Consider the following 56,613-nt stretch of genomic DNA (forward strand, 5'->3'; position numbering starts at 1 on the left):
CGAGAGGCGCGTAGGTGCGCCACCGAAGAAAGCGTTCGGCGGGGCCGCGGACACCCGCGCGGCGCATCAGGTCGGCCAGGACCACGGTGGTCGCCCAGACCGCGACGCCCACCAGCACGGAGGTGAAGCCGGACAGTCGCGCGGCCAGGTCCAGGGCGTAGGGAGTGAACAGCACCGTCCAGGCCACCGACTGCAACAGATAGCAGGTCATGGAGCGCTGCCCGGTGGCGACCAGCGCCCGGGTGATCGGGCCCGGGCGGTCGCCGAGCCGGACCGCGATCAGCGCGATGAGCGCGGCATAGCCGAAGCCGCCCGCGTAACCGGTGAGCACGTGGAGCCAGACACCGCCGGTCTCCACCGCGATGGGTGGCCGCCACAGGCCCGTGGACATCAGGGCCTGGGGCAGTCCGCCGAGGACGGCGAGCGGGATTCCGATTCCGGCGACGCGGCGCAGGAGCGGCAGATGGGCCTCGGGGTGCTCCAGGAGCCGGCGTCGGGCGGCCCACACCCCGATGGCGAAGGGGAACACCGAGGTCATCATGAGCAGCGGTGTCATGACCGGCCAGGTCACGAGCCGCACCACCATGTCGGCCAGCGGATCCGGGCTCATCACCGCCTCGGCGGACTCGGGATCGGTGAGGGCGGGCAGGGTCGTGCCCAGCGCGTAGATCAGGGAGCCGACCGCCATCCAGGTGAACCCGTGGGCGAGCAGCCGCCGGTCGGTGACGTGCAGCAGTCCGGCGAAGAGCAGGGCGATGAGCCCGTACACCGCGATGATGTCGCCGAAGAAGAGCAGCAGCGTGTGCAGCAGCCCGATGGCCACCATCCACCGGCCGCGTCGGCGCACCAGGGCGCGGATCCAGGGCCACGGTCGCCCCTCGGCGGTCCGCCGCAGGTATATCCAGGCCAGCCCGTACCCGAACAGGGCCGCGAACATCGGATAACCGCGCGCCTCGGCGAACACGAGCACGGCCATCGTGGTCGCGGTGTCGAGTACGCCGGTGGGGGCGGCGGCGTCTCCGGTGGCGAGCAGCCGGAAGATGTGGGCGTGCACCACGGCGATGACCAGGAGCATCACGCCGCGGGCCAGGTCGGGGGCGACCGCCCGGTGGACGAGGGCGGTGTCGTGGGCCGTGTCGGCGGGGGGGCAGGGGGCGAGTGGACACGGGAATCGCTCCGTTCGTGGTCGGTGGTCCGTCGAGAAGCGGCATCGGCGCGCTTGGGCGCACGGACGCACGGAGCAAGGTGAGATACGATTCCGTATCCAATGCCGCGCTATTAAGATACGCCAACGTATCTTAGTTGGGAAGTCCATGGACGCTTCGACCACCGCGGAGGCCGCCGACGACCCCGGTGAGGTCCCTCCGAAGCGGACGCGCAGGCGCGGCCCCGAACTCATCGAGGCCATCCACGAGGCGGCGATAGTGGAGGCCGCGGAGAACGGGCTGCACCGTTTGTCCATGGAGGGGATCGCACGGCGGGCGGGCACCGCCAAGACGTCCCTCTACCGCCGTTGGGCCGGCCCGGCGGACATCCTGCTCGAAGCGATGTACCACCACTTTCCGCAGGAGCGGCCCGCACCGGGGGCCGACGACCTGCGGGGCGACCTCATCGAGTCGCTGGTGATGCTGGCCGAGCTCAGTGACGACCCCTTGGGCCGGGCCATGTTCGCGGTGATCGCCGAATCGGTGCGCGAGCCGAAGCTGCACGAGCGCTTCACCCGGGAGGTGTTCGAGCCCCGGGGCGGGCGGTTCACCCGCACCGTTCTGGCGCACTACGCCGACCGGGGGCGGATCGACCCCTCTCGGGTGACCGACGTGACCGTCGACATCGGCGAGGCCATGGTCCTCAAGTACGCCGTCGACCACCGCCGGACACCCGGGCGGGACCATCTCGCCCGCATCGTCGACGAGGTGATCCTGCCCGCCGTCGGCGCCGGACCGGAACCGCCCCGAACCGACGATCGAACGAGGTGAGGCAGGGCGCCGCGCTCCTGCCGCGTGCGGCTCCGACCGGCCCACCGGCGCCGCGGGCCCGGCGGCGGGCCGGACACGGCGGCGGGGGAACGGCGGCGCGTTCCGGACGCTCGCGATCGGTGGAAAAGGAGTGGGACGGCCGGGGCGGCCCGGTTAGGCTGCCGGGCATGTCGCTGCCGCCGGGTGTCACCGCCGATCGGGTCGAGGAGATCGACGTGGGCCTGTCCGGGGCCCGGGTCGCCCGCCTGTACGTGTCCGGGCGAGCAGTCGCGGTGTTCAAGGCGGCGGGCACGGACCGCCCCGACCTGGTGTCCGAACTGGCCGCAACGGAGCGGCGGCTGCGCCGGCTGGTCGGCACCCCGCTGCCGGTGCCCCGCCTGCTGGACTCCGGCGAGTGGCGGGGTGAGCGCTGGCTGACGATGGAGCACCGACCCGGGAGGGCCGCCCACGAACCCGGACACGAGCGCTCCGCCCTGATCGCCGCCCTGGCCCGGGCGCTGCGGGAACTGCACGCCACGTCCCTCTCCGGACCGCCGTTCCCGCTCGGCCCGGACGTACTCCTGGAGCGGGCGCGCGAGCGGGTGGCGTCGGGACTCGTGGACCGGTCCTGGCGGGCGGCGGGACACCGCCCCCGAGAGGGCGGGAACGCCGCCGGGGCGCTGCGGGGCCTGGCCGAACGGCTGTCCCGGACGGAGGTGTCCGGCCCGGTCCTGCTGCACGGCGACTACTGCCTGCCCAACGTCCTCGTGGACGACGACGGCCGGTGGTCCCTCATCGACCTGGGTCGGATGGGCGTGGGAGACCGGCACCTGGATCTCGTGGACATGACGGGCAGCATGCTGTCCGACCTCAACCCGTCATTCGGGCCGCGCGACGCCGAGGCCTTCCTGGACGCCTACGGCCGGGACCGGATCGATCCGGAGCGCGTGGAGCTGTACCGGGAACTCGACGCCTTCTTCTGGCCGGTGTGACCGGATCTCCCCGGCCGCGGGACCTTCGTGGCGGGCGCCTTCTCGTCGGGTCCCCGGGCCCGGGGCGGGGGACCCGCGAGAACGGCTCCTATCCGGGGCCCTCCCCCGACGCGGTCGCCCCCTCGCCGGCCCGCCTCCTCCCGTGGCGCCGGACGAAGGCGCTCTCCGGTTCCCGCCGAAGGGCGCGGACGAGGCCGCCCATCATGAAGAACGCGATGACGAAGAACGGCAGCCCGAAGACGATGATCGTCTGCTGCAACGCCTCCAGCCCGCCCACCCCGCCGGCGGTGAGCACGGTGGCGGCGACCACGCCCTCGGTGATGCCCCAGAAGACCCGTTGGCGCGTGGGCGACGTGGGCGTGCCCGAGCACAGCATGTCGACCACGAGGGACGCGGAGTCCGATGAGGTGGTGAAGAAGACGACCACGATGAGGATGCTCACCGCGGACAGGAGGGTGGCCGCGGGGTAGTTGGCGAGGAAGGCGAACAGGGCCCCGGGGAGGTCCTCCTCGACGACGACGGCGCGGACCAGGTCACCTCCCTGGTTCAGCTCGATGTCGAACGCCGACAGGCCGAAGACGCCGAACCACACGATGCTGAACGCGGTGGGGACGGCGAGCACGCCGAGGACGAACTCCCTGATGGTGCGTCCCCGGGAGATGCGGGCGACGAAGATCCCCACGAACGGGGACCAGGTGATGGTCCACGCCCAGTAGAAGACGGTCCACGAACCCTGCCACCCGGTGTTGCCGAAGGTGTCGTTCCAGAAGGACAGCGGGACCAGCCATTGCAGGTACACGCCGGTGGTCTCGACGACCCCCTTGATCAGGTACAGGCTCGATCCGGCGAGGAACACGAAGATCAGCAGTCCGACGGCCAGCACGATGTTGATCGTGGACAGCCACTTGATGCCGATGTCGAGGCCGGTGGCCACGGAGATCACCGCGAGGGTGGTCACGGAGGCGATGAGGATGAGCTGGACGAGCCTGCTCTCCGGCACCCCGAAGAGGTTGTACAGACCGCTGTTGATCTGCATGGTGCCCAGGCCGATGGTGACGGCCACGCCGAAGAGGGTGCCGAGCACGGCGAACGTGTCGATGAAGCGCCCGATGGGGCCGTGGATCCGTTCCCCGAGGAAGGGGTACAGGATCGAGCTCACCCGGAAGGGCAGCCCCTTGCGGTGCGTGAAGTAGGCGAAGGCCAGCCCGGGCAGGCAGAAGATCGTCCAGGTGTGCAGGCCGAAGTGGTACAGGGTGAAGCCCATGGCCTCCCTGGCGGCCTGCACCGATTCGGGTTCCGCGTCGCGCAGCGGGGGTTCGGCGAAGTGACTGATGGGCTCCGCCACACCCCAGAACATGAGGATGCTGCCGATGCCCGCGGCGAAGAGCATGCAGAACCAGATGGGATCGCTGTAGTCGGGCCGGCTGTCGTCCGGGCCGAGTCGGACCCGGCCGTACCGGCTCAGGGCGATCCAGACGAGGAAGGCCAGAAAGGTCGTGACCCCGAGGATGTAGAACCATCCGAGGTGGACGAGGATCCAGTCGGACACCGCGCCGAAGACCGCGTCCACCGTGCCGGTGAAGACGATGGCGCACACCACGAAGAGCGTGGTCATTCCGACAGCGCCGAAGAAGATGGCGGGGTCGGTCCTGAGACCGAGGGCCCGCGCCGCCCTGTCGAGCACTTATGCCTCCCCGTGATTGATCAATCACGGAGAGTCTTTCGTGTTTCGCCCTCGGAGGTCGACCGGGACACGGGGCGACGACCGGTCGAAGGTCAGACTTCGAGCGATGCCAGCAGTTCGCGGACCCGATCGGGGTTCTCGTACAGGGAGAGGTGTCCGGCGCCCTCGATGGTGTGGACCTCGGTGTCCAGGAACCGGCGGGCCGGGCCGTGCAGGCGCGCGGGAGAGAAGAAGGGGTCGTGCGACCCGGTGGCGATGGCGACGGGCGTGTCGGACCAGGCGCGGATCTGCTCGGCGTACAGCGGGCTGGGGGTGGAGCCGGTGCGGCAGTTGCGCGCGACAAGGGTGAGCCACTCGGTCTCGTCGGTGTGCTCGTCGCAGGGGGTCTCGGGACCGCTGAGGAATTCCACGAGGCGACCGCTGGTCTGCTCGGTGGGGCGGATCATCCACGGCAGCGTGGCGCGCATCGACTCGGAGGTGACCCCGGGGGCCGTCAGCCCGGCGGGGTTGAGCAGCAGCAGGCCGGCGACCAGCGGCGAGGGCGTGGAGGCCAGGGCGATGGCGGCTCCGCGGGAGTGCCCCAGCACGAGGACGGGCCGGTCGGTGATCCGCGGGAGGAGTTCGTCGAACCAGGCCCCGTAGGAATCGATGCCGACCCTGCCGACACGGTGGCTGCAACTGAGCCCGGGCTGACCGGGCAGGTCGACCAGGTACACCGGGCGGTCGGACGCCAGCGCGCGGGCCGCGGGCACCGTGGTGGCGGCGTTGAAGTTGGTACCGGAGAGCACGACCACCGGGGTTCCGGGGCCGCCCTCGGCGCGGAAGGCCTGGGTGCTCCCCAGCCGGGTGTCCACGGGGGGAAGGGGGCCGAGTTCGGGCCAGCGGCTCAGGGCTTTGTGGCACCAGGCGTGTACCGAACGCTCGGCGCTCTCGGAGCGATAGACACGCGCGGTGCGCGAAGGAACGACGGTCATGGATTCGGGATTTCGCGTAGGGAGAGCGGTGTTCGCCGGCTTTGCTTCCCGGCGCGCCAAGAGAGGACTGTACGCCTCCCGTGGACCCCGTGCCACCTCGGGGGCGCGCGTGACCCCGAGGAGTCGCCCCCGACCGGGGGGCGCGTCCCCCGTCGTGCCCGTTCGCCCTGTTCGCGGGTAGGGGCGCAGGCCGGCAACGGCCTTCGCGTCGGCGGGATCGCGCGGGCGGCCCCGCGTCCCGGGACCGCCCGCACCGTCATGGCCCCGAAGGCTCAGACGACGTTGAACCCGTCCGGGTCCGAGCCGATCCGACCGTCGCGATCCAGCGATCCGATCCGGTTCAGGTCGTCGTCGCTCAGCGCGAAGTCGAACACGTCGAAGTTCTCCGCGATCCGGGACGGGGTCACGGACTTGGGGATGACGACGTTGCCGAGCTGGAGGTGCCAGCGCAGCACCACCTGGGCGGCGGACTTTCCGTGCGCCTCGCCGATCTCCACGAGCACCGGATCGTCGAGCAGGCCCTTGCCCTGACCGAGCGGGCTCCAGGCCTCGGTGAGGATCCCGTGGGAGGCGTTGAGCCCGCGCATCGACTCCTGGGAGAGGTACGGGTGCAGCTCGATCTGGTTGATCGCGGGGACGAGGTCGGTCTCCGCCAGCAGGCGGCCCAGGGTCTTCTCGGTGAAGTTGGACACGCCGATGGCCTTGGCGCGGCCCTCGGCGGCGATGCGCTCCAGGACCTTCCAGGTGTCGACGTAGGCATCCTGGGCGGGGACCGGCCAGTGGATCAGGTAGAGGTCGACGTAGTCCAGGCCCAGGCGGTCGAGGCTGGCGTCGAAGGCCTTGAGGGCCTTGTCGGTGCCCTGGTCGTCGTTCCACAGCTTGGTGGTGACGAACAGTTCCTCGCGAGGCAGACCCGAGGCGGCCAGGGCCTGGCCGGTGCCCTTCTCGTTGGCGTAGATCCGCGCGGTGTCGATGCTGCGGTAGCCGACCTCGATGGCGATCTCCACGGCGGACCGGGCCTGGTCGTCGGGGACCTGCCAGACGCCGAACCCGAGTTGCGGCATGGTGAGACCGTTGTTCAGCGTGACGTACTGCATGGTCTCCTTTCCGTGATCACGGTGGGGTGGGCCGGGGCGCGCGGGCGCCCTCAGCCGGTGAGGCGGACGAGCATCTTGCCGGTGTTGGCGCCGCGCATCATGGCGAGGAACGCGCTGACAGCGTTGTCGATGCCGTCCACGACGGTCTCCTCGGTGCGCAGTTCGCCGTCGGCGAGCCATCCGGAGGCACGTCGGACGTACTCGCCCATGAGGTGACCGTGGTCGCCCACGATGAAACCGCGCAGGGAGAGGCGCTTGCCGACGGCCAGGAACAGGTTGTCCGGTCCGGGCACCGGCCCGGTGGCGTTGTACTGGGAGATCGCCCCGCACAGGGCGATGCGGCCGTGGTCGCGCATGGCGGCGATGGCGGCCCGCAGGTGATCGCCGCCGACGTTGTCGAAGTAGACGTCGACGCCGTCGGGCGCGACCTCGGCGAGCTGCTTCTCCAGGTCGCCTTCGCGGTAGTCGATGGCGGCGTCATAGCCGAACTCCTCGACCAGGCGGCGCTTCTTCTCGGGGCCGCCGGCCGAACCGACGACGCGGGAGGCGCCCAGCTTGCGGGCGAGCTGTCCGGCGATCGAGCCGACCGCGCCGGCGGCGCCGGAGACGAAGACCACGTCGCCCTCCCGGACCGGGGCGACCTCGGTGAGGCCGGCGTAGGCGGTGAGGCCGATCATGCCGAGGGCGTTGAGGTAGGCCCCGGCGGGGACGGCGGTGGTGTCGACGACCCGGACGGCCTCGGCGGGCAGAAGGGCGTGTTCGCGCCAGCCCAGCGCGTGCAGCACGGAGGCTCCGACGGGGACGGAGTCGTCGCCGGAGGCGATGACCGTACCCACCGCGCCGCCGTCCATGGGCGCGCCCAGGGCGTAGGGGGCCACGTAGGACTTCGTGTCGTTCATCCGGCCGCGCATGTAGGGATCGACGGAGATCCAGTCGTTGCGGACCAGGACCTGCCCGGGGCCGGGATCGGCCAGGGTGGTCTCGACGAGGGCGAAGTCGGTGGGTGCGGGCTCGCCGACCGGACGGGCGATCAGGTGGACTTCCCTGCTGGTGACGGACACGTCGGAACCTTTCGAGCGGGTGAACTGTGGCATGGTCGGGGGCCCGAGGAACGACCCTAGTCCCTTCATGTATTGATGGACCAATAAAATCGATGAAGTGACCCATAGGAATTCCAATGGATCGGTGGCGGTCCCGCCCGAGGCCGCCACCGAGACCGAGCCGCTCCCCCTCGACCTCCAGCAGCTGAGGACCTTTCTGGCCGTGCACCGGTCCGGATCGTTCACGGCGGGCGCCCAGTCGTTGCGTCTGTCACAGCCGACGGTGACGACCCAGATCCGCGCCCTGGAGCGCCGACTGGGGTACGCGCTGTTCGAACGGCTGCCGCGCGGGGTCGCCCCCACGGCGGAGGCCAACGAGCTGGCGGCGCGGATCTCCGAGCCCCTGGACGCCCTGGAGGTGGTGGCCGGCGCCGGGGGCGGCGGTGCCGTACCGCACCGACCGTTGCGGTTGGCGGGGCCGGCCGAGATGCTCCAGGCGCTGGTGCTGCCCGCGTTGGCCCCCTCCGTGGAGTCGGAGGGGCTGCGGCTGTGGGTCCGCCACGGGCTCTCCGACACCCTGCTGGAGGAGCTGCGCGCGGGCCGACACGACCTGGTCGTCTCGACGGAGCGGCCCCGCGGTCGTTCCCTCATCGCCGAACCCCTCGCCGATGAGGAGTTCGTCCTGGTGGGGGCACCCCTGTGGGCGGAGCGCGTCGGGACCGATCGGCTCGCCCGTCAGGGTGCGCCGGCCCTGTGCGGGGTGCCGTTGGTGGCCTACGACGAGAACCTGCCGATCCTGCGACGGTACTGGCGGCACGTGTTCGGGGTGCGGCTGACCTGCAAGGCCTCGGTGACCGTGCCGGACCTGCGGGCGGTGATCTCCACGGTGGCGGGCGGGGCCGGGATCAGCGCCGTGCCCCGGTACCTGTGCCAGGAGGAACTGGCGGCGGGGCGGCTGGTCGCGCTGGCGGAGCCGGAGGATCCGCCGATCAACACCGCCTACCTGGTGCGACGGTCCGGGATACGGGAGAACGGATGCCTGGACCGGGTGCGAGCCCTGCTGACGGCGGCGGCCCGCTCCTGGTGAGACCGGATCCGACCGCAACCGGCGCCCGGTGAGGGGGATCCCACCGTCACGACGGACGGTGGACGAGCGGTGCGGAGGATCTCCATGGTGGACGGCGGGCGAGGCGGACCGGTACGCGACGAACGGAGGCGGTCGGGGGCCGTGACCACGGCCGTGACGCTCGTGGCCGTGGGGTTCGCGGTGTTCGCCGCGCTGCGCGGCCTGGGCCTGGAACGCGGCTTCCCCCTGGTTCCGCTACTGGCCTACACCCCCTACGTCGCCGGGGCGGCCGTCCTGGCCGTCACCGCCGCCGGGTTGCTGCGCCGGTGGATCCCCATGGCCGTACTGGCCGTCGCGGCGGCGGTGCTCGTGGTCGCGGTCGTCCCGCGCGCGGTGCCCTTCGGGATCACCCACGCGGGTGGACCCGCGTTCCGGGTGATGACCCTCAACACCCTGGTGGGCGGGGCCCGGACCGACGAGATCATCGCCCTCGTCCGCGACCGGGAGGTCGACGTACTCGCGCTCCAGGAGGTCACCCCGGAGTTCGTGGCCGACCTGTCGGCGGCCGGACTCGACGACCTGCTGCCGTACACGGTGGACCGGTCCGGCCCGGGGGTGACGGGTGGCACCGTGCACTCCTCGATGCCGTTGACCGACGCGGGTTCGTTGGAGGGGCCGCACGGGTTCGCGATGCCCGTCGCCGCCTTCGAGGCGCCCGGGGACGAGTACGAGAGAACGGTCGAGGTGGTGTCGGTGCACACGCCTCCCCCGCTGGACCCGTCCCATGTCGAGCTCTGGCGGACGGAGCTGGCCGCACTGGGTCCTCCGGAGACGGGCCCCAGCCGGATCCTGGCCGGGGACTTCAACGCCACCCTGGACCACGCCGCGCTGCGCGACGTCCTGAACGCGGGGTACCTCGACGCGGCGGCCGTGCTCGGCGAGGGCCTGACCCCCACCTGGCCGGCCCTGGGGGGGTCGCTACCGCCGGTCACCATCGACCACGTGCTGGTCGAACCGTTCATGGGAGTGGACGACCTGGAGACGGTGGAGGTGACCGGGAGCGACCACCGGGCGGTGCTCGTCACGGTGACCCTCCCGGGCGGGCGCTGACGGCCGGGGCTCGACCTTCACGTTGACGTTCGGGGCATGAGCGAACCGGGGGTCCCCGGCACGTCGGACGGACGGGGCCGGGCCACGAGACCGACCCGGTGCGCCGGATCGCCTCGGTGTCTCGTACGCACGGGTTCGCCCCGGTGATCCGCTCGGATCGGTGCCGCCCCTCACGGTGTGTGCCAGGGTGAGGGACGCTCGAAGGACTCGGTGAAGGGAACCGGTGTGGGATCCGGCGACGCGACGGTGCTGTTCGATCTGGACGGGGTCCTGGTGGACTCCGCGGAGACCATCCGCCTGGGATTGACCGCGTGGGCGCGCGCCCGGGGCGCGGTCCTGCTCCAGGTCACCTCCGACCGCGGGCGCGAAGACGCCCACCGGTTCTACGAGCGGCTCGGCCACACGACCTCGCATCCGGGCTTCAAGGAGTGGCTCACCTGACCGGATCGGTCCGGCCGTGGTCGCGATCGTGTCTGTCGCGGGAGGGCACGGCACGACACGATCAGGGCATGACAAGAGCACTCCTCGTGGTCGACACCCAGAAGTCCTTCCTCCGACGGGAGACCTGGCGGGCCTCCTCCAACCCCGACGTCGCCGACGACGTCGCCGCCCTCGTGGCGCACGCCCGAGGGCGCGGCGATCACGTGGTGTGGGTCCTGCACACCGAACCCGGGACCGGCAACGCCTTCGACCCCGCGCTCGGGTTCGTCGAGCTCATGGACGGGCTCACGGCCGAGGAGGGGGAGCCGGTCCTGCGCAAGACCGTGCACAGCGCCTTCGGCGGCACCGACCTGCAACGCCTCCTCAACGGGTGGGGGGTGTCGGAACTGGCGGTCTGCGGCATCCGCACCGAACAGTGCTGTGAGACCACCACCCGGGCCGCCTCGGACCTGGGCTACGACGTGACCTTCGTGGTGGACGCCACCGCCACCGAGCCCATCCAGGCGCCCGGTTCCCCGGCCGGGAGGCCGCTGGAGGAGATCCTCGCCGACCCCCGCACCCTGGGCACCGAGGAGGTCGTCACCCGCACCGTCTACGCGCTGTCCGGACGGTTCGCCCGTATCGCCACGGTCGCCGAGGTGGTCGACGTGGTCGACGTAGACTGACCGGATCGTGAGCGTCGTCGGTTTCCTCCTCACCCCGGGCGTGCACCTGTTGGACCTGGCCGGTCCGGCGCAGGTGTTCTCCACCGCGGCCGATCTGGGGCTCGGCTACGAGGTGCGCTACAGCGCGGCCCGCGAGGAGGTGGTCACGGCGCAGGGGCTGGCCCTGCGCGTGGCCACCGACGCCCTCGCGACCGGCCCGGAGGACCTGGTGCTGGTGCCCGGGTGGCGGGCGGGCGGCCGGGTGCCCTATCGGATCCTCACCGAGGGGCAGGCGGCGGCGCTGACAGCGCACCGCGCGGCGGGCGGGACCGTGGCGAGCGTGTGCTCGGGCGCCTTCGCCCTGGGGGAGGCGGGCCTGTTGGACGGGCGGCGCTGCACCACCCACCACGGCCTTCAGAACCTGCTGGCGCGCCGGTTCCCGCGCGCCCGGGTGGTGCCCGACGTGCTGTACGTGCCCGACGACGGGGTGATCACCTCGGCGGGCATCGCCAGCGGCATCGACCTGGCCCTGTACCTGGTCACCGCGCGGCACGGCCCCTCGGCCGCGGCGGCGATCGCCCGGGAGATGGTGGTGTACGCCCGTCGCAACGGCGACGAACCCCAGGCCGGGGTGATGTTGCGGCACCGGGGGCACCTGGTGGACGTGGTGCACCGGGTGCAGGACGTCATCGACGCCCGGTTCCACGAACCCCTGCCGTTGACGGAGCTGGCCGCGTCGGCGCGGGTGAGCGAACGGACGCTGACCCGCCTGTTCACGGCGGCGACCGGGCTCACCCCGCTGCGCTATCAGCAGGGGCTGCGGCTGGAACGGGCCGAGCACCTGATCGGCGCGGGCGAGACCGTGGAGGCCGCGGCCCGCGCCGTCGGGTTCCGCGACGCCCGGATGCTGCGCCGGTTGCGGTCACGCTCCGAGGCCGCCTGAGGCGACCTGCCGCTTCGGTGGCCGTCCGGTCGGGGTCCCCGGCGAGGACACGGCCTTCCCGGACACCCGGGAGGCATGGGATCGCCCGGCACCTCGCGCCCGCGCCTCCACGAGAACCCCTCTTCCCGAACGTCCTCGGATCCGGGCCGCGACCTCGCGCCCCTCGGAGGCCTCGGGGTCCCGCTCGTCCCCTGGCAGGGCTCAGTCGCCCGGGGTGGTCACCGGCACCAGGTCCTTCACCACCCTGGTGGGTTTGCCCGACAGCGACGACGCCACCCAGCGGTCGACCCCGGGAAGCGCCGCCAGACGCAGGAACATCCGCCGCAACCGCAACCGCGCGGGGGTGTCGGGGAGGAACCAGGAGGTCCCGGTCAGGGCCGCTCGCTGTCGCTCCTCCACCACAGGGCGCCAGCGCCGCTCGTAGCGGCGCAGCCCTTCGGCGACGTCGTCCGCGCGGGCCAGTTCGGCACCGAGCACGTACGCCCCGCCCATGCCCAGCGAGGCGCCCTGCCCCGCGAGCAGCGAGACCGCCTGGCAGGCATCGCCCAGGAGCACCGTGCGCCCACTGCTCCAGCGCTCCATCCGGATCTGGGCGACGTGGTCGTAGTAGACCTCCTCCGGGGGCGGGCACGCCTCCAAGGCGCGGGGCACCACCCATCCCAGCCCGGCATAGGTGCGGCGCAACGCCTCCCGGGGGTCGGCGGGCAGGGTCGTGTCCGGGGTGCGGTGCACGGTGAAGGCGGCCACGCGCTCCCCCTCCAGCGCGTACAGGCCCATCTGTGCGCCCAGGCTGTCGGTGAGGTGGAAACGGCCCCTGGTCGCGGCGTGGATACGGGCGTCGTCGAAGGTGTAGGCGGCGGTGTGGAAGCCCAGGTGGTGCAGGTACCGCTCCTCCGGACCGAAGACCATGTCGCGCACGGTGGAGTGGATGCCGTCGGCGCCCACCAGCAGGTCGGCCTCCAGGGTGCGGCCGTCGTCGAGGGTCACCCGGACCCCGTCCGCGTGTTCGGTGATCTGTCGCGGCCCGGTGCCGTAGCGCACCTCCACACCCGGGGGCAGCGCCTCGCTCAGGGTGAGTTCCAGGTCGGGGCGCATGATCGAGATCAGGGAGCCGCCCAGGGACCGGGCGAAGCGCTCGAAGCCCATCGAGGCCCGCGGCCTGCCGTCCTCGTCGACCAGGACGGCCTCGGTGATGTGGTGGCCCCTCTCGCGCAGGCGGGGCAGGATCCCCATCGCCTCGGCCGCGTCGTAGCCGGGGCCGAAGAAGTCGATCATGTAGCCCTGGGGGCGCGGGCCCGGGGCGCGTTCGACCAGGGTGACGTCCCAGCCGTGGTGGGACAGTCGGTGGGCCAGGGTCAGTCCGGCGATGCCGGCGCCCACGATGAGGGCTCTCATGCGGTTCTTCCTTGCGTGGAGTGGTCCGCCGCCGGAGGACGGCCGGCGTCGGGGGGGAGGAGGCGGCTCAGCACGGGGGCCGCGGTGGCCGCGTCCAGATGGGGATCGAGGGCGCGGTGCAGCATGACGCCGTCGATGGCCGAGGCCAGGATCCGGGCGGTGGCCTCGGGGTCGGCCACGCCGCCCGCGCGCAGCCAGTCGGCCAGCACCGCCCGGAAGCGTTGGAGGATCGCGGTGATGCCCCGGCGCAGTTCCTCATCGCGGGTGGCGGCCAGGTAGACCTCGACGAACAGGACCGAGGTGGGGTCGTCGCCGGGATAGGCCTCCAGCGCTCCCAGCATCAGTTCGAGTCCCTCGTGGGGGCTCGTGCCCTGGAGTCCGGCGGCGGCCTGCTCGGCGACGGCGGTCATGGAGTCCAGGGCGGCTTCGTTGAGCAGGGCCCGCAGTGAGGGGTAGTGGTAGTGCACGAGTCCGGGCCCCACGCCGGCCTGTTCGGCCAGGACGCGGGTGCTCACCGCGGACCAGCCGCGGTCGGCGATGAGGTGGGTGGCCGCTGCGAGCAGGCGCTCGCGCACCTGTCGGCCGCGTTCGGTGGTCATGCCGTTTTCCCGTCACGTTTCTTGGACACTTGCACTGGGCGATCGCCCAATTTCTACCCTGTCATGAACCCCGGGCCGCCGTACACCCCCGGACGTGGTTTTTCTGTCGGCCAGGCGGATCCGGGGACCGGAGGGGATCGGGGGCGGACGGGAGAACGGGCGGCCTCCTCCCCTCGACGAGGAGGCGGGTGGGGTCGATCGCCGCCGGGGACACGCCGGTGCGGAGGTGCTCTCACCACCGGCGTGCCCCGAGGACTCCGATCAGGCCCGCAGGGCCTCGACGAGCTCGTGCTCGTCGTCCTTGGACAGGTTGGTCTGGATGACCGTGGGGTTCACGGGCTTGAACGCGTCGACGACCCGGTCGGCGGTGGTGATGTCGGCGAGCAGGAAGACGGCCGCGCGGCCGTCTTCGAGATGGGAGCCGATCTGCTTGATCATGTCGTCGTCGATACCGATGTCGGTGAGCCTGCCCGCGACCGCGCCGGTGGCAGCGCCGACCGCCAGACCCAGCAGCGGGTTGAGGAAGATGAGGCCGATGAGGGTGCCCCACAGGGCGCCGCCCGCCGCGCCCACACCGGTGGTGCTCACGGTCTGCTGGATGCGGGGGCGTCCCTTGTCGTCCTTGTAGGCGTAGGCGGCGTCCTCCAGTCGGAGGAGTTGCCGCTTGTTGAGGTCGGCGGCGATGTCCAGGGCGCGTTCGGCGGTGTCGCGGTCGGTCACGCCGAGAACGATGAGCTGAGCCATGGGTGTGGGTTCTCCCGTCGTCGCCGGGCCCGTGATCGGACCCGATCAACGGAACCCTTCCCGGGAGCGGTTCGAGGCAAGGCCGGAGGATGTTCGACGAAGGGCAAAGTCGGCCCCTCACGGGGCCCGGGGCTCAGGCGCGGCGGGCCAGGAAGAGGCGGGTGACGTAGGGGATGCGGACGTTCCCGTCCGGGAAGTGCTCGCGGGCCAGGTCGGCGATGGCCTCGCGAGTGCGCTCCTCCCCGATGGCGCGGACGACCGCCGCCATCCTGCTGGAGGACATCGCGGTACCGATGAGACGGTCCGGGTCCAGGTCCCGGACCCAGCCCGCGGAGTACTCGACCGCGTCGACCAGGCCGTCCCGCGCGTTCATCTCGCCGATGGTGTCGTAGACCCGGTAGTCGCGCCGATAGTCGTCCCCGTACCTCTCCATGAGGCCCTCATAGGCGTCGACGAAGTCGCTCGCGGTCCAGTCACGGTCGTTGTTGAGGACGGCGACGGTGCCGCCGGGCGCGAGGAGGCGGGCGGCCTCGGCGTAGAAGGCGGGCCGGTCGAACCAGTGGACGGCCTGGGCGGCCAGGACCAGCGTCGCGGAGCCGTCGGGGAAGGGGATCGCCTCGGCCCGGCCGTCCACGTACTCGACGCCGTCGGCGTTCTCGGCGGCGGTGCCGCGCATGGCGTGACCGGGTTCGACACCGACGACCCGGGGCCCGGGGCCGAACAGGTGGCGCAGGGTCCGGGTGGAGATACCGGTGCCGGAACCGACGTCGAGCAGGAGCCGGGGTTCGGAGCGGATGGCACGGTCACCGGCCAGAACGTGTTCCCGGAGCCGTTCGGTGACGGCCTCGGGGTATCCGGGGCGGAAGCGACGGTAGTCGTCGGTGAGTCGGTCGAAGGCCTGGGTCCTGTCGGTCAACGGCGGTGCCTCTCCGGTGGCGGTGCGGCGACCCGCCCGGGAAGCGGGCCTCGACGCCAACCTAGCGGAGCGGGCGCCCCCCGCCCGAACGGGCTCCGCCTCCCCTGAGGGGCGGAGCCCGGGGAACGTCCACAGGGGCCGCGCACCTCGCGGACGGCCGTCAGGAGGCGGCGGGGCTGCGGTAGAGGGAGGGGCTGAGACCGGTGTGCTGCTTGAAGGCGGCACTGAAGGCGAAGGCGCTGCCGTAGCCGACACGGGCGGCGACGGCCTCCAGCCCCAGGTCCGGGCGGGCGGTGAGCAGGTCGCCGGCCACGGTGAGCCGCCAGGTGCGCAGGTAGGTCATGGGCGGGGTGCCCACCGCCCGCTGGAAGCGGTCGGCCAGGGTGGAGCGGGACACCGCGCAGACACGGGCGAGTCCCGCCAGCGTCCACGGCTCGGCCGGCTGTTCGTGGATGAGTTCCAGGGCTCGGGCGACCACCGGGTCGTGCCGGGCGTTGAGCCAGCTCGGGGCGTGATCGGGCGTGTCCTCGATCCAGGCCCGAACGGCCATCACCAGCAGACAGTCCAGGAGGCGGTCGTTGAGTCCGGACTGGGCGACGCGGGCGCTGGTGATCTCCCGGCTCAACAGGGACACCAGGGCCGGGTCGACCCGGTCCCCGGGCAGCACCGCCAGGCGCGGCAGCGCGGCCAGCGCCAGTCGGCCGACCTCGCTGTCGTCCTCGTAGGCGCCGACGATGAGCGTGTCGGGCCCGTCCGGGTCGTTGCCCCAGGTCCCGATGCCGTGGTGCAGGCTCACGTGGACCTCCGTCCCGTCGTCGGCGAAGCACCGCTGGCCGGGGAGGACGGTGATGGAGGGGGGCCGGTTCCGCGCGTCGGTGAGCGTGTAGGGATCCGGGCCGCGCATCAGGACCACGTCGCCCTCCCGCGCCTCGGTCCCCCCGTCCCCCGGGTCCACCCACACCCGGCCGGAGGTGACCACGATGAGGGTCAGGGACGAACCGTCGAGCAGGCGGATGCCCCAGGGCGGTCGCATCACCACGCGGAGGGTGAACGCGCCACGGGCCCGGGGGCCGTCGAGGAGATGGGCGAGCGGATCCATACCCCGACCCTATGTCAGACGATCTCTTATGTTCTCCGGTATCCGAACCATGTTCCGTCCGGCCCCGGACTGATGAACTCAAGTCATGAACGAGAACACGATCCATGAGCACATCCTCGTCACCGGCGGCACCGGCATGACCGGCCGCCGCGTGACCGCGCTCCTCACCGAGGCCGGGGTCCGGGTCCGGGTCGGCTCCCGGGCCGGCGAGCCGCGCTTCGACTGGCACGAGCCCTCCACCTGGGACGCCGTCCTGGACGGGGTCACCGGCGTCTACCTCTGCTACCACCCCGACCTGGCCTTCCCCGGAGCCGCGGAGGCGGTGACGGCGTTCGCCGAGCGCGCCGCCGCCGCGGGGGTGCGGCGGATGGCGCTGCTGTCCGGCCGGGGCGAGAAGGGAGCGCAGAACACGGAGGACATGGTCCTGGCCGCCTTCCCCGACACGACCGTCCTGCGCTGTTCGGTGTTCGCCCAGGACTTCTCGGAGAGCTTCTTCCTGCCCCCGCTGCTGGAGGGAGCCCTCGTCCTGCCGATGCCCGACATCCCCGAACCGTTCGTGGACCTGGACGACGTCGCCCGGGTGGCCGTGCGTTCCCTGACCGAGGACGGGCACGGCGGCGCGATCCATGAGCTGACCGGCCCCGAGGCGATCACGTTCACCGAGGCGGTGCGCGTGGTGGGCGAGGTGTCCGGGAGGCAGGTCCGTTTCCAGGAGGTGTCGGCGGAGGAGTTCGTCGCGACGATGGCCTCGGCGGGCGCCCCCGAGGAGTTGGCGCACGGCCTGGTCGGTCTGCTGGAGGAGATCCTGGACGGCCGCAACGTCGAACCCACCGACGGGATCGAGCGCGTCCTGGGCCGCCCGGCGACACCGTTCGCGGAGTACGCGCGCCGCGCCGCCGACGCCTGGCGCCAGGTGGACTGACCGCGGAGGTCGGGTACGGCCCGGCAGCGATCCGACAGCGGGAGAGGGCCTCCGACAGAGGTGTGGATCGTCCGGGTCAACACCTGAAGTAGGTCAGGAGGCCCTCCGCGGCCCCCTTCTTCGGCCCTGCGGTGAACACGCCGTGGAAGAGCGGTGGGCGAGGCGTCGGGGGTCGTCCGGCCACGGGCCGGGCGGCCCCCGGAGATGGGCGCGGGGTGGGCAGAGGGTGGGCGGAGTGGCGCGGGCGGGACGGCGGGTGGGCCTCTCCTGACGAACGAGGTGTCGGTCATCGGCCGTCCCGGGGGGCGGATTTCGGGGCGCGCGCGGCGGGTCACGGGGCGGGCGACGCGGGAACCATCCGCGAACAGCGAGAACACGGACGTCGGAACCGTACGCTCTACCCATCGTGCACCCCGTTCCCCGCCAGGGGACCGGCCACGGCCACCCACCGACGTACGGAGACCTCGTGAGCGATCGAGAGCGCGACCGGCCGCGCATGACCAAGGGGGAACGCACCCGGCAGCGCATCATCGAGGCCGCCACCGAGCTCTTCTCCCGGTCGGGCTACCGCGCGGTGTCCCTGAGGGACATCGCCGCGCAGGCCGGGCTCACGCACGCGGGCCTCCTGCACCACTTCCCCAGCAAGGAGGCCATGCTCATCCACGTGTTGAGCAGGCGCGACGAGGTCGACGCGCCCCTGGTGCTGGAACCGGACCTGACCCCGGAACGGTTGGTCTCGAACATCATCGGGATCGTGGAGCGCAATGTCGGGACACCCGGCCTGGTATCGCTCTACGTCAACCTGTCCGCCGAGGCCACCGACCCCGCCCACCCCGCCCACACCTACTTCTTCCACCGCTACCGCATCCTGCGCGAGCACCTGGTCGGGGCGTTCTCCGTGCTGTTGGCCGACCTTCCCGGCTCCCCCTCCCCCGAGACCGCGGCGCAGCAGTTCCTGGCCGTCCAGGACGGTCTCCAGATCCAGTGGTTGCTGGAACCGGAGACCGTGGACATGCGCGCCGGTGCCGTGGCGTTCCTGCGTTATCTCGGTATCGACGTGGTGGAGGAGGGCCCGACGTCCGAGGGCGCCTGAGACCCGCGCCCAAGGGCGGGGACATCCCCCGGTCTCCTCCGGAGCACGAGGCGTACGAGGTCCCGGCCCCGGGCGGGCCGCCGCGGCGCGGCTAACGTGAACGTGCCCGCACCCGGTCGTCGGAGAGTCGTCACGTGTCCACGTTGGAGAAGTTCCAGAGCCTGTTCGTGGCCGCCGCCGCCCTCTGCGGGCTGTGCGCCGGCCTGCTGTGGCCGATCGGCGACGCCGCCGGGCACCTGGTGACGCCGGCGCTGATGCTCATGCTGGCGGCGGTGTTCGCACAGGTCGACGCCGCCCACGTGCGCGAGGCCGGGGCGGCCCGGCGGGTGGTCCTGGCGAGCCTGGTGCTCAACTTCGTCGTCACCCCGCTGCTGGCCTGGGGACTGGGCGCGGGCCTGCTGGGCGGGGCCCCGGATCTGCGGATCGGTCTGTTGCTGCTGCTCGTGACCCCGTGCACCGACTGGTACCTGGTGTTCACCCGGCTGGGACGGGGTCACATGGGGGTGGCCGCCGCCGTGCTCCCGATCAACCTCGTGCTCCAGCTGCTCCTGCTGCCGGCCTACGTGCTGCTGCTCGGGGGCGAGGCCGCGATGATCGACACCGGAACGCTGGTGGAGGCGGTGCTGCTGGTCCTGGTGGTGCCGTTGGCGGCTGCGGTGCTCGCCCGGTGGTCGGCCGCCCGGTGGAAGGGCGCGGCCTGGCGGGACGAGGTGCTGGTGGACCGGGCCTCGGGCGCGGTGCTGCCGTTGCTGTACCTGGCGGTGGCGGCCATGTTCGCCTGGCAGGCCCGCACCGTGGTCGGGCACGGCGGTGCCCTGGTGGCGCTGGTACCGCCGCTGGCGGTGTTCTTCGTGGTGGCCCCGCTGCTGGCGGTGCTCACGGCGCGGCTGCTGCGGCTGCCCGGAGACCAGCGGGTGGCCCTGGTCATGACCACGGTGGCACGCAACTCACCGATCGCGCTGGCGATCGCCGTGGTGGCCTTTCCGGACCGGCCGCTCATCGCGGTCGCCCTGGTCGCCGGGCCGCTCCTGGAACTACCGGTGCTGTCCCTGCTCTCACGCGTGGTCCGGGTCCGCGAGGGGGCTCGCGATTCGTCCCCGTAGGCCCCTCCGGTCACGGTGAACACAAGATCCCCTTGCGACACGGGAACCGGCGGAGTGCGAAGCCCCCGGAGCGGGTAACGGATGACCGTCCGGACATGACGTCCGGCTCCCCCATCACCCCCCCGGGAGACCTCGTGAAGTTGTACGCCGACCGCCCCGTCCGCGCCCTGTTCCAGTTGACCTCCGACGCGTTGGCCGTGCTGTGGGTCTACCTGTGGGTGAACGCGGCCTTGGAACTGCGCGAGATCATCAACCGACTCGACCGGCCCGGCGAGCTCATGAGGAGCACCGGCCAGGGGTTCAGCGAGCACATGGACAAGGCCGCCGAGCAGGCCTCCAAGGTGCCCCTGGCCGGGGAGAGCCTGGCCGTCCCGTTCACGAACATGAGCGAGACGGGCGAATCCCTCACCGCCGCCGGCGACTCCTTCCGGGAGACCGTGGCCTCGCTCGCCACCACCCTGCCCCTGCTGGTGGCGGCGGTCCCGGTCCTGCTGGTCGCCACGACGTGGCTGCCCGCCCGGGCCCGGTGGATCGCCCGCGCGAGCGCGGTCCGGCGTTCGGGCGGGATGTCACCCGAGGCCCGCGCCCGGTTGCTGGCGCTGCGCGCCCTGACCACCGCTCCCCCGGCCCGGCTGGCCGCGATCCACGAGGACCCCGCCGGGGCCTGGCGGTCCGGGGACGCCGCCACTCTGGACCGGTTGGCCGCCCTGGAACTGCGCCGGATGGGCCTGAAGGCGCGCTGACCCCGCCCCTCGATCCCGGTCGGACGGGGCCGCGCCGGACCGCCGTGGTGATCGCCGCCGTGCGACCCCCCGGGCCGAGCCCGTCGAAGACGTGCACCGGACGGGTCCTCTCGGCTTCGCCGAGGACGGACGCCCGCGGGTCCTGGACCGGGCCCGGGACCCGATCGGCCGGTTCCGGCCATGCGGGAGGCCCGGGGCGTGTCGGGGGCCACGCCTACGCTGAGGACCATCCACCCCGAGGAGCCGCACATGCACCTGTCCGCCCTGCTGGACTTCGACGTCCTACCGCTCGACACCGTGGACGCCGTGGCCGTCCTGCTCGACATCACCGCACCCGAACGCGAGGAGGACACCGAACGTCCCGCCGCCACCCTCCAGATCGTCCTGGACACCAGCGGCTCGATGCACGGCGGGCGGCTGGACGGGGCCGTGAACGCGCTGCTGGGGCTGATCGACCGGCTCGCCCCCGCCGACAACTTCGGGGTGGTGTCGTTCGACACCCAGGCCCGGGTGGAGGTGCCCTGCGGTCCGCTCACCGACAAGGCCGCGACGCGGCGGATCATCGGGGCGCTGCGGGCGGGGGGCGGCACCGACCTGTCGAGCGGGCTGCTGCGCGGTGTCCAGGAGGCCCGCCGTGCGGGCGGGGGGAGCGGCGCGACCCTGCTGCTCATCTCCGACGGGCACGCCAACCACGGCGTCACCGACCACGACCTGCTGCGGCAGGTGGCCGCCGACGCCTACGGCACCAAGGTCACGGTGGCCACGCTCGGCTACGGTCTGGGCTACGACGAGGCCCTGCTGGGCGCGGTGTCCGAGGGCGGCACGGGTAGCGCCCTGTTCGCCGAGGACCCCGACACGGCGGGCGGGCTGATCGCCCAGGAGGCGGAGTACCTGCTGGCCAAGAGCGCGCAGGCGGTGTCGCTGCGGATCCCGGCCGGCGAGCGCGTGCGGGCGGTGGGCGTGGTCGGCGAGATGCCCTCCCATCGACTCCCGGACGGGTCGGTGGTGGTGGAGCTGGGCGACTTCCACTCCGGCGAGGAGCGCAGACTGCTGCTGCGACTGGACGTGCCCGGTGTGTCGTCGCTGGGGACCGTCACCCTGACGACGTTGGAGGCGACCTACGTCGATCCGTCGACCCTGACCACCTACACGGCGAAGCTGCCGATCAGTGTGAACGTGGTGCCGGGCGACGAGGCCGCCGGACGGGTGCCGCGCCCGGAGGTGCGTACCGAGGAGGCGTTGCAGCGGGCGCAGACCGCCAAGAAGCGGGCGAGCGAGGCGCTGCGGCGGGGCGACCGGGCCGAGGCGGCCCGCCTGCTGGAGGAGGCCGGGCAGAACCTGGACGACCTGGACCCGCCGAGCCCCTTCGCGGGCGGCCCGGCTCCGGGCGGACGTCCGGCCGGGCCACCGCCGGCGGCAGCCGCGCAGGCGGCCGAACTGCGGAACATGGCGCGCATGGCGCGGGAGGACGACATCTCGCGCGCCGCCAAGACGACCTACGCCAGCCAGTCCGGGTACACGCGCCAACGCGGCCGATACGAACAGCGGGCCCGGACCGACCCGGGCTCCCCGAATCCGCAGGCCCAGACGCCCCCGCGGACTCCGCCCCCGCCCGTCCCCGGCGGGCGGCCGGGCGGGGACGGCACCCCCGGCCGGATCAGCGGCCAGGACCCCGACCGACGGCTCTCCGCTCCCGACGACGATCAGGACACCACGACGGAGTCCTGATCAGGGCCGTCAAGGCACCTGGTAGAAGGAGTCCCGCACGTCGGTGACGGCCATGTGCCCCGGGGCGTGCCCGATGGCGAACTCCGGGGCCGAGGCCGTCACCGCGGCCTGCGGGGTGACCCCGCAGGCCCAGAAGACGGGGATCTCGCCCTCCCCGACCTCGACGGGGTCGCCGTAATCGGGGCGGGACAGGTCGGCGATGCCCAACCCCGCGGGGTCGCCCACGTGGACCGGGGCGCCGTGCACCGCCGGATAGCGCGAGGTGACGCGCACGGCGTCGGCCACCCGGTCCGCCGGGATCGGCCGCATGGACACCACCAGGGGTCCCCGGAACCGTCCGGCCGGACGGCACTCCCGGTTCGTGCGGTACATGGCGACGTTGGTCCCCGCCTCGATGTGGCGCACCGGGACGCCCGCCTCCAGCAGCGGCGTCTCGAACGTGAAGCTGCATCCGATGAGGAAGGCCACCAGGTCGTCCCGCCACAGGTCGGTGACGTCGGTGCGCTCCTCCGTGAGTTCACCGTGCCGGTACACCCGGTAGGCGGGCAGGTCGGTGCGCAGGTCACCGCCGAACACCGACGCCGACACCTCGCCCGGCTCGGTCACGTCCAGGATCGGGCACGGCTTGGGGTTGCGCTGGGCGAACAACAGGAAGTCGAAGGCGGCCTCCCTCGGCAGGGCGATGAGGTTGGCCTGTGCGTAACCGGGGGCGAACCCCGAGGTGGGGGTCTCCAGCCCGGCGCGGAACAGGGCGCGGGCCCGCTCCGGGGTCAGTTCGGACGGGTTCAACGGGACCTCTCCCTCAGAGCGTGAAGCGGATCGCGGTACCCGGCCGTGCCTGGGCGGCCAGGGGCAGGTCGGCGGAGCGCACCACCGCGATCACCGGGTACCCACCGGTCACCGGGTGATCGGCCAGGAACAGGACGGGCTCGCCGGTGGGCGGCACCTGGAGGGAGCCGGGGACCATCCCCTCACTGGGCAGTTCGCCGTCGCGGGCGCGGTCCAGGACCGGGCCGGACAGGCGGGCGCCCACCCGGTCGCTGCGGGAGGTGACCTCGTAGGCGGAGGCGAGCAGGGTCGTCAGGGCCCCGTCGGTGAACCAGTCCCGGCGCGGCCCGGGGACGACGCGCAGGGTGGTCTGCGGTCCGCCCACCGCGGGGACGGGCACCAGGTCCACGTTGGGGAACCCGGGGGGAGGCGGGCCGACGGGCAGTACCGTGCCGGGCGCGGGCAGGTCGGGGCCGAGCCCGGCCAGGACGTCGGTGCTGCGCGAACCCAGGACCGGTGGAACGTCCACGCCCCCGCGCACGCCCAGGTAGGTGCGCAGGCCCCGGGCCGGTGTTCCCATGACGAGTTCGGCGCCGTCGGACAGGCACAGCACGCTGTTCATCGCGGCCCCGCGGCCGTCCACCCGGAGAGGAGTGTCGGCCCCGGTGACGGTGACGGTGAGGGGCCCTCGGGCGCGCACCCGCAGTCCGCCCAGGGTGACCTCCAGGGCGGCGGCGCCCGCCGGGTTGGCCAGCATCCGGTTGGCCAGGGCGTAGGAGGCGGCGTCGGCGGCTCCGGAGCGTCCCACGCCCAGGGCGGCGTGGCCGAACCGGCCGGCGTCCTGGACCGTGGCCATGGGTCCGGTCGCCACGATCTCCAGGGCCCTCACGACGTCTCCTCGAAGCGGACGCGCACACCCGGGCGCAGCAGGCCGGGCGGGTCGCGTTCCAGGTCCCAGACGCGCTCCTCGGTGCGGCCGAGCAGCTGCCAGCCGCCGGGGGAGCTGCGCGGGTACACGCCGGTGAACTCCCCGGCCAGGGCGACCGATCCGACGGGGACCCGGGTACGGGCCTCGGCCCGGCGGGGCACGTGCAGGCGCTCGTCGTCGCACACCATGTACCCGAACCCGGGGGCGAAGCCGCAGAAGGCGACGGTCCAGGTGGCGGCGGTGTGCGCCGCGACGACGCCGCGCGGGGTGAGGCCGGTCAGCCGGGCGACGTCGGCGAGGTCCTCCCCGTCGTAGATCACCGGGACGACCACGGTCTCCCCCTCGGCGGGTCCGTCCACCGGGGCGAGGGGGACCTCGCGCACGGCGGCGGCCACCGCGTCGGGATCGGCCCCGGGAACGAGCCGCAGCAGCACGGTACGGGCCGCCGGGACGACGTCGGCGACGCCGGGGAGGGGACGGGCGTCCAGCGCCGCGCCCAGGGCGATCACCTCGGTCAGGTCGGCGACCTCCACCAGCACACCGCTGTCGGCACAGGTCAGCACACGCACAAAGCCTCCTTCGGGCCCGGGTCGCGGCGGGTCGGGCCGCATCCTGTCGGGAGAACGGTCACACGCGGGTGAAGGGTGCCAGGGTGACACCTTCGGCGCGCAGCCGCTCGGCCACCGCGCGGGCGATGGCGACCGCCCCGGGGCTGTCGCCGTGGACGCACAGGGAGTCGGCGTCGATGAGGATCTCGGAGCCGTCGATGGCCGTGACGGGTTCGCGGCGGGCGATGCGCAGGCAGCGCTCCGCGATCTCCTCGGGGTCGTGCAGGACGGCGCCGGGTTCGCGGCGGGAGACCAGGGTGCCCTCGGGGGTGTAGGCGCGGTCGGCGAACGCCTCCCGGTGGACGGGCAGTCCGGCCCGCCGAGCCAGGCGCAGGAACGCCGAGCCGGGCAGGCCGAGGACGGGCAGGTCGGGGTCGAAGGCCCGGACGGCCTCGACCACGGCGGCGGCCTGTTCCTCGTGGTGGACGATCGTGTTGTAGAGGGCGCCGTGCGGTTTGACGTAGCGGACGCGGTCGCCGGCCAGGCGGGTGAACGCCGACAGCGCGCCCAGCTGGTAGAGGACGTCGTCGGTCAGTTCGGCGGGCGGGACGTCGATGAACCGGCGGCCGAACCCGGCGAGGTCGCGGTAGCCGACGTGGGCGCCGACCGCCACGCCCTCGGCGGCGGCGTCGGCGGTGGTGCGGCGCAGCACGGAGGGGTCGCCCGCGTGGAAGCCGCAGGCGACGTTGGCGCTGGTGACGATGGACAGCAGGGCCCGGTCATCGCCGAGTTCCCAGCGGCCGAAGCCTTCGCCGAGGTCGGAGTTGAGGTCGATGCGCACGTCGGTGCTCCTCGTTTCGCGTTCGTTGGGCGGCGTCCGCCCCGGCGGGGGGTCACGCCGGGGCGGGGGCCGCTACTGCCAGAGGGAGGCGATGCCGCCCAGGGCGTTGACGGCCATGTAGAGGGTGAGCGCCCAGGCGAGCACACCGATGACGATCAGCCACACGGGGTACCGGTACCCGCCCAGCAGGTCCCGGGAACGGCGGGCCGCCACCCAGAGCATGATGCCCAGACCGACCGGCAGGATGACGCCGTTGAGGGCGCCGGCCAGGATCAGCAGGGTGGTCGGGGCCTGGCCGGAGACCAGGAGGATGGCCAGCGAGACCGCGATGAACGCGGTGACCAGGAGGCCGCGGTGCCTCTCCAGACGCCAGTGGAAGGTGGAGACGAAGGAGATCGAGGTGTAGGAGGCACCGATCACGGAGCTGACCGCGGCGGCCCACATGATCACGCCGAAGAGGCGCATGCCCGCCTCGCCCGCGGTCTGGAGGAAGGCCTCGGCGGAGGGGTTGGGCGCGTCCAGGATGGCGACTCCGCCGGAGACCACTCCGAGGATGGCGAGGAAGAGCAGCACCCGCATGACGCCGGTGACGATGATGCCCAGCACGGAGGTGCGGGAGATCGCGGCGATGTTCTCGGGGCCGCCCTGGCCGGCTTCGATGAGGCGGTGGACGCCGGCGTAGGTGATGTAACCGCCGACGGTGCCGCCGATGATGGTGACCGTGGCGAGGAAGACGTCCGTGCCCAGGTGGTCGGGGATCACGGACTGGCGGAGCGCGTCACCGACCGGGGGGTCGGAGATGACGGCGACGTAGAGGGTGAGGGCGATCATCGCCACGCCGAGCACGACGAGGATGCGGTCCAGGGCGACGCCGAGCCTCTTCACTCCGAGGATGACGACGGCCAGCAGGGCGGAGATGACCGCGCCGATCCTCGGGTCCAGGCCGGTCATGGCGTTGAGCCCCAGCCCGGTGCCCGCCAGGTTGCCGACGTTGAAGATCAGGCCGCCGAAGACGATGAGGAGGGCGAGCAGGTAGCCGGCCCCGGGGAGGACCCTGTTGGCCAGGTCCTGGGCGCGCATGTTCGAGACGCCGACGACGCGCCAGATGTTCAGCTGGACGGCGATGTCCACCAGGATCGAGACGAGGATCGCGAACGCGAACGTGGCGCCGAGCTGCGCGGTGAACTGGGTGGTCTGGGTGATGAAGCCGGGGCCGATGGCGCTGGTGGCCATGAGGAACATCGCGCCGAGCAGGGTGCTGCTCAGCGCGATCCGCCCGGGACGGGGGCGCACCCTCACGGGTGCCGGGGGCGTGTCGCCCATGGATCTCTCCTGGGGGTGCGAGGTGGAGACGAACGTGACGCGGACCACTCCACGCTCGTTGGATTGTTGAACAATACTTCAATCCAACAAGATGAGTAAAGAGTGCGTGAGCAGAAAACGCTGGTCAGCGACACAGCCGCTGTCCACCTTGGCCGACACAATTCATAGGATCATCCAATGAGCTGTTTCCGGCGGTCGAACCGCCCGGGAACGCTCCGTATCGGCGACAATGGGAGAACGCGCACCCCTCCCGTAAGGAGCCCACGTGACGGCCACGGACGACCGCATCGGCAGGCCCACCGGCCGGACACGGCTCCTGCCGCCGTTGCCCAGCCAGGCCGAGCGGGTCGCCGAGCTGCTGCGCGAGGCCGTGATCGACGGCGATCACCCGCCCGGTCGACGCCTGTCCGAGGAACGGCTGTGCGAGGAACTCGGCGTCTCCCGCAACACCCTGCGCGAGGCGTTCCGCCTGCTCGTCCGCGAGCGCCTGGTCGTCCACCAGATGCACCGGGGGGTGTTCGTCAGCCTTCCCGACAGCGAGGACGTCCGCGACCTGTTCAACGCGCGCCGTTCCCTGGAACTCCCCGCCGTGCAGCGCGCGGTCGATCCCACCGCCGAGTCCGTGGCCGTGGTCGGCCGCGCCGTGGACGAGGGCGAGGCGGCCCGCGACGCGGGCGACTGGTGGGGCGTGGGCACCGCGAACATGCACTTCCACCAGGCCTTGGCGGGGCTGGCGGGCAGCGCGCGCATCGACGAGTTCATGAGCCGGGTCCTGGCCGAGACACGGCTGGTCTTCCACGTGATGGACGCGCCCCGGGAGTTCCACGCCCCCTACCTGGACTGGAACCGGCGCATCCACACCCTGCTCGTCGCAGGGGACAACGAGGGCGCGGCGGCCGAGCTGACGACCTACCTGGACACCTCCGAGGAACAGTTGGTGACGGCCTTCGTCGCCCGTGAGACCGGGGGCGACCGACCGGCGGGGACGACCCCGTAGCGGTGGTCGACGCCCTGACCGGTGCGTTCGCCGCGCGTCCGGAACGAGGGAGGCGAAAGCCCCGTGACGCAGGTCCCGAAGTGTCATGATGGGCGCGCAATGGAACTGAACGGACGCCCCGCCACCACGGGGGAGATCGCCTCTCTCGCCCTCCACGGCTACGGCCACTTCACCACGATGCTCGTCACCGACCTGCGCGTACGCGGACTGGACCTGCACATGGAACGGTTGCGCCGGGACTGTCGCGCCCTGTTCGGCACCGACCTGGACATCGCCCGGGTGCGCGAACTGGCGCGGCGCAGCGCCCGCGCGCACCCCTCCCCCGCGGTGATCCGGGTGACCGTCTTCGATCCGGGCCTGGACCTGGGTCGGCCCGCCAGGCGCAGCCTTCCGCAGATCCTCGTCACCGCACGCCCGGCGCCCGACCCCGGGCGCACGCCCACCCCGCTGCGGCTGGGCGTGCGCCCGTACACCCGGGACAGCCCCCAGGTGAAGGGCACCGGCCTGTTCGGCGCCATCCGCCAACGGCGGTCCGCCCAGTTGGACGGCCACGACGACGCCCTGTTCAGCGGGGTGGACGGCCGGGTGTCGGAGGGGCCCACCTGGAACATCGGCTTCCTCGACGGCGGTGGCCTGGTCTGGCCGCAGGCGCCCGCGCTCTCGGGGGTGACGGCCCGGCTGGTGGGCCGACTCTCCGAGGACATGGGCGTCCCGGTCTCCACCCGTCCGCTGTCCGTGGCGGCGGCCACCCGCATGGCCGGCGCTTTCGTGACCAACGCCGTCAGCGGGGTGCGCGCCGTGACCTCCATCGACGGGACACGCCTGCCCCCGGCCGCGCTCACCACCAAGCTGGCCGCCGCCTACCGGAACCTGCCCGGCGATCCGCTGTGAACCCGGGTCAGGCCCCGGCGGCGCGGGCCCGTCCCGGCCACCAGGTGCGCGGGCCGACGTCCAGGGCCAGCGCGGGCACCAGGAGGGTGCGCACGATCAGCGCGTCCACCAGCACGCCGAAGGCGACCAGGAACGCCAGCTGGAGGAGGAACAGGAGCGGGATGACGGCCAGCGCGGCGAAGGTGACCGCCAGCACCACGCCGGCGGAGGTGATGACCCCTCCGGTGACGGCCAGGGCCCGCAGCACCCCGTCGCGGTGGCCGTGTACGAGGGTCTCCTCCCGGGCGCGGGCCATGAGGAAGATGCTGTAGTCGATGCCCAGCGCCACCAGGAACACGAACGCGAACAGCGGCACCACCGGGTCGGCCCCCGGCAGGCCCAGGACGTGGTCGAAGACCAGGGTGCCCACGCCCAGTGCGGTGGCGAACGACAGCACGTTGGCGGCCATGAGCAGCAGCGGGGCCACCAGCGCGCGCAGTAGGACGATGAGCACCAGCAGGACCACCACCAGGACCAGGGGGACCACCACGGCGAAGTCGCGCTGGGCGGTCTCCAGGGTGTCCAGGTCCGTGGCGGTGACGCCGCCGACCAGGGCTCCGGCCTCCGGCGCGTCCTCGGCCAGCCGTTCGCGCAGGTCTCGGACGGCGTCCACGGCCTCGGGCGACTCCGGTCCGACGGTGAGGACCGCCTCGACGAGGGCCCGGCCGTCCACCGTCAGCGGGGGGAGGTCGGCGCCGGGAGGTCCGGGCTCGGTGACCGCCGTCGCCTCCTCCACCATCGGAGAGGACTCGGCCGCGGCGATGACGTCCTCGACGTGATCGGCGTCCGTGACCACCAGGGCCGGGGCTGCCGCCGCGTCGGTGCCGAAGCCGCGGTCGAGCACCTCCTGGGCGTCGACCGCCTCCACCTCGGTGCGGAAGACCTCGGCCTGTCCGGTGCCCTCGGCGCTGAAAGAGGGCGCGAACACGGCCGCCGCCGCCAGGAGCGCGGTGGTCGCGATCCACAGGGCGCGTGGACGACGGGAGACCAGGGAGGCGATCCGCCCCCACAACGGGTGGGCCGCCATGACCCGGTCGGTGTCGCCGCCGGTCTCCTCGGTGGGCCGGTGCGGGGCGGTGGGCCAGAACACGGCCCGCCCGCACAGGGCGAGCACGGCGGGCAGGAAGGTCATGGCCGAGAGCACGGCCGCGCCGATGCCGATGGCGACGACCGGACCGAGGCTGCGGGTGGAGGCCAGGTCGGCGGCGAGCAGGCACAGCAGACCCAGGACGACGGTGCCGGCGGAGGCCAGGATCGGGCCGGTGACCCCGCGTACGGCCGCCAGGACGGCGTCGGGGATCCGGTCGCGCAGGGCCAGTTCCTCCCGGTAGCGGGCCACGAGCAGCAGGGCGTAGTCGGTGCAGGCGCCCACGACCAGGATGAAGAGGATGCCCTGGCTCTGGCCGTTGAGGCTGACCAGTCCGGTTTCGGCGGCCACGTACACCAGGGCCCCGGACAGGCCGAGGGCGAGCAGGGACGCCAGGACGACGAGGATCGGCAGCAGGGGTGAGCGGTAGACGACCACGAGGATGACCAGCACCGCCGAGATCGCCACGATGAGCAGTGTGGAGTCGATGCCGGCGAAGGCCTCGGTGAGGTCGGCGGCGTACCCGGCGGGCCCGGTGACCTGCACGGTCAGCCCTGCGACGGGATCCTCGGCCAGGAGCGCGCGCAGCTCCTCGACGGCGTCGGAGGTCTTGTACCCGGAGTCGATGGGGACGACGGCCTGGGCGACCGAGGCGTCCTCGGTCCCGGGGAAGGGGCCGACGACGTCACCGGAGATCCAGGGTTCGGCCCCGATCCCCTCCGTGACGTCGGCGATGCCCGCCAGGTCGTCCTCGGTGAGGTCGGCCGTCCCCTCCCAGACGACGATCGCGGGGACGGCGTCCTGCCGGTCGAAGTCCTCGGCGATCCGGGTGACCTCGGTGGACTCGGCGCCCACCGGGAGGAACGCCGACCGGTCGTTGGTCTGGACCTCGCCCAATCGTCCCAGGAACGCGCCGAGCGGTCCCGCGCCGGCCAGCCAGACGAGGGCGACCAGCAGGGCCGCCCCGATCCACCAGCGCGACCGGCCCACCGGTCGTCTCTCCTCGTTCACGTGCGTTCCCCTCCACCGCGACCCCTAAGCCACGGAAAACAAGTATCTCGATTTGCGAGGTTTTACGGAACGCGACTCTACACCGTTCCGGCGTCTGGGAACGGCGGGGAGGGTCCTCAGGCGGAGACCGGGGCGCGGGCCTCCCGCTCGGCGGCCTCGGCCATGTTGCGCGACATCGATCCGAAGACCACCCCGTGGAAGGGCGTCACCGCCTTCCAGTACAGATGCCCCAGCAGGCCCCGGGGACAGAACAGCCCGCGCTGGCGCAGGAACGTGCGTCCTTCACGGCGTTCCACCGTGAACTCCAGCCACGCCGGACCGGGCAGCCGCATCTCCGCGCGCAATCGCAGCAGTTCCCCCGGCACCACCTCCTCCACACGCCAGAAGTCCAGGGAGTCGCCCACCCGCAGTCGGCCCGGGTCGCGACGCCCCCGGCGCAGGCCGACCCCGCCCACCGCCAGGTCGATCCACCCGCGCGCGGCCCAGGCCAACGGCCACGAGTACCAGCCGCGCGTCCCGCCGATCCCCTCGACCACGCGCCACACCGCCTCCGGCGGCGCGGGCACCTCCCGCACGCGTTCGTCGGTGTACAGGCTGCCGCCCGCCCAGTCCGGGTCGCTGGGCAACGGATCCGACGGCGCGCCCGCCCAGGCCGCCGAGGTCCACCGGGTGTCCACCCGGGCCTCGGCGGTGCGGCGCAGCGCCAGTTCCACCGCTCGGTCGAAACCGAGGCGGGCGTGGTCGTCGAGCAGGTCGGACAGGTCGTCCTCGCCGCACACCGCGTCATGGCGCAGTGACTCCACCAACGGGCGGGCGATGGCCGGCGGCACAGGGGTGACCAGTCCGACCCACAGACTCGACAGTCCCGGGGAGAGCACCGGAACGGGGAGGATCCAGCGCGGTCGCAGACCCGCCGCCTTCGCGAACCGCTGGATCATCTCCGCGTAGGTCAGGACGTCGGGACCGCCGACGTCGAAGGTGCGGTCGCACTCCGGCGGCAGTTCGGCCGCCTCCACCAGCAGGCGCAGCACGTCGCGCACGGCGATCGGCTGCACCCGGCTGCGCACCCACCGGGGCGTGGTCATCATCGGCAGGCGCTCGGTGAGGTACCGCAGCATCTCGAAGGAGGCCGACCCCGACCCGAGGATGACGGCGGCCCGCAGGACGGCGGCGGGCACCGGCGCGTCCAGCAGGATGCGGCCGACCTGTTCCCGGGACGACATGTGGTCCGACAGGCGGACCCCCTCGGGGGCCAGCCCGCCGAGGTAGACCAGGCGCCGCACCCCCGCCTCGGCGGCGGCGTCGGCGAAGTGCCGCGCCCCTCGGGCGTCGGTGTCGGAGAAGTCGCGCCCTCCGGACATGGAGTGCACCAGGTAGTAGGCGACCTCGACGCCCTCCAGGGCCGCGGCCAGCCCCTCCCCCGAGGCCACGTCGCCCCGCGTCACCTCCACCCGGTCCCGCCACGGGTGATCGCGGAGCTTGTCGGGGTCGCGGGCCAGGCAACGGACCCGGTACCCGGCGTCCAGCAGGAGCGGGACCAGCCGTCCGCCGATGTACCCGGTCGCCCCGGTGACCAGGGCCGTCCGACCGCTCATCGGGCCGCCCCGCTCAGGCGGCGGTCACGGCGCCGCTCACGGTACAGCCGGTACGGGTTGTCGTGCGGCAGACCGCCGGTGAACCGGCCGTACATGCCCACGGTGAGCAGGGCGATACCGACGACGAGGCTGAAGATGACGTTCGGCATCGAGAACGCGAGGATGTTGTTCGCGGTGTCCATGAGGAAGAGATTGACCAGTCCGCTCACGATGAAACCCGCACCGACGAGTACGGACACCGTCGATGAATAGGTCCCGCCCACCACCATCGCGCACAGCAGGAGCGATCCGATGGCCACCGACAGGAAGCCGAGCGCGCCGTTGGTGGTGAGTCCGGCGACGACCTCGCCCCGGGTGTCGAACAACGGCAGGCGCACGAAGAGGCTGGTGACGCCGAAGCCCACGAGCACCAACCCGAGGAGCCCGGCCCCGATGCGATGGACGATGGCGAGGCGCGGGTCGGCCGAACGTGTGGTGTCCAGGTCCATGATGTCCCTCCCTTTCGGTGTCCTCGCAGCTAGAGTCGGTGGTGAGTGAAGAGCGCGGCAACTCGCGGCGCTTGTGCAACGCTTGGGGTGTCATGTCGGACGCACTGTCCCCCGGGGCGACCGCCCGCCTGCTCGGGATCGCCCCCTCCACGCTGCGCAGTTGGGACCACCGTTACGGGATCGGGCCCCGCGAGCGCAGTCCCGGCGGGCACCGCCGCTACGCGCCCGAGGACGTGGCCCGGCTGCGCGAGCTGTGCCGGCTGGTCGGCGAGGGACTGCCCCCGGCGGTGGCCGCCGAACGGGTGCTGACCGGCCCCGGGCGCGTCCCCGCGCCCCGCGTCGGCGAGCGCCGTCCGGACGGGCGACCCGGCGGGTACACGCTGCCGCTGGGCGGAGGCGCCCCCGCCCTCCAGGGCGCCGCCCGGGCCGCGATGCGGCTGGACGCCGACCTGGTGGAAACGCTCATCGAACGGTCCCTGCGCGCACGCGGGGTGATCGCCACCTGGGAGGACCTGGCGATGCCGCTGCTCTACGGGATGGGCCGCAAGTGGGAGGACACCCGCAGCCACGTGGAGGTGGAGCACCTGCTGTCGTGGTGCGTCTCCTCCGCGCTGCGGCGGGTGCCGGCGCACCCCGACCCGATCCCGCCGGACGCCCGGCCGGTGGTCCTGGCCTGTGCCCCCGAGGAGACGCACAGTCTTCCGGTGGAGGCGCTGGCCGCCGCCCTGCGCGAACGCGGCGTCCCCCGCCTCGTGCTGGGCCCGTGCACCCCCGTGGACGCCACGGTGCGGACGGTGCGCCGCACCGCGCCCCGAGCGGTGGTGCTGTGGTCCCACGTCGGCGACGCCGACGGCGTGCGGGCCCTGCGGGAGACCGCCCGCGCCGCGGCGGCCTCACCCCAGGCGGTGACGGTCTACACGGCCGGGGCGGGCTGGCGTTCGCTCAACGCACGGGCCGATGGCGGGCATCTGGGGTCGCTGCCGGAGGCGATGCGGGTGCTCGCCCCGGAGTGAGGGCCGAGCGCGCCGAGTACCACAGGTGGTCCAGCGCGGTCAGGGACATGGCGGCGATCGGGGTGCTCAGGCCCAGGGCCAGTTCGCGGGGCAGGCGGGTGCCGCCGTCGAGGAAGGCCAGTACGTCGCCGAGCCGTTCGGGGGCGAGCAGGTCGGTGAAGAACTCCGCTCCCCGCACACGCCCGGTGGCCAGTGCCCGCAGCAGTACCGCGTCCATGGCCAGATGGCGCCGGCGGTGCGGGACCGGCGGCACCGGCACCCGCCCCCGTTCGAGGGCGGCGGCCACGGCCTCGGTCTGGCGCAGCACCCCGCTGAACGTGTACCCGGTGGAGGGGCGGGTGGCGCCGCCCGCGCCGCCGATCCGGAAGACCCGCCGTCCGACGCGGGTGCGCAGGGCCGCGTCGGTCATGGGGATGACGCCCTGCTCGGCGTCGGTCACCTCGAACCCCTCCAGGCCCAGCCGCGCGCAGTGCTCGGCCAGGTGTCGGTCGTACTCCTCGGTGGTGAGCGGCTCGGGCCCGAACTCGGTGTACTCCACCAGCGCCTCACGCGCCGACAGCGGCAGCACGTACGCGAAGGCCACCGCGTTCTCCGGCTGGGGCGGCCGGAAGTCCATCAGCACCGCCGCCTCGGGGTCGAAGGAGTCGGCGGGGGTGCGCACGAACCAGCCCCGGAAGTGCTGGAGCAGCAGGGTGCGGCCGACCGGAAGGGGCCGGGGCGGTCGGGAGTCGAACACCCAGCGGGCGGTCGACCGGGCGACGGACCCGTCGGGCAGAACCCCGGACACCACGGCGCGGTCGGCCCCGTCGAGGACCTCCTCCACCAGCAGCGGGACCTGCTCGACCCGGTCGCCGAACCCGGCCCTGACGTGGGCTTCCATGGCGGTCGAGCGCAACATCTTGTACACGTAGGGGTCGGCCGGGGCGGTGGCGGCGGCGCCGTCGGGGCCCACCACGGTCAGGTGCCGCCAGCGGGCGGCCAGCAGGTGGTCCCAGTCGCCGCCCTCCGGCTCCCAGAAGCACCAGGTGCGCGGGGGCGGGGTGTGCGGACCGGGCGGGGGCTCCATCAGGGCGACACGCACCGGCCCGCCTCCGGGGTGGTTGACGCCCACCAGGCGGTGGGCCAGGGTGAGCCCTGCGGCTCCCCCGCCGACGATCACCACATCATGGTCGTTCATACCCCCACTCTGCCCGGGGAGGCCGTGTACACGCGAGAACTGACCGGGAGGATGCGTGGAAACCACGACACGGGCCAAGCGCGACGGAGAGGTCACCGACGGGTTCGACCACGCCTCGGCCGCCTACGACCGCCTGGTGGCGGCCAGTCCGGGCTACCACGCCCACCTGGGCCTGTCCGCGCGCCGGCTCGACCCCGGCGCGCTGTCGCCGGAACCGCGGATCCTGGACCTGGGCTGCGGGACCGGGGCGTCCACGGCGGCGTTGCTGCGCATCGCGCCCTCGGCCCGGATCATCGGCGTGGACGCCTCGGAGGGGATGCTGACCGCGGCCCGCGCCAAGTCCTGGCCGGACACGGTGTCGTTCCACCGGGCGCGAGCGGAGGAGCTGACCCCCGAGTGGGCGGCCGAGCACCTGGGCGGCCCGGTGGACGCCGTGTTCGGCGCCTATCTGATCCGCAACTGCCCCGACCCGGACCTGGCCCTGAGCGTGATGCGGAACCTGCTGCGACCGGGCGGCCGACTGGTGCTGCACGAGTACTCGGTGGCCGACTCGGTGTCGGCACGGGCCGTGTGGTCGGCGGTGTGCCGGGGGGTGATCATCCCCGCCGGGCGCGCGCTGTCGGGCAGCGACGAACTGTTCCGGTACCTGTGGCGGAGCGTCCTGGAGTTCGACGGGCGCCGGGCGCTGCTGGAGCGGATGCGGCGCGCGGGCCTGGTGTCGGTGGCGTCCGCGCCGATGCCGGGCTGGCAGTACGGGATCACGCACACGTTCGCGGGCATGCGCCCGGAGGAGGGACGGTGAGCCGCCCGGAACACGTGCGCGACCGGCTCGCCGAGGAGATCCCGCCCGCCCCGCCGGTCGGCCCCCGCACGCAGGCGACACCCGAGGCGGCGGTGGTCGGCGGCGGGATCGCCGGGCTGGCGACGGCCTGCGGGCTCGCCGAGCGCGGCGTGCGGGTGACGGTGTTCGAGCGCGAGGAGTCCCCGGGCGGGCGGCTGCGCGGCTGGGACACGGTCCTGGCCGACGGCTCGCGCGGGGCGATGGACCGCGGCTTCCACGCGTTCTTCCGCCAGTACTACAACCTGCGGGGCCTGCTGCGCCGCGCCGATCCCGGGCTGTCCTCGCTGGTACCGCTGGAGGATTACCCGCTGGTGCACCGGGACGGGCCGCGCGACCGGTTCTCCGGGCTCCCCGCGACGCCCCCGTGGAACGCGGCGGCCCTGGCCGCCGCCAGCCCCAGCTTCCCGCTGCGCGACCTGGCCCGCGTCAACGTCCCCGCCGCGCTGCAACTGCTCGACGTGGACGTGCCGGGGGTCTACGAGCGGCTCGACCACGTGAACGCGCGGGACATGCTGGAGGCGATCCGGTTCCCGCCCACCGCCCGGCACCTGGCGTTCGAGGTGTTCACCCGCAGCTTCTTCGCCGCCCCGGAGCGCCTCTCGGCGGCGGAGCTGGCGGTGATGTTCCACCTGTACTTCCTGGGGTCGTCCGAGGGCCTGGTGTTCGACGTCCCGCGCTCCCCCTTCTCGGAGTCCCTGTGGGAACCGCTCGTCCGCCACCTGGCCGGACTGGACGTGAAGGTGCGCACCAGCACCCCGGTGGAGCGGGTGGAACCCGGGACCGGACGGCGGTTCTCGCTCCCCGGCCACGGGGAGTTCGACGCGGTGGTGCTGGCCGCCGACCTGCCGGGCGCACGGGCCCTGGTCGCCGCCTCGCCCGCTCTGGGGGACGCCGTCTGGCGGGCCCGGGTGTCCCGGTTGGAGTCGGCCCCGCCGTTCCTGGTCTCCCGGTACTGGCTGGACCGGCCGGTCCGAGCGCACCGGCCGGCGTTCCTGGGCACCGCCGGGTACCCGACCCTGGACAACGTCAGCGTCCTGGAGCGGTACGACGACAGGGCCCGGGAATGGGCCGGACGCACCCGGGGCTCGGTGGTGGAGCTGCACGCCTACGCCCTCTCCGAGGGGTGTGATCCCGACCGCGAGCGGGAGCGCCTGTGGGAGCAGGCGGTCGCGGTGTACCCGGAGTTGGCGACGACCGGCGTCGTCGACTCCCGGCACGAGCTGCGCGCGGACTGCCCGTTGTTCGCACCGGGCTCGCACCGCGACCGGCCCGGGACGGCCACCCCGGATCCGTTCCTGGTCCTGGCCGGCGACCACGTGCGCACCGACCTGCCGGTGGCGCTCATGGAGCGGGCCGCGGCCTCCGGCCTGCTGGCCGCCAACGCCCTGCTGTCACGCTGGGGCCTGCCGGGCCACACCCTGTGGACCGTGCCCCGGCGCGGTCGTCTGGCCCCCGCCCGCGCCCTGGCCCGCTGGTCCCGACGGTAGGGTTCTCGTTCTTTTCGAAGAGGACGGATCGAAGGCATGGCCACCACACCGCACGAGCACACCGTCCTTCCGCCCGACGACCGCTCCGAGCCGACCGGGCTCGCCCGCGGCCTGCGCGCCACGCACGGTGCCCTGGTCGGCCCGGATGGGTCTGAGATCGCGCTTCCCGAAGAGCTCCACTCCGTCCTTCGCGATGTCGTCGAGGCGCTCTCCCAGGGATCGGCCATCTCCATCGCCCCGCACAACACGATGCTGACCACCCAGGAGGCCGCAGACCTCCTCGGCACCTCCCGCCCCGCCCTGGTCGGACTACTGACGGAAGACAAGATCCCCTACAGCATGAGGGGAGGACACCGACGGGTCATGCTCAACGACCTGCTCGGATACAAGGAGCGTTCACGCAAGGAGCGGGAGGCCATCCTGGACACCATGGCGACCGAAGGCGAGGAAACGGGACTGTACGAAGCGACCGACCCAGCGGAGAACACCCGGTGAGAACGGACGACCGTGGTCGGCGTGCCGGGTCTGCTGGAACGCACGGGTGCGCCGACCTTCGCCGCTGAAGTACGACGGCATCTGCACTGACATGTCCGGTCAGCCCGGGAAGCGGCCGGTGGAGCGGAGCAGGTAGCGGCGTTCGGCGTAGGCGAGGTCGTCGCGCCACAGCCGGCGGGCGGTGGCCCGCATCACGGGGCGGACCGCGACGGCCAGGCGTCGGGCGATGGAGAACCCCGTGCGTTCGGAGGAGGCGACGGTCGCCTCGACGACCGCCGTGCGGGGCACACCGCGTTCGTCCACACCCAGCGGGGTCGCGTGCGTCTCCACGACACTGCCCAGCCCCTCCCCCTCGATGATGCGCATGACCACGGTGCGGGGCCCGGGGCAGCGGAACTCGGCGCGCACCGGGACGCCCCATCGACCCGCCACCCGGAAGCCCACCTCGACCACCATCCGGTCCGGGTCGGGGTCGGGCCCCTCGGGCACCTCCGTGACCCGGAGCCCGACGAAGCTGTACGGGTGGAACCACGAGCCGTGCCAGGGATCGAGGCGGTTGGCGATCACGTCCTCGGGCTCGCAGCGGCCGGCGAGGCTCTCCACCGCGACGATCGCCCCCTCCAGGGACGGCCGCTCGGAGACGACCGGGGTCTCCAGCGGTTCCTCGCCGCCGACGTGGTCCAGGCGCACCCACACCAGGACCCCGTCGTCGTGGACCGGGTACGGGCTCCAGCCGGGGAAGCCCTCCGTGCCCAGGGACAGCCCGTGCCAGCGGCACACCAGGCGACCGTCGTCGACCGCCCCCCGGCACAGGGGCGCGCCCAGGTGCGGGCAGGCTCCCGGAGCCGCATGGGCGGTTCCGTCGGGGGTGCGCCAGGCGACCAGTTCGACACCTCCCACCAGCCGGCCGAAGGGCCGGTCGGCGCGGACCTCGGAGGAGGCCGCCAGCACGTACCAGTTGCCGGAGGGCCGGGCCATCGCCCGTTTGAGCGCGGCCGCGATGATGCCGGGCGACCCCTCGCGCCAGGTGGGGTCCTGGGTGTTCCAGGCGTTGTCGGGCATGCGCCGCAGGGGAAGGCGGCGGGGGGTCGGGTCGGGGAAGGTCACGCGAGGCCTACCTTTCGAGTACCGGGCGGGGGCGTGGAACCGATCGGGCCAGCAGGGAACGGGCGAGGGCGGGCACCGCCGCGGCGAACTTGCGGGCGTCGGAGACGCGGTGGCGGGTGCTCCACACGTCGTGGTCGGCGGCGGTGATCTCGTCCAGAATGGCGCGGTAGAGCCGGAACGCGGTCGCGACACACGGGCGTGCCACGGGGTCGAGCATCGCGATGCCGGGTTCGGCCGCCCGGTAGAAGTCCTGGTTGACCTCGACCAGGGCCGCGATCGCCCGGCGGGCGCGCGGGTCGGGGCGGCGGGTGCGGGCGCAGTGCGTCAGCAGGTCACGGTCCACCCCGTGGTCGGCCAGCACGTCGGCGGGCAGGTACACCCGGCCCCGGGCCAGGTCCTCGGCGGTGTCGCGGAGGAAGTTGGTGAGCTGGAACGCCTCGCCCAGGGCTGCCGCCGGCGGTTCGGCCTCCTCGCGCGGGACCACCGTGCCCAGCACGGGGAGCACCTGGAGGCCGATGACGGCCGCCGACCCGTACATGTACTCCCGCAGGTGGTCGAGGTCGCGGTAGTCGGTGACGGTCAGGTCCATGCGCATGGAGCGCATGAAGGCGGTGAAGTAGGCGGCGGGCAGGCCGTAGCGTTCGACGGTGTGCGCCAGGGCGCGGAGCACCGGCTCGCCGGGCTCCCCGCCGTCGAGCGCCGGTGCCAGGTCGGCGTCGACCTCGTCCAGTCGGGCGGCCTGGTCGACCGCGGTGACCCCGGGCCCGGGCTCGTCCACGATGTCGTCGACCCAGCGGGCGAACCCGTACAGGGCGTGCACCCCGGGCCGCCGCTCCGGGGGCAGGACCCGGGTGGCGGTGAAGTAGGTGCGCCCGTGGTGCGCGTGCAGCTCCCGGCAGCGCAGGTAGGCCCGACGCAGCGGCTCCGGGGTGATCCCGGCCGCGTCGAGTTCGAAGGTGGCCGTGCTCATCTTCCCCCCGTTCGGGCCACCACGCGGGCGGCGGCGAGCTTTCCCGAGATCAGCACGGTCGGAAGGCCGACCCCGGGCGTGGTGCCGCACCCGGCCAGGGCGACGTTGGCGAGACCGGGAACGGTGTTGCGCGGCCGGAAGGGCCCGGTCTGGGAGAAGGTGTGCGCGAGGGAGAACGGGGTGCCGCGGGCCAGTCCCTGCCGGGCCCAGTCCGCCGGGGTCACCAGGTGCTCGACGCGGACGGAGGCGTCCAGCCCGGTGAGGCCGCGCTCCTCCAGGGTGGCGACCAGTCGGTCGCGGTAGCGCGGTCCCTCGGTGTCCCAGTCGATGGGGCCCGCGGCCAGGTTGGGCGCGGGCGCCAGGACGTACAGGGACTGGTGTCCCTCGGGGGCGAGCGTGGGATCGGTGTGGGTGGGTCGGGTGACGAGCAGGGACGGATCGCTCATCACGCGGCCCCGCCGGATGATCTCGTCGAAGGTCCGGTCCCAGGCGGCGCCGAAGGAGATCGTGTGGTGATGGAGTCGCTCCCAGTTCCGGTCCACCCCCAGGTGCAGGACCACCGCGGACGGGGAGAAGCGGAGCGGGACCTTTCTGCGGGGTGCGACGCCGAGCAGCCGGTACGCCGCGGGCAGGTCCGCGGTGACCACCACCTGGTCGCAGGGGAAGCGCTCCCCGGAGGCCGTGACGGCGGCGGTGACCCGGTCGCCCCGGCGCTCCAGGTCGGTGACGGCGTCGCCGTAGCGGAGCACGGCGCCCGCCTTGACGGCCGCGCCCGCGAGGGCGTCGCCCAGCGCGCGCATGCCTCCCCGGGGGAAGTACACGCCCGCGATGGTGTCCATGTAGGCGATGACCGCGTAGGCGGCCAGGGCCCGTCGGGGCGCCACCCCGGCGTACAGGGCCTGGAAGGAGAAGATCCGCCGTAGGCGCTCGTCGCGCACGTGGCGTCCCACCGCGGTGGAGAGCCGCCCGAACCCGCCCAGCCCGGCCAGCCTCAGCAGGTCCGGCCGGGCCAGGTCCAGCAGGGAGTCGAACTGGGCGTCGATGAAGGTGCCCATCTCGGCCCGGTAGAGCCTGGTCAGCCAGTCGCGGAGCCGCAGGTACCCGTCGGCCTCGCGTTCACCGGCGGTCCGGGCCACCTCGGCGGCCATGGCGTCGGCGTCGGTGTGGACGTCGATGGTGGAACCGTCGGCGAAGGCGGCCCGGTAGGCGGGTCGGAGGGGGACCAGGTCGAGGCGGTCGGCGACGGTCTCGCCGACCGCGGCCAGGGCCTCCTCCAGGAGTTCGGGCATGGTCAGGACGGTGGGGCCGGTGTCGAAACGGAAACCGCCCAGGTCGAGGCGGCCCGCCCGGCCGCCCGGGTGGGGGTCGCGCTCCAGGATCGTGACGTCCCGGCCGGCTCCCAGGAGGTGCAGGGCGCAGGCCAGGCCGGACAGCCCGGCCCCGATGACGACGACCCGGCCGCGGCCGGGCGTGGTGGGAGTGGTCACGCCTCCTCCCCGATGCGCTCGGCCAGACCGGTGAGGAAGGTCCGCACCGGGTCGGGGAGTTCGACCCCCTCCAGGTGGGAGACCCCGCGGGCGGCCAGGCCCCGGCAGTGCTCCCCGACCCGTTCCCTGGCCCCCAGCCTCTCCAGGACGGCGGACGCCTCCGAGGGGGCGGCCCCCGCGCCGACCCGTTCCAGGAGTTCCAGGGCCTCGGTGTCGCCCCGTTCGAGCGCCAGGCGGGTGCCGAGCGCCAGCAACAGCGTGGTCTTGCCCTCGCGCAGGTCGTCCCCGACGGGTTTGCCGGTGGTCGCGGTGTCGCCGTAGGCGCCCGCGAGGTCGTCGGCGAACTGGAAGGCGACGCCGACGTCCCGGCCGTAGGAGCGCAGGGCGTCGGTGACGGCCGGGGGCGCTCCGGCCATCGCCGCCCCCAGGTGGAGCGGACGCTCCACGGTGTAGGACGCGGTCTTGAGCAGGTCGATGCGCAGGGCCAGGGACTCCGAGCGGGACCTGGTCGCCTGGCCGTGCACGTCGAGGAACTGGCCGGCGATCATCTCGGTGCGCATCTCCCGCCAGACCGTGCGTCCCGCCTCCGGTCGGAGCACGCCGGGCAGAGCGCCCGAGAGCATGTCGTCGGCCCAGGCCAGGGCGAGGTCGCCGACCAGGACGGCGAGGGACTCGCCGTACCGCCGGGCCTCCCCGGACCAGCCGTTCTCACGGTGCTCGCCCTCGTGGACGCGGTGGACGCAGGGCACGCCCCGCCGCGTCCCGGAGCCGTCCATGACGTCGTCGTGCACCAGGGCGCAGGTCTGGAGCAGTTCCAGAGAGGCGCAGGCGGCCAGCGCGTGCTGGGCGACGGGTCCGGACACGGGGCCCCCACCGGCCCGCCAGCCCCACCAGGCCAGTGTGGACCGCAGGCGTTTGCCGCCCCGCAGGGTGAACCCGACGGTCTCGGCGGCGGTCCCGGCGGCGAACTCCGGATCGGTCGTCTCCGCCTGGCGGAGCCGGTGGTGGAGGTGGTCGCGGAGCACCTGGTCGAGCGCCGCCCGCGGGTCACCGTGGACGTGATGGATACGGAGCGGGCCCGGCTCGCTCAGAACGGGTTCGATGTCTGCCTCCCCTGGACGGGTCATGTCACGACAAATAATCTCGAAAACCATGAATCTCGGCAAGCGAACTATTTCCCCGGACTTTCCGTTCCAATCCGTACGGGCGAGATGAAGTGTCCGACCCGTCGTAGACTCGGGATGATCGAAGGCCGAAAGCCGGGGAGAGAGGAACAATGGACACCGTGTCGACCGCCTCCCCCGCCGAACCCGACAACGCGGCCAGGTTCGGTTTCTACGAATCGCTCCAGACCGACGGGCAGATGCTCGCCGTCCGCCTCATCAAGCTCCTGCACCGTATGGCCGACCGCTCCGGGATGAACCCCACCGACTTCCAGTGCTACACGTTGTTGCGCGTCGCGGGCACGATGACACCCGGAGAGATCGCCACGAGTCTGTGTCTTTCCACCGGATCGGTCACCGGCGTGATCGACCGCATGGAGGCCCACGGGCTCGTCGAGCGCACCCGCCACCCGGAGGACCGACGCAAGATCGCCGTCCGCCTCACCGAGGGCGCCGGGCACATGAACGCCGCGCTCGCCCCCGGGATGCGCCAGGCGATGACCGAGCTGCACGACGGCTACTCCCCCCAGGAACTGGCCGTGATCGTCGACTGGCTGAGCCGGGTGGGCCGCACCCTGGACGGGCTCACCGAGCGCCCCTGATCCGCGTTCTCCGCCCGATCGGGGCGATCCGTCGCAGACACTCCGCACCTGACCGGTTCCCCCGCCGGGACCGGGCGCGCTCCTACGATTCCGGTGACACGTCCATGGCCGCGGCCCCCGCGCCCGGCCGACACATCACCCGGTAAGGAGCCCCCGACCTTCCGAGGTCGGAAAGGAGTCGTCATCTCGACCCTGCGCACCTACATTCGCGAACACACCAACCCCGCCGTGTTCGCGACCTCCGGGATCGTCATCCTCGCCTTCGTGATCCTGGGGATCGTGTTCACCGATCCGCTCCTGAACATCGCGACGGCCGCCCGGGACTGGATCGGGGTGAACCTGGGGTGGCTGTACGTGCTCTCCACGACGTTCTTCCTGGGCCTTGCCCTGTTCCTGATGTTCAGCCGCTTCGGGAGCATCAGGCTCGGACCGGACGACTCCCGACCGGAGTTCGGGACCGTCGCCTGGTTCGCGATGCTCTTCACCACCGGTATGGGCATCGGTCTGGTCTTCTGGGGCGTCTCCGAGCCCATCCACCACCTGCACTGGCCGCGTTCCTCGGAATACCTCCCCGGCGAGGACGGCGCACCGGTCGTCCAGGCGGCGGAGCAGGCCATGGCACTGAGCTTCTTCCACTGGAGCTTCCATCCCTGGGCGATCTACATCGCCCTGGGCGTGTCCCTGGGCTACTTCACGTTCCGCAAGGGGCTGCCGCTGCGCCCGGCCTCCGCGTTGTACCCGCTGCTGGGCGATCGGGTCTTCGGCTGGCCGGGCAACATCGTCGACATCGTCGCCGTGTTCGGCACGATCTTCGGGCTGGCCACCTCGCTCGGGCTGGGCACGCTCCAGATCGGCGGCGGCATCGAGTACCTCTTCGGTATCGAGTCGAACGCGCTGGTCCACTCGGTGCTCATCATCGTCATCACCGGGATCGCCCTGATCAGCGTGCTGGCCGGGATCGACAAGGGCATCCGCCGCCTGTCGGTGATCAACCTGTGGTTGGCGATCGCGCTCATGACGATCATCTTCCTGTTCGGCCCCAAGCTGTGGATCATCAGCATCACCAGCACCGGTCTCGGCGACTATCTGGCCGGCCTGGTCTCGTGGAGCCTGTCCTTCCCCAGCCCTTTGATGGACGAGCAGGCCGCGAGCTGGACCACCGCCTGGAGCATCTTCTACTGGGGCTGGTGGATCTCCTGGGCACCGTTCGTCGGCATCTTCCTGGCACGTGTCTCCTACGGGCGCACCATCCGGGAGTTCGTGATCGGCGCGCTGTTCGCCCCGGTCATCGTCTCGGTGCTGTGGTTCGGGGTGTTCGGCGGATCGGGCCTGTACTTCGACCTGTTCGAGGGGGGCGGGTTCAACGCCCTCGCCGAGGAGGACCGGGCCTTCCGGCTCATCGAACTCCTGCCCTTGGGACAGACCCTCGGTCTGATCGTCGCCACGCTGCTGATCATCGTGGTGGCGGTCTTCTTCGTCACGTCCTCGGACTCCGGATCCCTGGTGGTGGACACGCTCACCAACGGGGGCGACACCAGGCCGCTCAAGTTCCAGCGCGCGTTCTGGGCGGTCAGCGAGGGCGCCGTCACCCTGGTGCTCCTGGTCCTGGGCGGTGCGGACGCCCTGTCCGCCCTGCAAGCGGCCTCGGTCGTGACCGGCCTGCCGTTCGCGGTGATCCTGCTGTTCATGTGCTGGGGGCTGCTCAAGGCGTTGAAGGACGAACCCCGAAGGCACCGGACCGAGACCACCGCGTACCCCCCGAGGCCGACCCACCGTACGCCCGAACGCTGAGGAAGGAGAGCGCACGATGACGCCGAAGAGGTTCACCAACCCGTTCCACGGGGTCATGGACATGATCACGGAGATGAACCGCGTCTCCGACGCCATGGCGTCGATCGAGACGGGGCACGCCGGACACCGCGAGCGCGGGTACGCGGACGCCTGGAGCCCGCCCACCGACATCCTCGCCCGGGGCGCGGACCTGATCATCCGCTGCGAGCTGCCCGGGGTGTACGAGGAGGACGTGTCCGTGAGCCTGAGCCACGGCGTCCTCACCATCAGCGGAGAGCGCCGCCGTGACGAGGAGGGCACCGTCGTCCACTATTCGTCGGAGCGGTTCATGGGCGCCTTCCGGCGGGAGATCGGCCTGCCCGACGGGGTCGCCGAGAGCGACATCGAGGCCGACTACGGCGAGGGGCTGCTGGAGGTGGTGGTGCGCGGCGCCGCCAACGCCGCCGCGCCCAAGAGGATCTCGGTGGCCCGGCGCAAACGCAGGTCGTGACCCGCTCCGCGGCGTCCGAGGGAGACGCGGGAACCGACGAGAAGGACGTGGGAACCGAACGGCTCCGGAATCCGACTCGAAAGGGTGAACGGCCGCGCTGGAGCGGCCCCGCACCGGAGGCACCATGAACCCCACCCGTACCGTCCGTACCCTGTCGGTCGCCACCCTGCTCGCTCTGACCCTCACCGCCTGCGGGGGCGGAGGCGCCGCCTCGACCGCTCCGGAGACCGCACCGGAGGGCACCCCCTCCCCCTCCGGCGAGCAGGCGGACGCCTTCTCCATCACCGACCCGTGGGTCAAGGCGGTCACCGCGGAGGACGGGATGACCGGTGTGTTCGGCGAGATCGCCAACGGCTCCGACGCCGAGATCGTCATCGTGTCGGCCGGTCACCCGGCCGCCGAGACGGTGGAACTCCACGAGGTCGTCACCGAGGGCGCCGACGCCACCATGCGCGAGATCGACGGCGGCTTCCCCGTGGCCCCGCGGGGCGCCCGGACCCTGGAGCCGGGCGGTGACCACATCATGCTCATGGGCCTCACCGAGGACCTGGAGCCGGGCACCGAGGCGACCGTCACCGTGGAGTTCGCCGACGGGTCCACGGCCGCGTTCACCGCACCGGTCAAGGAGTACGCCGGCGCCAACGAGGAGTACGACGGCGACGGGCACGAGGGGCACTGATGGCCTCGCGGATCAGCAGACGCGGACTCCTTCTGGGCGGCGCCGCCGCCGGGGTCGGGGCCGCGGGCGGCGCCCTCGGCCACCGCTGGGCGACGGCCGATCCGCCCCCGGTGGCGGAGGAGGCCGTGCTCAACGGGGAGCGGACGGTCCCCTTCCACGGCCCCCACCAGGCCGGAGTGGAGACACCGCCGCAGTCCCACGCCTCGTTCGCCGCCTTCGACCTGGGGCGGGAGGTCGACGCCGACGGGGTGCGCCGGTTGATGCGCCTGCTCAGCGACGACGCCGCCCGTCTGACCCGGGGCGAGCCGGCCCTGGCCGACACCGAGCCCGAACTCGCCACCGTCCCGGCCCGGCTCACCGTCACCTTCGGGTTCGGCCGGGGGTTGGTGGAACGGGTCGATCCGGGCGCCGTTCCGGAGTGGCTGCGGCCACTGCCGGAGTTCGACCACGACGACCTGGACCCGGACCGGGGTGAGGCGGACCTGCTGATCCAGGTGTGCGCCGACGACCCGGTCACCGTGTCCCACGCGGTGCGGATGCTCGGCAAGGACGCCCGGGCGTTCACCGTGCCGCGCTGGACGCAGACCGGGTTCCGGCGCGCCCACGGCTCCGAGTCCGACGGCACCACCATGCGCAACCTCATGGGGCAGGTGGACGGGACGGTCAACCCGCGTCCGGGGACCGCCGACTTCGACGATCTGGTGTGGCGCGACACCGACCAGGGGTGGCTCACGGGCGGCACCGGGCTGGTGCTGCGGCGCATCGTCACCCACTTGGACACCTGGGACGAACTGGACCGGCCCGCCCGGGAAGCGGTCATCGGTCGACGGGTGGCGGACGGGGCGCCGCTGACCGGCGGCGGCGAACACGACGAGGTGGACCTGACGGCCACGGACGCCTCGGGGCTGACGGTCGTTCCCGCCTTCGCGCACGTGCGGCGGGCACGCACCGACGATCCCGGGGAACGGATCTTCCGGCGCGGCTACAACTACGACCTGCGCGATCACGGGACGCCGGAGGCCGGACTGCTCTTCGCGGCCTTCCAGGCCGACCCGGTGCGCCAGTTCGTCCCCATCCAGCGCCGGTTGGACGAGCTGGACCTGCTCAACGAATGGGTCACCACCGTCGGATCCGCGGTGTTCGCCGTCCCTCCGGGCTGTGAGGAGGGGGACTACGTGGGACGGACCCTCCTCGAACCCTGACCCGGGCCCGAGGGGACCGGCGCCGCCCGACGGCCCCACGGGCGGCGCCCGCGCCCGGACCGTCGGACCACCCCGCGACCCGATCCACGGCGCCCCGCCACGGCCGCCCGACCCGGTGCCGACACGGGCGGACCGGGTGCGACGATGGTGGAATGTCGGAGCGGACGCCCCTGCGCGCGATTCGCACCGGGGCCTTCGCCTCGGTGTGCGTCGCCGTGTCCGTGGGCGGTCACGCCGCCTCCTCCGGGCAGGGGGTGCCGCCCCTCGGGCTGCTGCTCGGCGCGCTCGTGATCCTGGGTTCGGCCTGGGTCCTCACCGGCCGCGAACGGCGGTGGGGGGCGATCACCGGCTGGATGCTGTGGGGCCAGCTCGCCCTGCACCTGGTCTTCTCCCTCACCGCGTCGGCCGGTCACGGGCACGACGAGGCCCTCGCCCCCGTCCTGGACGGCGGGGCCGGGATGCCGGCCGGGCACCTCGTGGCCGCCATGGTGTGCGCCTGGTGGCTGCGTCAGGGGGAGTCGACGCTCTTCGCCTACCTGCGCTCGCTCACCGCCGCGTTCTTCCCGCTGTTCCCTCCCCTCGCGGTCCGCGTCCCGGCCGATCCACCGCGTCCCCGGCCGCTCGACCGGCCGGTCCCCGTGCCCACCGCCCCCTACCTGCGGCACAGTCTGGCCCTGCGGGCCCCGCCGCTCTCCCCCGGCACCCGGTGACCGTCCCCGACCGGCCCTGATCCGGCCGACGGCCGCCCGGTGTGCCCGCGGTCGCCCGGAAGGCTCCCGAGGCCCCGGGCGCGTTCGCACGCCCGACCACGCCGGGCGTGCCCCACATCGTCCCCGCGCGCCCGGGGTCCACCGGCGCGCGCCCGGAACCGGGAGAGCCGTGTCCACGTCCACCGTCACCGCGTCCACCTTCGCCACGCCCTCCGACGAACTCGACCGCCTCGCGGCCGAGGCCCGCACCGGGTCCCCCGACGCCTTGGAGGACCTCGTCCGCGGTACCCGCGACGACGTCGCCCGCCACATCGCCCGACGGGTCCCCGCCGACCGGGTCGAGGAACTCGTCCAGGAGACCTACCTGAGGGCGCTGCGCGCGCTGCCCGGGTTCGGTGGCCGCTGCCCCGTCCGGGCCTGGCTGTTGACCATCGCCCGCAATACCGTCGCCGACCGCTATCGACACGACTCGGCCCGTCCCCGGTGGGCGGGAGAGGCCGTGTTCGAGGGCATCGCCCCCGACCGGTTCGACGAACACCTCGCCCTGAGGTCGCTCATCGAGGAACTGCCCGCCGAACGCCGACGGGCGTTCCTGCTCACCCGGGTCGAGGGGCTGAGCTACGCCGAGGCCGCACGGGCCCTGGGCGTCCCCATCGGCACCGTCCGTTCCCGGGTCGCCCGGGCCCGCGCCGACCTGCGTCGGGACCTGTCGGTCTGAACACGGACCGGGCCCGCCCTCCGCGTGCGGAGGACGGGCCCGGGAACGTGGATCGGGTCGATCAGAAGGTGCGGCCCTCGTCGTAGGGGCCGATGACCGCCAGCGCGCGCGGCCGGGACAGCAGCTCGGCGGCGACCTCGGCCACCTCGGCGCCCGTCACGGTGTCGAACCGGGCCAGGTCCTCGTCGATGGAGAAGTGGCGCGGGTGGTTCAACTCGTGGGAGAGCAGTCGGCCCATCCGGGCGTTGGTGCCCTCGCTGCCGAGTACCAGGGACCCCTGGATCTGCCCCTTGGCCCGACGCAGTTCCTCATCGGTGATACCCGACGCCGCCACCTTCGCCAGCTCGTCCCGGCACACCCCGATGACCTCGTCGGCCTTCTCCGGCAGGCACCCGGCGTAGATCTGGAACGTCCCGGTGTCGGCGTAGCCGATGTGGTAGGCGTGGACGGAGTAGGCCAGTCCACGCTTCTCGCGCACCTCCTGGAACAGGCGCGAGGACATGCCGCCGCCCAGGGCGGCGCTGAGCAGCCGCAGCGCGTGCCAGCGCGGGTCGGTGCGCGTGATGCCCTCCGACCCCAGGATGATGTGCGCCTGCTCGGTGTCGCGCGACTGCACCACCGTGCCGCCGTGAACGGTGACGGGGCCGCCGTCGATACGGGGCCGGGCCGGACGGGCGTCACCGGCGGCGGACAGCCGGTCGGCGAACATGTCGCGGACCTGCGCCACGACCTGGTCGTGGTCCAGACTGCCGGCGGCGGTGACGATCAGTTCCGCGGGCACGTAGGCGTCCCGGTACTGCTCGAAGATCCGGTCGCGGGGCAGCGCCTTGATGCTGTCCGCGGTGCCCAGGATCGGGCGGCCCAGCGGGGTGTCACCGAAGAAGTGCGCCGCGAAGACGTCGTCCACCAGGTCGGCGGGCTCGTCCTCGTACATGGCGATCTCCTCCAGGATCACGCCGCGCTCGGTCTCCACCTCCCCCGCGTCCAGGACGGAGTTGGCCACCATGTCACCGACGACGTCGATGGCCAGCGGAAGGTCCCGGTCGAGGACCTTCGCGTAGTAGCAGGTGTGCTCTTTGGTGGTGTAGGCGTTGTGGTCGGCGCCCACACCGTCCAGCAGCGCGGAGATCTCCAGCGCCGAACGGGTGTCGGTCCCCTTGAACAGCAGGTGCTCCAGGAAGTGCGCCGACCCCGCGTGCGCGGCGTCCTCGTCACGCGATCCCGTGGTCGCCGAGATCCCGAAGGCGGCCGACCGGCCGCCCGGGATGTGCTCGGTGACGACGCGCAGGCCACCGGGCAGCACGGTCCGGCGCACCAGGCCGGAGCCGCCGTCCGGGTCCAGCAGCGTCACGGTCGTGCCCGGCTCCTGCTCGGCGGCGATGGGGACAGAGCTCATGAATCCTTCTTCTTCGCGTCGAATGCGTCGTGTCGGTGTGGCGCCCGAGGATACGCGGTGGGGGCGGTCGCACCCCATGGTGCGACCGCCCCCTCACGTGATCAAGCGGGATCAGGTGTTCTCGGAACGGCCGCCGGAGCGACGGCGGCGCCGACGCGGGGCCGCGCCTTCGTCACCGTTGTCGTCGTCCGCGGCGGCGGGCTCGTCCGCCGCGACCGGGGCCTCCTCCTCGGCGGGAGCCGAGGCGGCGGGGGCCGAAGCGGCCGACTCGGCCTCGACGACCTCGACCGGGACCAGAGACAGCTTGCCGCGGTCGTCGATCTCGCGGATCTCGACCTGGATCTTCTCGCCGATACCGATGACGTCGTCGAGGTTCTCGATCCGCTTGCCACCGTGCAGCTTGCGGATCTGCGAGATGTGCAGCAGACCGTCCTTGCCGGGCAGCAGCGACACGAACGCGCCGAACGTCGTGGTCTTGACGACGGTGCCCAGGTAGCGGTCGCCGACCTCGGGCATGGTCGGGTTCGCGATCTGGTTGATCGTGTCGCGGGCGGCCTCGGCGGAGGGACCGTCGGTGGCACCGATGTAGATGGTGCCGTCGTCCTCGATGGTGATCTCGGCGCCGGTCTCGTCCTGGATCGAGTTGATCATCTTGCCCTTGGGGCCGATGACCTCGCCGATCTTGTCGACCGGGACCTTGACGGTGAGGATGCGCGGAGCGTTCGGGCTCATCTCGGCCGGACGCTCGATGGCCTCCTGCATGACGTCGAGGATCGCCAGACGGGCGCCGCGGGCCTGCTGGAGCGCGAGGGCCAGCTGCTCGGCGGGGATACCGTCGAGCTTGGTGTCGAGCTGGAGCGCCGTGATGAGGTCACGGGTACCGGCGACCTTGAAGTCCATGTCGCCGAACGCGTCCTCGGCGCCGAGGATGTCGGTGAGGGTGACGAACTCGTCGCCCTCGCTGATCAGACCCATGGCGATGCCGGACACCATCTCCTTGAGCGGCACACCGGCCGACAGCAGGGACATGGTGGAGGCGCAGACCGAGCCCATCGAGGTGGACCCGTTGGAGCCGAGCGCCTCCGACACCTGACGGATGGCGTACGGGAACTCCTCGCGCGCGGGCAGGACCGGGATGAGGGCGCGCTCGGCGAGGGCGCCGTGCCCGATCTCGCGCCGCTTGGGCGAGCCCACTCGACCGGTCTCGCCGGTGGAGTAGGGCGGGAAGTTGTAGTTGTGCATGTAGCGCTTGGTCCTCTCAGGATTGAGAGTGTCGACCATCTGCTCCATGCGCAGCATGTTCAGGGTGGTGACGCCCAGGATCTGGGTTTCACCGCGCTCGAAGAGCGCCGAGCCGTGGACCCGCGGCAGCACGCCGACGTCGGCGGACAGCGGACGGATGTCCTTGGGGCCACGACCGTCGATGCGGACCTTGTCGCGCAGGACGCGCTCGCGCATCAGGTTCTTGGTCAGCGAGCGGAAGGCGGCGCCGATCTCCTTCTCGCGGCCCTCGAAGCCCTCGGCGACCTTCTCGGCCGCCGTGGCCTTGACGGCGTCGAGCGTGGTCTCGCGCTCCTGCTTGTCGGCGATGGTGAGCGCCTTGGCCAGGTCCTCGCGGACCGCGGCCTCGACGGCGGCGTACACGTCGTCCTCGTAGTCGAGGAAGATCGGGAACTGGCCCTCTTCGCGACTGGTCTGGTCGGCGACGGCCTGCTGGGCACGGCACAGCACCTTGATGAAGGGCTTGGCGGCTTCGAGGCCCTCGGAGACGGTCTGCTCGTTGGGGCCGACGGCCCCCTCGGCGACCAGCTTGATGGTGTTCACCGTGGACTCGGCCTCGACCATCATGATCGCGACGTCGCCGTCCTCAAGGACACGACCGGCGACCACCATGTCGAAGGTGGCGTCGTTGAGCTCGGTGTGGGTCGGGAAACCGACCCACTGGCCGTCGATCAGGGCGACGCGCACGCCGCCGAGCGGACCGGAGAAGGGCAGCCCGGCGATCTGCGTGGACATCGAGGCGGCGTTGATGGCCACGACGTCGTACAGGTGGTCGGGGTGCAGGGCCAGGATCGTCTCGACGATCTGGATCTCGTTGCGCAGGCCCTTCTTGAACGACGGGCGCAGCGGCCGGTCGATCAGGCGGCAGGTGAGGATGGCGTCCTCGGAAGGACGGCCCTCACGCCGGAAGAAGGAACCGGGGATCCGGCCCGCGGCGTACATGCGCTCCTCGACGTCCACCGTCAGCGGGAAGAAGTCGAGGTTCTCCTTGGGCCGCTTCGAGGCGGTGGTGGCCGACAGGACGACGGTCTCGTCGTCCAGGTACACCGTCGCGGAGCCGGCGGCCTGGCGGGCCAGGCGACCGGTCTCGAAGCGGATGGTACGGGTGCCGAACTTGCCGTTGTCGATGACGGCTTCGGCCGAGTAAACGCCCTCCATGGGCGACCTCCTACTGCACGTGTTCGCGTTGGTATGTGCCGCACGGCTCGATGCCGTGGGCGCGTGGTCATGCTTCCCGCGTCCGTGCCCCGGAGTTGATGACGGCCGGTCATCGATCGAAGCCCACGGGGCTCCCTTGCGGGAACCTTCCGGAGGCCACTACCGAGGACCGGCCTCGACTCTGCGGCCGAGGGAGTGGTGAGGACGCGGGTGGTCTCTGTTGAATCTGTGGCTGTCGTGCGGTCGTGACCGACGACACGTACACCCTACTAAGAAAGAGGGAGCGACCGAAGCCGCTCCCTCCGACGAGCCTAGCGGCGCAGACCCAGACGCTCGATGAGGGAGCGGTAGCGGGTGATGTCCTGCTTGGCGATGTACTTGAGGAGACGGCGGCGGCGGCCGACCATCAGGAGCAGGCCACGACGGCTGTGGTGGTCGTGCTTGTGGTCCTTGAGGTGCTCGGTGAGCTCGGTGATGCGGTGCGTGAGCAGCGCGACCTGGACCTCGGGGGAGCCGGTGTCACCCTCGCCGGTGGCGTACTCGGCGATGATCTTCTCTTTGGTGGCGGCGTCGATCGACACGTCGTTCCTTTTCTGGAGAATCGGCACGCAGGGCGACCCCGGTCCGTAGGGGCCGGGATCAGACGCGGTGACCGCGCGTGCGAACAGTCACCGTCGCGTGTGCTGCGCGGTTCCCGTCGATGACGGGAGGGCATCGCGCTCCCCCACCACAGGTCACGGAACCGTGACCTCGTGCGGGGCACACGTGGACGGACCCACCCTACCCCAAACACGAAGGCCACGGGCGCGCACGGAGCGTGGGGGAGATCTCCCCCGCTCAGTCGACGACCAGGATCTCGCGGCAGCGGTCGACGTCACGACGCATGGCCACGATGAGGTCGTCGATGCTGTCGAACCGCTCCTGGCCCCGGATGCGCGCGGTGAAGTCCACGGTCATCCGCACCCCGTACAGGTCCAGGTCGTCGCGGTCCAGGGCGTAGGCCTCCACGGTGCGCTCGGCACCGTCGAAGGTGGGGTTGGAGCCCACCGAGATCGCGGCCGGCCACAGCGACTCGTGCCCGGCGGCGGACTCGACCCGGCTCAACCAGCCCGCGTAGACGCCGTCGCCGGGGACGGCGGTGTGGGGGGCCAGGTCCATGTTCGCGGTGGGGAAACCGAGCAGTTCGCGACCGCGCGCCGCGCCGTGCACGATCTCGCCCTCGACCCGGTGCGGGCGGCCCAGCAGTTCGGCGGCCTCGGCCACCGCGCCCTCGCCCAGCAGCGCGCGCACCCGGGTGGAGGTGATGGTCTCGCCGTCGGCGACCAGGGCGACACCGTCCACGCTGAAGTCGTACTCCACCCCCAGTTCGGTCAGGACGCCCAGGTCGCCGGCGGCCCGGTGCCCGAACCGGAAGTCCTCGCCGACCACCACGGCGGCGGCGTGGAGCCGGTCCACCAGGAGCGCGCGCACGAACTCCTCGGGGGTGCGCGCCGACAGGTCCTTGGTGAAGGGCATGACGCACACGGCGTCCGCGCCGTACTCCTCCACCAGGGCGATGCGCCGTTCCACCGGGGTGAGCACGGCCGGGGCGACGCCGCGCAGCACCGCCTCGGGGTGCGGGTCGAAGGTCACCACCACCACGGGCAGGTCGAGGGCCCGTCCCCGTTCGACCGCGGTCGCCAGGAGGGCCTGGTGTCCCCGATGCACCCCGTCGAAGACACCGACGGCCACCACGGACCGCCCCCATTCGGAGGGCACGCCCTCCGGCCCGTCCCATCGCCGCACGTTCGACTCCCCTTCGTCTCTGGCTTTCGGGGGGTCTCGGAGACCTCCCCGTCCAAGCCTGCCACGTCCCCCGCCCCCGTACCGACACGAGCCCCGCACGACCCGTCCCGAGCACCGGGCCGCCAGCGGCACCCCGAGGAGTGGTGGGCGTCGACGCGCCCTCGGATGTCGAGGGCCATGATCCGATGACGGACCCGGTGGGAGGAACGACGGCCCGCCCGTTCGCCCGACGACCGGCGGGTTCACCGGGTCGTGTGGACGACGCGCGCGTTGAGAACCCCGGCCCGCCGGGGGCGGAGGGGGTCGACAGTCGGTGGAGGGGCCGCTAGCCTGCCCGGATGCCGATGATCGACACGGGTTCGACCCGACTCGCCTATGACGAGGCCGGTTCCGGGCCGGCCGTGGTGCTGGTGCACGCGGGGGTCGCCGACCGGCGCATGTGGGACCACCAGTTCAGCACCCTGGCCGCCGGCCACCGGGTGGTCCGGTACGACTGGCGCGGGTACGGCGGTTCCGCCGACCACGAGGGGCCGGTGGAACACCACCGGGACCTGCTGGACCTCATGGACGCCCTGGAGATCGACCGGGCGAGCCTGGTGGGCGCGTCGTTCGGCGGTGCCTACGCCGTGGACGCGGCCCTGACCGCCCCCGACCGGATCGACGCGCTGGCCCTGGTCTGCCCCGGGCTGTCCGGGCACCGGTGGCCGCAGTCGTTCACCGACGCGGCCACGGCCGCCGTGGGTACCGCCGTTCCCCCCGAGCGCCTGGACCGGTACCGGGCGGGCAACGCCGAGCCCGATCCCGCCGACGTGGCCGCGATGGCCAGGGCCCAGGCCGGATTCATGGTGCTGGGTCCCGGTCGGATCCCCGAGGACATGGCGCCCGAGGCCTGGGACATGAGCCTGCTGATGCTGCGCGAGCTGTTCGCGCGCCTGTGGTCCTCCCCCGTCAACACGCCGCGGTGGATCGATCCGCCCGCCAACGGGCGGCTGGCCGAGATCGGCGTGCCCACGCTGGTCGTCAAGGGCCTGTCGGAGGTGCACGAGGTGCGCGACGTCGCCGATCTGTACGCCGCCGGGATCCCCGGAGCCCGCCTGGTGGAGTTGCCCGACACCGGGCACCTGCCGTCGGTGGAGCGCCCCGCCGAACTCACCGCCGCGCTGACGGAGTTCCTGCGCGAGGCCGCCCACGGGGTTCTGGAGGCCGGCGGAGAAGACGTCCGAGGCACGAGGGCGTCGACGTAGCGGCCGAAGGTTCCCGTTCCCCGGGCGGCCTCGCACGAACCGAAGCGCGGCGGGGGCCGGAAGGGCGCACCCTAGGCGGGTTCGAACACCACGAGCGGCTTCATGTGGTCGCGGCGGTTCTCCGCCAGCGCGATCACCCGGCCGTCCGGGGCGAAGAGCCCGATCGGCCCCGGTCCCAGTCCGCTGGGGTCGATCCTGTTGCCGTTCCGGACCCGGCGCGTCTCCTCCTCGGTGAGGGTGCGCACCGGGAAGGCGACCGCGACCGCCTGCGCCAGCGGGACCTGGGTGAACTCCTTGGCGAGTTCGTCCAGGGTGCGGGCCTGCGTCAGGTCGTAGGGTCCCACCCGGGTGCGGCGCAGCGCCGTCAGGTGGCCGCCGACGCCGAGGTCGGCGCCCATGTCGCGGGCCAGGGACCGGATGTAGGTGCCGCTGGAGCAGACGATGGAGACGTCCACGTCCACGAACGCGCCCACCTCGTCGGCGGCCCGGCGGATGTCGGTGACCGCGAACGACGTGATGGTGACCGGCCGCGCCTTGAGCGCGACCTCCCTGCCCTCACGCGCCGACTTGTAGGCCCGTTCGCCGTTGACCTTGATCGCACTGACCTGCGGCGGGACCTGCATGATCTCGCCGGTGAGCGTGGCCACCACCGCGTGGACCGCCTCGTCGGTCACCCCCGACGCGTCCATCCGCTCCCTCGGCTCGCCCTCGGCGTCGTCGGTGTTGGTGGTGAGCCCCAGGCGGACGGTGCCCTCGTAGGCCTTCTCCGTGAGGGTCAGGTGCCCGAGCAGCTTGGTGCCCTTCTCGATCCCCAGCACGAGGACCCCGGTGGCCATCGGGTCCAGGGTGCCCGCGTGCCCCACCCTGCGGGTGCGCGCGAGCCCGCGGGTCTTGGCGACCACGTCGTGCGAGGTCCAGTCGGCGGGTTTGTCGATCACCACGACGCCGCTCTCGGCCATCGGTCGGTCTCCTCGGGGAAAAAGGGGGACGGCGGCGTCATGCCGCCGTCCTGT

At 72.6% G+C, this 56,613-nt stretch carries 54 protein-coding genes (1 of these 54 only partly in view); 26 read left to right on the top strand and 28 right to left on the bottom strand.

Going from position 1 to position 56,613, the window contains the following annotated elements; genetic code table 11:
* A protein-coding gene (locus RM479_RS19650; protein WP_311513181.1) for a DUF418 domain-containing protein crosses the window boundary here: on the bottom strand, positions 1-1,075 show its 5' portion. 59 nt of this gene lie to the left of the window's left edge; the window shows 1,075 of its 1,134 coding nt (coding positions 1-1,075); it begins with the start codon at positions 1,073-1,075; the stop codon falls past the left edge of the window.
* A gap of 238 nt (positions 1,076-1,313) precedes the next feature.
* On the opposite strand from RM479_RS19650, the gene RM479_RS19655 reads away from it, so the two are divergent.
* Positions 1,314-1,976: a TetR/AcrR family transcriptional regulator gene (locus tag RM479_RS19655; RefSeq protein WP_311513182.1), complete on the top strand. Its 663-nt coding sequence runs from the start codon at positions 1,314-1,316 to the stop codon at positions 1,974-1,976.
* 167 nt (positions 1,977-2,143) lie between these two features.
* On the top strand, positions 2,144-2,947 hold the full coding sequence (locus RM479_RS19660) for a phosphotransferase (RefSeq protein WP_311513183.1): 804 nt from the start codon (positions 2,144-2,146) through the stop codon (positions 2,945-2,947).
* Between the two features lie 88 nt (positions 2,948-3,035).
* Here RM479_RS19660 and RM479_RS19665 read toward each other — a convergent pair whose 3' ends face one another.
* From RM479_RS19665 to RM479_RS19680, 4 genes are all read right to left on the bottom strand, one after another.
* Positions 3,036-4,631, bottom strand: a complete 1,596-nt coding sequence (locus RM479_RS19665) for a BCCT family transporter (protein ID WP_311513184.1) — start codon at positions 4,629-4,631, stop codon at positions 3,036-3,038.
* Between the two features lie 92 nt (positions 4,632-4,723).
* Complete coding sequence (locus RM479_RS19670) at positions 4,724-5,605, bottom strand: alpha/beta fold hydrolase (RefSeq protein WP_311513185.1); 882 nt, start codon at positions 5,603-5,605, stop codon at positions 4,724-4,726.
* Between the two features lie 272 nt (positions 5,606-5,877).
* On the bottom strand, positions 5,878-6,702 hold the full coding sequence (locus RM479_RS19675) for an aldo/keto reductase (protein ID WP_311513186.1): 825 nt from the start codon (positions 6,700-6,702) through the stop codon (positions 5,878-5,880).
* A 50-nt stretch (positions 6,703-6,752) separates the two neighbouring features.
* Complete coding sequence (locus tag RM479_RS19680; protein ID WP_311513187.1) at positions 6,753-7,763, bottom strand: NADP-dependent oxidoreductase; 1,011 nt, start codon at positions 7,761-7,763, stop codon at positions 6,753-6,755.
* A gap of 124 nt (positions 7,764-7,887) precedes the next feature.
* On the opposite strand from RM479_RS19680, the gene RM479_RS19685 reads away from it, so the two are divergent.
* The 5 genes from RM479_RS19685 (at position 7,888) to RM479_RS19705 (ending at position 11,946) form a co-directional block, all read left to right on the top strand.
* Positions 7,888-8,829, top strand: a complete 942-nt coding sequence (locus RM479_RS19685) for a LysR family transcriptional regulator (protein ID WP_311513188.1) — start codon at positions 7,888-7,890, stop codon at positions 8,827-8,829.
* A gap of 141 nt (positions 8,830-8,970) precedes the next feature.
* Complete coding sequence (locus tag RM479_RS19690; protein ID WP_311513189.1) at positions 8,971-9,918, top strand: endonuclease/exonuclease/phosphatase family protein; 948 nt, start codon at positions 8,971-8,973, stop codon at positions 9,916-9,918.
* 225 nt (positions 9,919-10,143) lie between these two features.
* Complete coding sequence (locus RM479_RS27615; protein ID WP_397222644.1) at positions 10,144-10,359, top strand: GNAT family protein; 216 nt, start codon at positions 10,144-10,146, stop codon at positions 10,357-10,359.
* A 68-nt stretch (positions 10,360-10,427) separates the two neighbouring features.
* Positions 10,428-11,024, top strand: a complete 597-nt coding sequence (locus RM479_RS19700; protein WP_311513190.1) for an isochorismatase family protein — start codon at positions 10,428-10,430, stop codon at positions 11,022-11,024.
* A 7-nt stretch (positions 11,025-11,031) separates the two neighbouring features.
* Positions 11,032-11,946, top strand: coding sequence for a GlxA family transcriptional regulator (locus RM479_RS19705; protein WP_311513191.1), 915 nt, complete (start codon positions 11,032-11,034; stop codon positions 11,944-11,946).
* A gap of 201 nt (positions 11,947-12,147) precedes the next feature.
* Here RM479_RS19705 and RM479_RS19710 read toward each other — a convergent pair whose 3' ends face one another.
* From RM479_RS19710 to RM479_RS19730, 5 genes are all read right to left on the bottom strand, one after another.
* A complete protein-coding gene (locus tag RM479_RS19710; RefSeq protein ID WP_311513192.1) occupies positions 12,148-13,341 on the bottom strand; it encodes an FAD-dependent oxidoreductase in 1,194 nt (397 codons plus the stop codon).
* Positions 13,338-13,940, bottom strand: a complete 603-nt coding sequence (locus RM479_RS19715; RefSeq protein ID WP_311513193.1) for a TetR/AcrR family transcriptional regulator — start codon at positions 13,938-13,940, stop codon at positions 13,338-13,340. Before RM479_RS19715 ends, RM479_RS19710 begins: the two co-directional genes overlap by 4 nt.
* A gap of 261 nt (positions 13,941-14,201) precedes the next feature.
* Entirely contained in the window at positions 14,202-14,684 is a 483-nt protein-coding gene (locus tag RM479_RS19720) for a DUF1269 domain-containing protein (protein WP_311513194.1), read from the bottom strand.
* 133 nt (positions 14,685-14,817) lie between these two features.
* On the bottom strand, positions 14,818-15,600 hold the full coding sequence (locus RM479_RS19725) for a class I SAM-dependent methyltransferase (protein WP_311513195.1): 783 nt from the start codon (positions 15,598-15,600) through the stop codon (positions 14,818-14,820).
* 160 nt (positions 15,601-15,760) lie between these two features.
* Positions 15,761-16,699: an AraC family transcriptional regulator gene (locus RM479_RS19730; RefSeq protein ID WP_274808901.1), complete on the bottom strand. Its 939-nt coding sequence runs from the start codon at positions 16,697-16,699 to the stop codon at positions 15,761-15,763.
* Positions 16,700-16,784: 85 nt separating this feature from the next.
* Between RM479_RS19730 and RM479_RS19735 the strand changes: the two genes are divergently transcribed.
* The 5 genes from RM479_RS19735 (at position 16,785) to RM479_RS19755 (ending at position 22,288) form a co-directional block, all read left to right on the top strand.
* Positions 16,785-17,621 carry an NAD-dependent epimerase/dehydratase family protein gene (locus tag RM479_RS19735; RefSeq protein WP_311513196.1) on the top strand — a complete coding sequence of 279 codons (837 nt, stop codon included), beginning with the start codon at positions 16,785-16,787 and terminating at the stop codon, positions 17,619-17,621.
* A 466-nt stretch (positions 17,622-18,087) separates the two neighbouring features.
* Positions 18,088-18,714 carry a TetR/AcrR family transcriptional regulator gene (locus tag RM479_RS19740; protein WP_311513197.1) on the top strand — a complete coding sequence of 209 codons (627 nt, stop codon included), beginning with the start codon at positions 18,088-18,090 and terminating at the stop codon, positions 18,712-18,714.
* A gap of 134 nt (positions 18,715-18,848) precedes the next feature.
* Entirely contained in the window at positions 18,849-19,817 is a 969-nt protein-coding gene (locus RM479_RS19745; protein ID WP_311513198.1) for an arsenic resistance protein, read from the top strand.
* 134 nt (positions 19,818-19,951) lie between these two features.
* Complete coding sequence (locus RM479_RS19750) at positions 19,952-20,560, top strand: hypothetical protein (protein WP_311513199.1); 609 nt, start codon at positions 19,952-19,954, stop codon at positions 20,558-20,560.
* Positions 20,561-20,809: 249 nt separating this feature from the next.
* Positions 20,810-22,288, top strand: a complete 1,479-nt coding sequence (locus RM479_RS19755; protein WP_311513200.1) for a vWA domain-containing protein — start codon at positions 20,810-20,812, stop codon at positions 22,286-22,288.
* Between the two features lie 9 nt (positions 22,289-22,297).
* On the opposite strand, the gene RM479_RS19760 is transcribed toward RM479_RS19755, so the two are convergent.
* From RM479_RS19760 to RM479_RS19780, 5 genes are all read right to left on the bottom strand, one after another.
* Positions 22,298-23,077 (bottom strand): putative hydro-lyase, encoded by a 780-nt coding sequence (locus tag RM479_RS19760; RefSeq protein WP_311513201.1) that lies wholly within the window; start codon positions 23,075-23,077, stop codon positions 22,298-22,300.
* Positions 23,078-23,090: 13 nt separating this feature from the next.
* Positions 23,091-23,945 carry a 5-oxoprolinase subunit C family protein gene (locus RM479_RS19765; protein ID WP_311513202.1) on the bottom strand — a complete coding sequence of 285 codons (855 nt, stop codon included), beginning with the start codon at positions 23,943-23,945 and terminating at the stop codon, positions 23,091-23,093.
* A complete protein-coding gene (locus tag RM479_RS19770; RefSeq protein WP_311513203.1) occupies positions 23,942-24,553 on the bottom strand; it encodes a 5-oxoprolinase subunit B family protein in 612 nt (203 codons plus the stop codon). Before RM479_RS19770 ends, RM479_RS19765 begins: the two co-directional genes overlap by 4 nt.
* Positions 24,554-24,611: 58 nt before the next feature.
* Positions 24,612-25,373: a LamB/YcsF family protein gene (locus RM479_RS19775; RefSeq protein ID WP_311513204.1), complete on the bottom strand. Its 762-nt coding sequence runs from the start codon at positions 25,371-25,373 to the stop codon at positions 24,612-24,614.
* A gap of 72 nt (positions 25,374-25,445) precedes the next feature.
* Positions 25,446-26,696, bottom strand: coding sequence for an NRAMP family divalent metal transporter (locus RM479_RS19780; RefSeq protein WP_311513205.1), 1,251 nt, complete (start codon positions 26,694-26,696; stop codon positions 25,446-25,448).
* A gap of 265 nt (positions 26,697-26,961) precedes the next feature.
* On the opposite strand from RM479_RS19780, the gene RM479_RS19785 reads away from it, so the two are divergent.
* Together RM479_RS19785 and RM479_RS19790 are read left to right on the top strand one after the other, a co-directional pair.
* Positions 26,962-27,693 carry a GntR family transcriptional regulator gene (locus tag RM479_RS19785; protein ID WP_311513206.1) on the top strand — a complete coding sequence of 244 codons (732 nt, stop codon included), beginning with the start codon at positions 26,962-26,964 and terminating at the stop codon, positions 27,691-27,693.
* 99 nt (positions 27,694-27,792) lie between these two features.
* A complete protein-coding gene (locus RM479_RS19790) occupies positions 27,793-28,584 on the top strand; it encodes an aminotransferase class IV family protein (RefSeq protein WP_311513207.1) in 792 nt (263 codons plus the stop codon).
* Between the two features lie 7 nt (positions 28,585-28,591).
* Here the strand turns inward: RM479_RS19790 and RM479_RS19795 are convergent, their stop codons facing one another.
* The 3 genes from RM479_RS19795 to RM479_RS19805 form a co-directional block, all read right to left on the bottom strand.
* On the bottom strand, positions 28,592-30,721 hold the full coding sequence (locus RM479_RS19795; RefSeq protein WP_311513208.1) for an MMPL family transporter: 2,130 nt from the start codon (positions 30,719-30,721) through the stop codon (positions 28,592-28,594).
* Positions 30,722-30,837: 116 nt separating this feature from the next.
* Positions 30,838-32,316 carry an SDR family oxidoreductase gene (locus RM479_RS19800; RefSeq protein WP_311513209.1) on the bottom strand — a complete coding sequence of 493 codons (1,479 nt, stop codon included), beginning with the start codon at positions 32,314-32,316 and terminating at the stop codon, positions 30,838-30,840.
* Positions 32,313-32,804 carry a DUF4383 domain-containing protein gene (locus RM479_RS19805; protein ID WP_274808886.1) on the bottom strand — a complete coding sequence of 164 codons (492 nt, stop codon included), beginning with the start codon at positions 32,802-32,804 and terminating at the stop codon, positions 32,313-32,315. The genes RM479_RS19800 and RM479_RS19805 overlap by 4 nt, the downstream gene beginning before the upstream one ends.
* Positions 32,805-32,896: 92 nt before the next feature.
* Here RM479_RS19805 and RM479_RS19810 point away from each other — a divergent pair, with 92 nt between their 5' ends.
* Positions 32,897-33,817 carry a MerR family transcriptional regulator gene (locus RM479_RS19810; RefSeq protein ID WP_311513210.1) on the top strand — a complete coding sequence of 307 codons (921 nt, stop codon included), beginning with the start codon at positions 32,897-32,899 and terminating at the stop codon, positions 33,815-33,817.
* Here RM479_RS19810 and RM479_RS19815 read toward each other — a convergent pair.
* Positions 33,747-34,994: a lycopene cyclase family protein gene (locus tag RM479_RS19815; protein WP_311513211.1), complete on the bottom strand. Its 1,248-nt coding sequence runs from the start codon at positions 34,992-34,994 to the stop codon at positions 33,747-33,749. The genes RM479_RS19810 and RM479_RS19815 overlap by 71 nt on opposite strands.
* Before the next feature lie 55 nt (positions 34,995-35,049).
* On the opposite strand from RM479_RS19815, the gene RM479_RS19820 reads away from it, so the two are divergent.
* Genes RM479_RS19820 through RM479_RS19830 form a run of 3 tightly spaced genes read left to right on the top strand, consistent with a single transcriptional unit; the run spans position 35,050 to position 37,817 of the window.
* Positions 35,050-35,796, top strand: a complete 747-nt coding sequence (locus RM479_RS19820; protein ID WP_311513212.1) for a class I SAM-dependent methyltransferase — start codon at positions 35,050-35,052, stop codon at positions 35,794-35,796.
* Entirely contained in the window at positions 35,793-37,322 is a 1,530-nt protein-coding gene (locus tag RM479_RS19825) for a hydroxysqualene dehydroxylase (RefSeq protein WP_311513213.1), read from the top strand. The genes RM479_RS19820 and RM479_RS19825 overlap by 4 nt, the downstream gene beginning before the upstream one ends.
* Positions 37,323-37,358: 36 nt before the next feature.
* On the top strand, positions 37,359-37,817 hold the full coding sequence (locus tag RM479_RS19830; RefSeq protein WP_311513214.1) for a helix-turn-helix domain-containing protein: 459 nt from the start codon (positions 37,359-37,361) through the stop codon (positions 37,815-37,817).
* 99 nt (positions 37,818-37,916) lie between these two features.
* Here the strand turns inward: RM479_RS19830 and RM479_RS19835 are convergent, their stop codons facing one another.
* The 4 genes from RM479_RS19835 to RM479_RS19850 are packed head-to-tail and all read right to left on the bottom strand — an operon-like array spanning position 37,917 to position 42,508.
* Positions 37,917-38,924 carry a DUF5914 domain-containing protein gene (locus tag RM479_RS19835; RefSeq protein WP_311513216.1) on the bottom strand — a complete coding sequence of 336 codons (1,008 nt, stop codon included), beginning with the start codon at positions 38,922-38,924 and terminating at the stop codon, positions 37,917-37,919.
* Positions 38,925-38,931: 7 nt separating this feature from the next.
* Positions 38,932-39,894 carry a phytoene/squalene synthase family protein gene (locus tag RM479_RS19840; protein ID WP_311513217.1) on the bottom strand — a complete coding sequence of 321 codons (963 nt, stop codon included), beginning with the start codon at positions 39,892-39,894 and terminating at the stop codon, positions 38,932-38,934.
* A complete protein-coding gene (crtI, locus tag RM479_RS19845) occupies positions 39,891-41,381 on the bottom strand; it encodes a phytoene desaturase family protein (protein WP_311513219.1) in 1,491 nt (496 codons plus the stop codon). The genes RM479_RS19840 and crtI overlap by 4 nt, the downstream gene beginning before the upstream one ends.
* Positions 41,378-42,508 (bottom strand): polyprenyl synthetase family protein, encoded by a 1,131-nt coding sequence (locus RM479_RS19850; RefSeq protein ID WP_311513221.1) that lies wholly within the window; start codon positions 42,506-42,508, stop codon positions 41,378-41,380. Before RM479_RS19850 ends, crtI begins: the two co-directional genes overlap by 4 nt.
* 149 nt (positions 42,509-42,657) lie before the next feature.
* On the opposite strand from RM479_RS19850, the gene RM479_RS19855 reads away from it, so the two are divergent.
* From RM479_RS19855 to RM479_RS19885, 7 genes are all read left to right on the top strand, one after another.
* Positions 42,658-43,146 carry a MarR family winged helix-turn-helix transcriptional regulator gene (locus tag RM479_RS19855; RefSeq protein WP_311513222.1) on the top strand — a complete coding sequence of 163 codons (489 nt, stop codon included), beginning with the start codon at positions 42,658-42,660 and terminating at the stop codon, positions 43,144-43,146.
* Between the two features lie 228 nt (positions 43,147-43,374).
* A complete protein-coding gene (locus RM479_RS19860) occupies positions 43,375-44,937 on the top strand; it encodes a BCCT family transporter (protein ID WP_311513224.1) in 1,563 nt (520 codons plus the stop codon).
* 16 nt (positions 44,938-44,953) lie between these two features.
* The gene (locus RM479_RS19865; protein ID WP_311513226.1) at positions 44,954-45,427 is read left to right on the top strand and encodes an Hsp20/alpha crystallin family protein; all 474 of its coding nucleotides are present in this window, start codon (positions 44,954-44,956) and stop codon (positions 45,425-45,427) included.
* Positions 45,428-45,551: 124 nt separating this feature from the next.
* Positions 45,552-46,106, top strand: coding sequence for a copper chaperone PCu(A)C (locus RM479_RS19870; protein ID WP_311513228.1), 555 nt, complete (start codon positions 45,552-45,554; stop codon positions 46,104-46,106).
* The gene (locus RM479_RS19875) at positions 46,106-47,308 is read left to right on the top strand and encodes a Dyp-type peroxidase (protein ID WP_311513230.1); all 1,203 of its coding nucleotides are present in this window, start codon (positions 46,106-46,108) and stop codon (positions 47,306-47,308) included. The genes RM479_RS19870 and RM479_RS19875 overlap by 1 nt, the downstream gene beginning before the upstream one ends.
* 152 nt (positions 47,309-47,460) lie before the next feature.
* Positions 47,461-48,018 (top strand): hypothetical protein, encoded by a 558-nt coding sequence (locus RM479_RS19880; RefSeq protein ID WP_311513232.1) that lies wholly within the window; start codon positions 47,461-47,463, stop codon positions 48,016-48,018.
* A 169-nt stretch (positions 48,019-48,187) separates the two neighbouring features.
* A complete protein-coding gene (locus RM479_RS19885; protein WP_311513233.1) occupies positions 48,188-48,736 on the top strand; it encodes an RNA polymerase sigma factor in 549 nt (182 codons plus the stop codon).
* 61 nt (positions 48,737-48,797) lie between these two features.
* On the opposite strand, the gene RM479_RS19890 is transcribed toward RM479_RS19885, so the two are convergent.
* From RM479_RS19890 to RM479_RS19905, 4 genes are all read right to left on the bottom strand, one after another.
* On the bottom strand, positions 48,798-50,132 hold the full coding sequence (locus RM479_RS19890; RefSeq protein WP_311513234.1) for a M16 family metallopeptidase: 1,335 nt from the start codon (positions 50,130-50,132) through the stop codon (positions 48,798-48,800).
* Between the two features lie 111 nt (positions 50,133-50,243).
* Positions 50,244-52,571: a polyribonucleotide nucleotidyltransferase gene (locus RM479_RS19895; RefSeq protein WP_311513236.1), complete on the bottom strand. Its 2,328-nt coding sequence runs from the start codon at positions 52,569-52,571 to the stop codon at positions 50,244-50,246.
* A 311-nt stretch (positions 52,572-52,882) separates the two neighbouring features.
* Positions 52,883-53,152: a 30S ribosomal protein S15 gene (gene rpsO / locus RM479_RS19900; protein WP_220559404.1), complete on the bottom strand. Its 270-nt coding sequence runs from the start codon at positions 53,150-53,152 to the stop codon at positions 52,883-52,885.
* Positions 53,153-53,408: 256 nt separating this feature from the next.
* Positions 53,409-54,356, bottom strand: a complete 948-nt coding sequence (locus tag RM479_RS19905; RefSeq protein WP_311513239.1) for a bifunctional riboflavin kinase/FAD synthetase — start codon at positions 54,354-54,356, stop codon at positions 53,409-53,411.
* Between the two features lie 338 nt (positions 54,357-54,694).
* Between RM479_RS19905 and RM479_RS19910 the strand changes: the two genes are divergently transcribed.
* Positions 54,695-55,600 (top strand): alpha/beta fold hydrolase, encoded by a 906-nt coding sequence (locus tag RM479_RS19910; RefSeq protein WP_311513240.1) that lies wholly within the window; start codon positions 54,695-54,697, stop codon positions 55,598-55,600.
* Between the two features lie 71 nt (positions 55,601-55,671).
* On the opposite strand, the gene truB is transcribed toward RM479_RS19910, so the two are convergent.
* Positions 55,672-56,559, bottom strand: a complete 888-nt coding sequence (gene truB, locus RM479_RS19915; RefSeq protein WP_311513241.1) for a tRNA pseudouridine(55) synthase TruB — start codon at positions 56,557-56,559, stop codon at positions 55,672-55,674.
* Positions 56,560-56,613 lie beyond the last annotated feature (54 nt).

Source organism: Nocardiopsis lambiniae, assembly GCF_031845465.1.
Taxonomy (GTDB): Bacteria; Actinomycetota; Actinomycetes; order Streptosporangiales; family Streptosporangiaceae; genus Nocardiopsis; species Nocardiopsis lambiniae.

Excerpts from the sequence above, each read along its gene's own strand:
- RM479_RS19780 (WP_311513205.1), bottom strand. The coding sequence starts at position 26,696 with ATGGGCGACACGCCCCCGGCACCCGTGAGGGTGCGCCCCCGTCCCGGG.
- RM479_RS19805 (WP_274808886.1), bottom strand. The coding sequence starts at position 32,804 with ATGGACCTGGACACCACACGTTCGGCCGACCCGCGCCTCGCCATCGTC.
- RM479_RS19855 (WP_311513222.1), top strand. The coding sequence starts at position 42,658 with ATGGACACCGTGTCGACCGCCTCCCCCGCCGAACCCGACAACGCGGCC.
- RM479_RS19910 (WP_311513240.1), top strand. The coding sequence starts at position 54,695 with ATGCCGATGATCGACACGGGTTCGACCCGACTCGCCTATGACGAGGCC.
- RM479_RS19895 (WP_311513236.1), bottom strand. The coding sequence starts at position 52,571 with ATGGAGGGCGTTTACTCGGCCGAAGCCGTCATCGACAACGGCAAGTTC.
- RM479_RS19660 (WP_311513183.1), top strand. The coding sequence starts at position 2,144 with ATGTCGCTGCCGCCGGGTGTCACCGCCGATCGGGTCGAGGAGATCGAC.
- RM479_RS19840 (WP_311513217.1), bottom strand. The coding sequence starts at position 39,894 with ATGAGCACGGCCACCTTCGAACTCGACGCGGCCGGGATCACCCCGGAG.
- RM479_RS19700 (WP_311513190.1), top strand. The coding sequence starts at position 10,428 with ATGACAAGAGCACTCCTCGTGGTCGACACCCAGAAGTCCTTCCTCCGA.
- RM479_RS19815 (WP_311513211.1), bottom strand. The coding sequence starts at position 34,994 with ATGAACGACCATGATGTGGTGATCGTCGGCGGGGGAGCCGCAGGGCTC.
- RM479_RS19875 (WP_311513230.1), top strand. The coding sequence starts at position 46,106 with ATGGCCTCGCGGATCAGCAGACGCGGACTCCTTCTGGGCGGCGCCGCC.
- RM479_RS19655 (WP_311513182.1), top strand. The coding sequence starts at position 1,314 with ATGGACGCTTCGACCACCGCGGAGGCCGCCGACGACCCCGGTGAGGTC.
- RM479_RS19830 (WP_311513214.1), top strand. The coding sequence starts at position 37,359 with ATGGCCACCACACCGCACGAGCACACCGTCCTTCCGCCCGACGACCGC.
- RM479_RS19890 (WP_311513234.1), bottom strand. The coding sequence starts at position 50,132 with ATGAGCTCTGTCCCCATCGCCGCCGAGCAGGAGCCGGGCACGACCGTG.
- RM479_RS19720 (WP_311513194.1), bottom strand. The coding sequence starts at position 14,684 with ATGGCTCAGCTCATCGTTCTCGGCGTGACCGACCGCGACACCGCCGAA.
- RM479_RS19710 (WP_311513192.1), bottom strand. The coding sequence starts at position 13,341 with ATGAGAGCCCTCATCGTGGGCGCCGGCATCGCCGGACTGACCCTGGCC.
- RM479_RS19880 (WP_311513232.1), top strand. The coding sequence starts at position 47,461 with ATGTCGGAGCGGACGCCCCTGCGCGCGATTCGCACCGGGGCCTTCGCC.
- RM479_RS19810 (WP_311513210.1), top strand. The coding sequence starts at position 32,897 with ATGTCGGACGCACTGTCCCCCGGGGCGACCGCCCGCCTGCTCGGGATC.
- RM479_RS19850 (WP_311513221.1), bottom strand. The coding sequence starts at position 42,508 with ATGACCCGTCCAGGGGAGGCAGACATCGAACCCGTTCTGAGCGAGCCG.
- RM479_RS19675 (WP_311513186.1), bottom strand. The coding sequence starts at position 6,702 with ATGCAGTACGTCACGCTGAACAACGGTCTCACCATGCCGCAACTCGGG.
- RM479_RS19670 (WP_311513185.1), bottom strand. The coding sequence starts at position 5,605 with ATGACCGTCGTTCCTTCGCGCACCGCGCGTGTCTATCGCTCCGAGAGC.
- RM479_RS19735 (WP_311513196.1), top strand. The coding sequence starts at position 16,785 with ATGAACGAGAACACGATCCATGAGCACATCCTCGTCACCGGCGGCACC.
- RM479_RS19790 (WP_311513207.1), top strand. The coding sequence starts at position 27,793 with ATGGAACTGAACGGACGCCCCGCCACCACGGGGGAGATCGCCTCTCTC.
- RM479_RS19755 (WP_311513200.1), top strand. The coding sequence starts at position 20,810 with ATGCACCTGTCCGCCCTGCTGGACTTCGACGTCCTACCGCTCGACACC.
- RM479_RS19865 (WP_311513226.1), top strand. The coding sequence starts at position 44,954 with ATGACGCCGAAGAGGTTCACCAACCCGTTCCACGGGGTCATGGACATG.
- RM479_RS19730 (WP_274808901.1), bottom strand. The coding sequence starts at position 16,699 with ATGGATCCGCTCGCCCATCTCCTCGACGGCCCCCGGGCCCGTGGCGCG.
- RM479_RS19800 (WP_311513209.1), bottom strand. The coding sequence starts at position 32,316 with ATGAGCGGTCGGACGGCCCTGGTCACCGGGGCGACCGGGTACATCGGC.
- RM479_RS19715 (WP_311513193.1), bottom strand. The coding sequence starts at position 13,940 with ATGACCACCGAACGCGGCCGACAGGTGCGCGAGCGCCTGCTCGCAGCG.
- RM479_RS19870 (WP_311513228.1), top strand. The coding sequence starts at position 45,552 with ATGAACCCCACCCGTACCGTCCGTACCCTGTCGGTCGCCACCCTGCTC.
- truB (WP_311513241.1), bottom strand. The coding sequence starts at position 56,559 with ATGGCCGAGAGCGGCGTCGTGGTGATCGACAAACCCGCCGACTGGACC.